Origin of the sequence: Roseibium sp., from assembly GCF_965216085.1 — a bacterium.
GTDB lineage: Bacteria > Pseudomonadota > Alphaproteobacteria > Rhizobiales > Stappiaceae > Roseibium.
Map to the genome: position 1 here is coordinate 5,497,501 of NZ_OZ244138.1, position 57,671 is coordinate 5,555,171.

General features: G+C 55.9%; 47 protein-coding genes (2 of these 47 only partly in view). 11 read left to right on the plus strand and 36 right to left on the minus strand.

The annotated features are described in order from the left end of the window. The 7 genes from ACOOFE_RS25665 to ACOOFE_RS25695 form a co-directional block, all read right to left on the minus strand. Positions 1–381, minus strand: the 5' portion of a protein-coding gene (locus ACOOFE_RS25665) for an SDR family oxidoreductase (protein ID WP_420412648.1). The gene continues 375 nt to the left of window position 1, outside the view; only the first 381 of its 756 coding nucleotides appear in the window; it begins with the start codon at positions 379–381; the stop codon falls past the left edge of the window. Positions 382–410: 29 nt separating this feature from the next. After that, positions 411–1,295: a dihydropteroate synthase gene (locus ACOOFE_RS25670; protein WP_420412649.1), complete on the minus strand. Its 885-nt coding sequence runs from the start codon at positions 1,293–1,295 to the stop codon at positions 411–413. A gap of 82 nt (positions 1,296–1,377) precedes the next feature. Next, positions 1,378–1,779, minus strand: coding sequence for a dihydroneopterin aldolase (locus tag ACOOFE_RS25675; RefSeq protein ID WP_420412650.1), 402 nt, complete (start codon positions 1,777–1,779; stop codon positions 1,378–1,380). A 98-nt stretch (positions 1,780–1,877) separates the two neighbouring features. Continuing rightward, positions 1,878–3,047, minus strand: a complete 1,170-nt coding sequence (gene uxuA / locus ACOOFE_RS25680) for a mannonate dehydratase (RefSeq protein ID WP_420412651.1) — start codon at positions 3,045–3,047, stop codon at positions 1,878–1,880. Positions 3,048–3,094: 47 nt separating this feature from the next. After that, entirely contained in the window at positions 3,095–3,835 is a 741-nt protein-coding gene (locus tag ACOOFE_RS25685; RefSeq protein ID WP_420412652.1) for an FCD domain-containing protein, read from the minus strand. After that, complete coding sequence (locus ACOOFE_RS25690; protein WP_420412653.1) at positions 3,832–5,655, minus strand: glycoside hydrolase family 2 protein; 1,824 nt, start codon at positions 5,653–5,655, stop codon at positions 3,832–3,834. Before ACOOFE_RS25690 ends, ACOOFE_RS25685 begins: the two co-directional genes overlap by 4 nt. Before the next feature lie 20 nt (positions 5,656–5,675). After that, complete coding sequence (locus ACOOFE_RS25695) at positions 5,676–6,659, minus strand: TRAP transporter substrate-binding protein (RefSeq protein ID WP_141184046.1); 984 nt, start codon at positions 6,657–6,659, stop codon at positions 5,676–5,678. A 239-nt stretch (positions 6,660–6,898) separates the two neighbouring features. Between ACOOFE_RS25695 and ACOOFE_RS25700 the strand changes: the two genes are divergently transcribed. The 5 genes from ACOOFE_RS25700 to uxaC are packed head-to-tail and all read left to right on the plus strand — an operon-like array spanning position 6,899 to position 13,996. After that, positions 6,899–7,423, plus strand: a complete 525-nt coding sequence (locus ACOOFE_RS25700; protein ID WP_420412654.1) for a TRAP transporter small permease — start codon at positions 6,899–6,901, stop codon at positions 7,421–7,423. Between the two features lie 9 nt (positions 7,424–7,432). Beyond that, a complete protein-coding gene (locus ACOOFE_RS25705) occupies positions 7,433–8,734 on the plus strand; it encodes a TRAP transporter large permease (protein ID WP_141184048.1) in 1,302 nt (433 codons plus the stop codon). A 15-nt stretch (positions 8,735–8,749) separates the two neighbouring features. Then, positions 8,750–11,128: a TIM-barrel domain-containing protein gene (locus ACOOFE_RS25710; RefSeq protein WP_420412655.1), complete on the plus strand. Its 2,379-nt coding sequence runs from the start codon at positions 8,750–8,752 to the stop codon at positions 11,126–11,128. 9 nt (positions 11,129–11,137) lie between these two features. Beyond that, on the plus strand, positions 11,138–12,571 hold the full coding sequence (locus ACOOFE_RS25715) for a mannitol dehydrogenase family protein (protein ID WP_420412656.1): 1,434 nt from the start codon (positions 11,138–11,140) through the stop codon (positions 12,569–12,571). A gap of 12 nt (positions 12,572–12,583) precedes the next feature. After that, entirely contained in the window at positions 12,584–13,996 is a 1,413-nt protein-coding gene (uxaC, locus tag ACOOFE_RS25720; protein ID WP_420412657.1) for a glucuronate isomerase, read from the plus strand. A 6-nt stretch (positions 13,997–14,002) separates the two neighbouring features. Here the strand turns inward: uxaC and ACOOFE_RS25725 are convergent, their stop codons facing one another. The 13 genes from ACOOFE_RS25725 to ACOOFE_RS25785 form a co-directional block, all read right to left on the minus strand. Next, positions 14,003–14,398 carry a RidA family protein gene (locus ACOOFE_RS25725; protein WP_420412658.1) on the minus strand — a complete coding sequence of 132 codons (396 nt, stop codon included), beginning with the start codon at positions 14,396–14,398 and terminating at the stop codon, positions 14,003–14,005. A 41-nt stretch (positions 14,399–14,439) separates the two neighbouring features. Then, positions 14,440–15,129: an ABC transporter ATP-binding protein gene (locus ACOOFE_RS25730; protein WP_420412659.1), complete on the minus strand. Its 690-nt coding sequence runs from the start codon at positions 15,127–15,129 to the stop codon at positions 14,440–14,442. After that, positions 15,126–15,875, minus strand: a complete 750-nt coding sequence (locus ACOOFE_RS25735; protein ID WP_420412660.1) for an ABC transporter ATP-binding protein — start codon at positions 15,873–15,875, stop codon at positions 15,126–15,128. Before ACOOFE_RS25735 ends, ACOOFE_RS25730 begins: the two co-directional genes overlap by 4 nt. Next, positions 15,868–16,851, minus strand: a complete 984-nt coding sequence (locus ACOOFE_RS25740) for a branched-chain amino acid ABC transporter permease (protein WP_141184055.1) — start codon at positions 16,849–16,851, stop codon at positions 15,868–15,870. Before ACOOFE_RS25740 ends, ACOOFE_RS25735 begins: the two co-directional genes overlap by 8 nt. Further along, the gene (locus ACOOFE_RS25745) at positions 16,848–17,768 is read right to left on the minus strand and encodes a branched-chain amino acid ABC transporter permease (protein ID WP_420412661.1); all 921 of its coding nucleotides are present in this window, start codon (positions 17,766–17,768) and stop codon (positions 16,848–16,850) included. Before ACOOFE_RS25745 ends, ACOOFE_RS25740 begins: the two co-directional genes overlap by 4 nt. Positions 17,769–17,821: 53 nt before the next feature. Beyond that, positions 17,822–18,958: an ABC transporter substrate-binding protein gene (locus tag ACOOFE_RS25750; RefSeq protein WP_420412662.1), complete on the minus strand. Its 1,137-nt coding sequence runs from the start codon at positions 18,956–18,958 to the stop codon at positions 17,822–17,824. 132 nt (positions 18,959–19,090) lie between these two features. Continuing rightward, positions 19,091–20,722 (minus strand): AMP-binding protein, encoded by a 1,632-nt coding sequence (locus ACOOFE_RS25755; RefSeq protein ID WP_420412663.1) that lies wholly within the window; start codon positions 20,720–20,722, stop codon positions 19,091–19,093. Between the two features lie 30 nt (positions 20,723–20,752). Then, complete coding sequence (locus ACOOFE_RS25760) at positions 20,753–21,205, minus strand: cupin domain-containing protein (RefSeq protein ID WP_141184059.1); 453 nt, start codon at positions 21,203–21,205, stop codon at positions 20,753–20,755. A gap of 25 nt (positions 21,206–21,230) precedes the next feature. Further along, positions 21,231–22,403 (minus strand): acyl-CoA dehydrogenase family protein, encoded by a 1,173-nt coding sequence (locus ACOOFE_RS25765; RefSeq protein ID WP_420412664.1) that lies wholly within the window; start codon positions 22,401–22,403, stop codon positions 21,231–21,233. Continuing rightward, entirely contained in the window at positions 22,403–23,203 is an 801-nt protein-coding gene (locus tag ACOOFE_RS25770; RefSeq protein ID WP_420412665.1) for an enoyl-CoA hydratase family protein, read from the minus strand. The genes ACOOFE_RS25765 and ACOOFE_RS25770 overlap by 1 nt, the downstream gene beginning before the upstream one ends. Beyond that, positions 23,200–23,691 (minus strand): MarR family winged helix-turn-helix transcriptional regulator, encoded by a 492-nt coding sequence (locus tag ACOOFE_RS25775; protein ID WP_420412666.1) that lies wholly within the window; start codon positions 23,689–23,691, stop codon positions 23,200–23,202. The genes ACOOFE_RS25770 and ACOOFE_RS25775 overlap by 4 nt, the downstream gene beginning before the upstream one ends. Next, positions 23,691–24,434, minus strand: a complete 744-nt coding sequence (locus ACOOFE_RS25780; protein ID WP_420412667.1) for an SDR family NAD(P)-dependent oxidoreductase — start codon at positions 24,432–24,434, stop codon at positions 23,691–23,693. The genes ACOOFE_RS25775 and ACOOFE_RS25780 overlap by 1 nt, the downstream gene beginning before the upstream one ends. Continuing rightward, on the minus strand, positions 24,431–26,698 hold the full coding sequence (locus tag ACOOFE_RS25785; protein ID WP_420415639.1) for a bifunctional salicylyl-CoA 5-hydroxylase/oxidoreductase: 2,268 nt from the start codon (positions 26,696–26,698) through the stop codon (positions 24,431–24,433). Before ACOOFE_RS25785 ends, ACOOFE_RS25780 begins: the two co-directional genes overlap by 4 nt. Before the next feature lie 685 nt (positions 26,699–27,383). Here ACOOFE_RS25785 and ACOOFE_RS25790 point away from each other — a divergent pair. Further along, entirely contained in the window at positions 27,384–27,851 is a 468-nt protein-coding gene (locus ACOOFE_RS25790; RefSeq protein ID WP_420415640.1) for an imm11 family protein, read from the plus strand. 70 nt (positions 27,852–27,921) lie between these two features. Here the strand turns inward: ACOOFE_RS25790 and ACOOFE_RS25795 are convergent, their stop codons facing one another. Together ACOOFE_RS25795 and ACOOFE_RS25800 are read right to left on the minus strand one after the other, a co-directional pair. After that, on the minus strand, positions 27,922–29,124 hold the full coding sequence (locus tag ACOOFE_RS25795; protein ID WP_420412668.1) for a sugar transferase: 1,203 nt from the start codon (positions 29,122–29,124) through the stop codon (positions 27,922–27,924). 90 nt (positions 29,125–29,214) lie between these two features. Beyond that, entirely contained in the window at positions 29,215–30,372 is a 1,158-nt protein-coding gene (locus tag ACOOFE_RS25800; protein ID WP_420412669.1) for an O-antigen ligase family protein, read from the minus strand. 226 nt (positions 30,373–30,598) lie between these two features. Between ACOOFE_RS25800 and ACOOFE_RS25805 the strand changes: the two genes are divergently transcribed. Next, positions 30,599–32,482 (plus strand): polysaccharide biosynthesis protein, encoded by a 1,884-nt coding sequence (locus ACOOFE_RS25805; RefSeq protein WP_420412670.1) that lies wholly within the window; start codon positions 30,599–30,601, stop codon positions 32,480–32,482. A gap of 56 nt (positions 32,483–32,538) precedes the next feature. Here the strand turns inward: ACOOFE_RS25805 and ACOOFE_RS25810 are convergent, their stop codons facing one another. From ACOOFE_RS25810 to ACOOFE_RS25860, 11 genes are all read right to left on the minus strand, one after another. Further along, a complete protein-coding gene (locus tag ACOOFE_RS25810; RefSeq protein ID WP_420412671.1) occupies positions 32,539–33,081 on the minus strand; it encodes an NUDIX domain-containing protein in 543 nt (180 codons plus the stop codon). A 15-nt stretch (positions 33,082–33,096) separates the two neighbouring features. Next, positions 33,097–35,283, minus strand: coding sequence for a glycosyltransferase (locus ACOOFE_RS25815; protein WP_420412672.1), 2,187 nt, complete (start codon positions 35,281–35,283; stop codon positions 33,097–33,099). Further along, positions 35,280–36,266: an NAD-dependent epimerase/dehydratase family protein gene (locus tag ACOOFE_RS25820; protein WP_420412673.1), complete on the minus strand. Its 987-nt coding sequence runs from the start codon at positions 36,264–36,266 to the stop codon at positions 35,280–35,282. The genes ACOOFE_RS25815 and ACOOFE_RS25820 overlap by 4 nt, the downstream gene beginning before the upstream one ends. Next, on the minus strand, positions 36,263–39,955 hold the full coding sequence (locus ACOOFE_RS25825; protein ID WP_420412674.1) for a rhamnan synthesis F family protein: 3,693 nt from the start codon (positions 39,953–39,955) through the stop codon (positions 36,263–36,265). Before ACOOFE_RS25825 ends, ACOOFE_RS25820 begins: the two co-directional genes overlap by 4 nt. A 77-nt stretch (positions 39,956–40,032) precedes the next feature. Next, the gene (locus tag ACOOFE_RS25830) at positions 40,033–41,442 is read right to left on the minus strand and encodes an ABC transporter ATP-binding protein (RefSeq protein WP_420412675.1); all 1,410 of its coding nucleotides are present in this window, start codon (positions 41,440–41,442) and stop codon (positions 40,033–40,035) included. Then, a complete protein-coding gene (locus ACOOFE_RS25835) occupies positions 41,432–42,259 on the minus strand; it encodes an ABC transporter permease (protein ID WP_420412676.1) in 828 nt (275 codons plus the stop codon). The genes ACOOFE_RS25830 and ACOOFE_RS25835 overlap by 11 nt, the downstream gene beginning before the upstream one ends. 209 nt (positions 42,260–42,468) lie before the next feature. Next, positions 42,469–43,521, minus strand: coding sequence for a dTDP-glucose 4,6-dehydratase (gene rfbB / locus ACOOFE_RS25840; RefSeq protein ID WP_420412677.1), 1,053 nt, complete (start codon positions 43,519–43,521; stop codon positions 42,469–42,471). Between the two features lie 36 nt (positions 43,522–43,557). Then, positions 43,558–44,439: a glucose-1-phosphate thymidylyltransferase RfbA gene (gene rfbA, locus ACOOFE_RS25845; RefSeq protein ID WP_420412678.1), complete on the minus strand. Its 882-nt coding sequence runs from the start codon at positions 44,437–44,439 to the stop codon at positions 43,558–43,560. After that, the gene (gene rfbD, locus ACOOFE_RS25850; protein WP_420412679.1) at positions 44,439–45,335 is read right to left on the minus strand and encodes a dTDP-4-dehydrorhamnose reductase; all 897 of its coding nucleotides are present in this window, start codon (positions 45,333–45,335) and stop codon (positions 44,439–44,441) included. Before rfbD ends, rfbA begins: the two co-directional genes overlap by 1 nt. A 3-nt stretch (positions 45,336–45,338) precedes the next feature. Beyond that, on the minus strand, positions 45,339–45,917 hold the full coding sequence (rfbC, locus tag ACOOFE_RS25855) for a dTDP-4-dehydrorhamnose 3,5-epimerase (protein WP_420412680.1): 579 nt from the start codon (positions 45,915–45,917) through the stop codon (positions 45,339–45,341). Positions 45,918–46,168: 251 nt separating this feature from the next. Continuing rightward, complete coding sequence (locus ACOOFE_RS25860; RefSeq protein ID WP_420412681.1) at positions 46,169–47,197, minus strand: hypothetical protein; 1,029 nt, start codon at positions 47,195–47,197, stop codon at positions 46,169–46,171. A 354-nt stretch (positions 47,198–47,551) separates the two neighbouring features. Here ACOOFE_RS25860 and ACOOFE_RS25865 point away from each other — a divergent pair, with 354 nt between their 5' ends. The 3 genes from ACOOFE_RS25865 (at position 47,552) to ACOOFE_RS25875 (ending at position 52,259) form a co-directional block, all read left to right on the plus strand. After that, positions 47,552–49,036, plus strand: coding sequence for a matrixin family metalloprotease (locus ACOOFE_RS25865; RefSeq protein WP_420412682.1), 1,485 nt, complete (start codon positions 47,552–47,554; stop codon positions 49,034–49,036). Between the two features lie 170 nt (positions 49,037–49,206). Beyond that, positions 49,207–50,949, plus strand: a complete 1,743-nt coding sequence (locus tag ACOOFE_RS25870; RefSeq protein WP_420412683.1) for a type I secretion system permease/ATPase — start codon at positions 49,207–49,209, stop codon at positions 50,947–50,949. 11 nt (positions 50,950–50,960) lie between these two features. Next, positions 50,961–52,259 carry an HlyD family type I secretion periplasmic adaptor subunit gene (locus tag ACOOFE_RS25875; protein ID WP_420412684.1) on the plus strand — a complete coding sequence of 433 codons (1,299 nt, stop codon included), beginning with the start codon at positions 50,961–50,963 and terminating at the stop codon, positions 52,257–52,259. A gap of 84 nt (positions 52,260–52,343) precedes the next feature. Here the strand turns inward: ACOOFE_RS25875 and ACOOFE_RS25880 are convergent, their stop codons facing one another. Next, the gene (locus ACOOFE_RS25880) at positions 52,344–53,924 is read right to left on the minus strand and encodes a M10 family metallopeptidase C-terminal domain-containing protein (protein ID WP_420412685.1); all 1,581 of its coding nucleotides are present in this window, start codon (positions 53,922–53,924) and stop codon (positions 52,344–52,346) included. Positions 53,925–54,147: 223 nt separating this feature from the next. On the opposite strand from ACOOFE_RS25880, the gene ACOOFE_RS25885 reads away from it, so the two are divergent. Next, positions 54,148–54,549: a hypothetical protein gene (locus ACOOFE_RS25885; RefSeq protein ID WP_420412686.1), complete on the plus strand. Its 402-nt coding sequence runs from the start codon at positions 54,148–54,150 to the stop codon at positions 54,547–54,549. 671 nt (positions 54,550–55,220) lie between these two features. On the opposite strand, the gene ACOOFE_RS25890 is transcribed toward ACOOFE_RS25885, so the two are convergent. Further along, positions 55,221–55,421 (minus strand): hypothetical protein, encoded by a 201-nt coding sequence (locus ACOOFE_RS25890; RefSeq protein ID WP_420412687.1) that lies wholly within the window; start codon positions 55,419–55,421, stop codon positions 55,221–55,223. Positions 55,422–55,663: 242 nt separating this feature from the next. Further along, positions 55,664–57,671 carry the 3' portion of a beta strand repeat-containing protein gene (locus tag ACOOFE_RS25895; protein WP_420412688.1) on the minus strand. It continues 389 nt past the right edge of the window, so only the last 2,008 of its 2,397 coding nucleotides appear in the window; the start codon falls outside the window, past its right edge — the gene reads right to left on this strand; its stop codon occupies positions 55,664–55,666.

A 57,671-nucleotide genomic window follows, 5' to 3' on the forward strand; every position in this document is an offset into this window, starting at 1 on the left:
ATTGGCAAAGGCCTGCATCAGAAAGACGGGCGCGGCCGCATTCACGTTCATCAGAAATTGCCAGCTTTCCAAAGTTAGATCCGACAGTTTGTCCGTGTTGAACGCAGATGCGGAATTGACAAGGACGGATACCGGTCCGCCAAACGCGGCCGCTGTCTCCGATATCAATGTCCCTGCTGTTTCCGGCTGGCTCAGATCCTTTTGCAGGAGAATGGCCATGCCGCCTTGGCCGATGATCTTTTTATAAAGATCTTCAGCACCTCCGATAGAAGCGTTGTAATGCAGGCCGACCGCAAAACCGTCCTCGCTAAGACCTTCGGCAATTGCCTTGCCAAGCCGTTTACCGGCACCGGTAACAAGGGCGACTTTCTGATCCGTCATAGTCTACGCCTCCTAGGACCCATTCAATCTTAGCAATAGTCCTGCAAGTTCAAAACCGGCTGGACACGGGGCACTTCGTGGCTGCGCACCAAATTGGCTTTGGACAAAACCGCCAGCGTCGCCGCGCTGGTCTGGGCAACACGCACTTCATCGCGGAACAAATAAACATGGCCTGTCAGCTGCACGGTTACCGGCCAGCCGAGTTCGCGCAAGCGGAAGGACTGCAGGATGCTGTCGGTCTGATAGCGGATCCGGTCCGGGCCGTCTGGCAGATTGAGGGCAAAGCCAAATCCGGGATCCACCCACAGCCGCTCGATACCAGCGCCCGTTGCAATAGCCACCCTGTCCTTGAAGAATTCCAGCTGATGATCAAAGACCTGATCGACCGGCGGCAGATGATCGCTGGAACGAGCGTTTTCTCCGGGCGTGTAACACAAGACCAGGCCAGCCTCGTGTTTTGCAATCGCTTGATAAAAACCTGTATCGTCCACCCGTCCGGTCAGATTGACGACGCCCGCGCCTGCTTCCAGAAGCGCAATGCCAACTTCGGGGTGATAGGTTTCCACCGAAACCAGGATGTTTTCTTCCGAAAGAGCCTTCACAGCAGGCCGCATTCTATCGATTTGCCGCTCAATGGAGACAATATCCGCGGTTTCTCCGGTGGACTCTGCCCCAATGTCCACAATCGCAGCGCCCTCAAGTGTCATCCGCCGCCCGCGATAAAGCGCAGCCTCCAAGGTGTGGCAGACGGTTTCCCGGTAGGTGCTGTCCGGAGACAGGTTCAAGACGCCCATCTGGTAGGTTCGGTCTTCAAAGCATTTCCCGAATTTCGGAAACTCGAAACTGCGGACCGGCGTCTCCAGCGCCTCTCTGTATTTCAGCCAAAGGGGAAGAACGCGGTCTGCAGAAATCATCTAAAACTGTCTCCTAAAAATCCTGGACCAATCTGGCGCATTTGGGCGCACATAGATCAGCGTGCCTTCCGGGCAAGGCTCATCACGAACGGCGCCGGGCAATTTGGATCCCAACACCGGCAGCATCTTCAAAAATATCTGGTTTGGTGACTTTCACAATCACCTGTTCCGCAAGCGGGTTCTCAAGGACGAAAGTGGCGACGGCCTCGGCCCATTCTTCAACCAGGTCTATATGCCCGCCCGTCGCGGCCTTCTCTTTTATGAAAAAAACCGTATCGGCATAAGACACATAAGACCCCGTCTTGGCGACGATGTCCCGGTAGCCTGGCACGGTTTGGATTTCGACATCAAACCGCAAAGATTGGGTCCGCCCCTTCTCGCTGTCCAACACGCCAATTTCGGCCGGAATGTTCAGCCCTTCAATCCGGATCTTGTCCTGACTGTCTTCGACGGTCTTTTGGTTGGATGAAGTGGCTGCGCCCATGATATCTTGGCCTTTGCGATTTGACGTCACACAGGCATGGCGCGTTGATACCACTCCGGTCAAGCCGAGATTTTCTGATTAAACCGCCGTGCGGCGATCTATTGAGGCCGATCGAGCGCATCAATCGCGCGGGTGACACCGCGCAGTTCTGCCAGCCCCCGCAGCCGGCCGATCGCCGGATAGCCGGGCGTCGAATCTTCTTTCAAATCGCTCAACATGCGGTGTCCATGATCGGGGCGCATTGGGATCGAAATCTCTGCGTTGCGCTCCAGCCGGCGCAAGGCGCGGATGATCGCCACCATATCAATGTTGCCGTCCAGGTGCGCATCTTCATAAAAGCTGCGTGGATCGGCTTCCCGCTTAGTCGCCCGCAAATGCACAAAATGAATCCGATCGCTGACGGCTTCGATAATTGCCGGTAAATCATTGTCCGGATGAACGCCGAGCGACCCCGTACAGACCGTAAACCCATTTGCCGGCGACGGATTGAGATCTGCGATCCGGGTCAGGTCCTTTTGTGTTCCGACAATGCGCGGCAACCCAAAGAGCGATCTCGGCGGATCGTCCGGATGGATTGCAAGACGGGCACCGGCTTCTTCAGCCGCCGGCACGACAATTTCTAGGAAATTCGCCAGGTTTTGAAAGAGCTGTTCCTGACCAACATCTTTGTAAGCGGCAAGCTGGTCCCGGAATGTGTCGAGCGTATAGCTTTCTTCTGATCCCGGAAGGCCTGCAATAATGTTGCGGACCAATCTTTCTTTCTCTTCCTCAGACCGCTCCGAAAGCCAAACCTCAGCCGCACCAATATCTGCTTGGCTGTAGTCTTTCTCCGCCCCGTCGCGTTTTAAGATAAAGAGATCGAACGCAGCATAGGCTGTAAACTCAAACCTTAGCGCCGTCGCGCCACAGGGCAGTTCATAGTGGAGATCCGTCCGGGTCCAGTCGAGCACCGGCATGAAGTTGTAACAGATGGTCCGGACATTTTCGCGCGCCAGCGCACGAACGGTTTCGGCCCAATTTTCTGCCCAGCGCTCCCATCCGGGAGCACCCGTCTTTATGTCTTCATGGACCGGGATGCTCTCGCAGACCTGCCAGGTCAGCCCTTCCGCCTCAATCATCTGGCGGCGCAGAGCGATTTCTTCTTCCGGCCAGTAGGTGCCATTGGGGATCTGATGCAACGCCGTTACGATACCCGTGGCGCCAGTCTGCCTTACATCGCGCAAAGAAACCGGGTCATCTGGGCCGAACCAGCGCCAACATTCGATCATCGCACCTGTCTTTCTTTTTCTTCTGGGCCAGTCAGCACTGGGTTGTTTTAACTCGATGCCACAGCAGGCTTGTACAAATATCCATCGAATTCCGGGTCGCCCACATCGGAGAGCTCCAGGAGCGTTTGGCGCACATTTTCAAGGTGCTGCCACATCGCCTTACGGGCCGCTTCCGAATTGCGGTGCCGTAGCGCTTCCAGGATTTCCGCGTGGTCGTCGAGCCATTTTTCCCGATAGCTCAAATCAAATATGCGGTCATGCAAACGCGCCCACATGGGACTGGTTTCCCGCTTGGTCCAAAGTTCTTCGACCTGCGCCACCAGGGCACTGTTTTGCGTGGCTTCCGCGATTTGGAGGTGAAATTGGCGGTCCGCGGCATAATCTTCTTCGCCATTGTTGATGGCCTTGCGTTCCAACTCCAGTGTTTCGCGCAAGTTGATAATATCGCTCTTCGTAATGGTCTCAGCCGCAAATCCGGCAATTGAACTTTCCAGAAGCTGACGCGCCTGAAGGAGTTCAAACGGTCCGAAGTCCGGCTTCGGATTGTTTAGGGAGATTTTTTCACCGGCAGCCACATAACTGCCGGAGCCCTTACGTACATCCAGATATCCTTCGATCTCCAGCATGATGAATGCTTCGCGCACCAACGACCGGCTGATACCGAGTTCCAGGGAAATCTGCCTCTCGGTTGGAAATTTGTCGCCCGGTTTATAACCTTGGTCTGCAATCCGCTGAACGAGGATCTGGGCGATTTCCTGATACCGGCGTTTTGGCGCGTCGCTGGTCATGAGGCCTTCCTTGTGTTCCCCTGACCCGCCGCGATTTGGCGGTAATAGTCGGCCAGGATGTGGAACGCTTTTTTCTTGGTCTTTTTATCGGCGGCGATAAGCCCCTTGTGATTGTAGCCGTTTTGAAAAATGTTTTGCCGGCGTTCGACGCGGAAATCGTACAAAATCCACGGCGACATACCTTTCACATACGCAAGCTGCCGCAAGGTGGCAATCTGCTTGGTGTAGACTTCCGCCATATAGTCTTCGCTGAAGAGCCCTTTGGTTGGCCCCTTTTCACCGATCACGCCATCAGCCCCGGTTTCGGAAATTACCACTGGCCGGTCCGGATCCGAGTTTTCGCCAATCGCGGCCAGGTCTTCAAAATCTTCTTCATACCAGCCGTAATACTCATTGAGGCCGATAACATCGATGTGCGTGGCAAGCCGGTCTTCGATCCGGTTCTGCGCATGATTGACCAGGCAAGCGGCCGAGGTTAGGCGGGTCGGGTCGAGCCTTTTTGCCGTATCGGCCAGGCCCTTCATAAACTCCAGACGTGCGTCCGTGTCCGGGTTTTCATTGCCGACGGACCAGATCACCACACTTGCCCGGTTCCGGTCGCGTTTGATCAGCTCACAGAGCTGATTTTCAGCGTCCCGGTACGTGGCCGGGTTTTCAAAGTCGATGGCCCAGTAGACAGGGATTTCTTCCCAAAGCAGAAATCCGAGTTCATCGGCGAGCTGGGCCGCCAATTCATGGTGCGGATAGTGGGCCAGGCGCAGGTAATTGCAGCCAAGCTCACGGGCATGGTCAAACCGGCAGCGCAAATCCGCTTCGCTGGTGACTTTGCCCAGTTCAGCATCGTCTTCGTGAACTGAAATTCCACGCAGAAAGAGCGGTTCGCCGTTGAGGACAATATCGGTACCGCGTCTCTCTATCTGGCGGAAGCCAACCCGGTCGCTGACCTGATCTTCTCCATAGGTGACAGTGACATCGTAAAGCACCGGTGTTTCCGGGCGCCACAAGTCAGGCGCAGCAGCAAATTCGATCTTGCCCTTACCGGTTTCATCAAGCGGAACAGCAATGTCGATATCGAGTGACGGGATGTTTAGTTCAACAGCTTCCTCAGTCAGAGGACCGTCTATCGTCACTTCGGCACACAGTTTCGAATATGTGCCATCGGGCACCAAAAAGAGGAAAAAATCCTTGATCAGGCTTTTGGGCGTCTGAAAGATAGAGACTTCCCGATAAAGACCACCGTAATTGAACCAGTCGGTGTTGCGCATGGGGACCCGGTTTCGGGTCCGGATGTTGTTGACGCACGCCATGATCCAATTGCGCCCCGGTTTCAGCTTCCCAGTCAGTTCGACGCAGAAGGGCGTTGAGGCACCGTAGTGGTTGCCAACAAATTCCCCGTTTAGGAAAATCTTGCAGTCATAGGCCGCTGCGCCGAAACGAAGAAACGTGCGCTTTGTTTCGTCGATTTCATCGACGTCAAGCGGTCGGGTGTACCAGGTACTGCCTTCAAAGAAATACCACTTCTCTTTCAGCATGGCCCAGTTGGAAGGCACCGGGACGGTTTCACCCATATAGGGGTCATAGTCCCAGGGTTCGGTGCGGTTCTCTGGTTCTTCCGGCAGCATGGCGAACCATTTCTGCCGGAGACCGGTGTCGAGGAGGTCGACGCAGAAGGTCCACTCTCCATTCAGGCTCTCCGATGCCCGGCCACCCATAAATATCAAGCCGTCATGGTTCAAAGACTGTGTGTTAAAGGGAACGTCATAGTCTTCGTCATGGAGCGCTTGAAGCGCATTGTCGGCCAGTTCAGAGCGTTCGAGCATCGGTTTTTCCCGTTCGTGGATTACTTCGGTGCGATTTCTTTGATGCGCTTGATGAGGTCAGCCACCTTTTCAGATTTCTTTGCAGCTTCCTCGTGCATCGGCAGAACCGCTTCGATGAACGGGCCTTTTTCCACTTCGACGAATTTTACGCCGAGTTCGCTCTTGGCCGTTTCGATGCCTTCAGCAACCATTGCATCCCACTGCTTGCGGTGGAAATCCATGGATTCTTTGGCCGCCTTGGTCAAAGCGCCCTTATGCTCATCGCTCAACTCGCCCCAAGACTTGGTCGAAATCATCACAACAGACGGGATCATTGTGTGGCCGTCGTTAGAATAGACCTTGCTGACTTCGCCGTGACGGGCGGACGTCAGAGCCAATGGGTTGTTTTCAGCGCCATCAACAACACCTTGCTGCAGGGCGCTGTAGAGTTCACCCCAGGCGATCGGGGTCGGGTTACCGCCGAGCAGTTCAACCATGCGGATCGCGGACGGGCTCGGCTGCACGCGGATTTTCATGCCCTGCAGATCGGCCGGGGAGTTGATTTCCTTGTTGGCGTAGAAAGACCGGGCACCTTCAACGTAGTAGGCAACACCGATGAAGCCCTTGTCTTCGGATGCCGAGAGAATGTCAGCACCGATATCGCCGCTCAGAACATCGTAATAGTGATCGTCGTTGACGAAGATATACGGCAGGTTCAGCGCGCCATAAGATTCTTCAAAAGCTTCCAATTCCGACGCATTGGAGCGCGCCATATCGAGCGCACCATTTTGCATGAGTTCCATGGACTCACGCTGTGTGCCCAGCTGCGCATTGGCATAGATGCGGATCTTCAAATCACCGCCGGTCATTTCTTCCAGGCGCTCAGCCATGAACTCCATGGACTTGTGCAGCGGATGATCTTCCGGATTGTTGTGATTGAGGCGCAATGTTTTCGCGTGGGCAGCTGAGCCCAGCGCAACGGCACCTACGGCCAAAAGAGCCGCGACCTTGATGAACTTCGACATGAATTCCTCCCAGATGCAGTCCGACCGGGGGTTATTCGCTTCCAATTGGAAGGCCCACGGCCCTGAGTGTCACGGCTGGATGCGCCGTTGAGGCCGAATTGTTCGTCCAATTTTGCAAATCAGTCAACCTTTTTTATAAAATTGGTTGACCAATTTAATTTCATGCCGCAAATGTTAGCGTGCCGAAGTAGCGGTGAAAGACTTAGCCGCACAGGCGCCAATGGGCAGGGAGGATAATCGTGACCGCATTAACCCGGGGAGTGGATCTTGTCCTGCGCCTCGTCATAACAACCGCCTTTGCCATTCTGGTGGTGTGTGTCGTTTGGCAGGTGTTCTCCCGCTACGTTTTGGAAAGCCCGAGCACCGTAACCGACGAAATGGCCCGGTTCCTGTTTATCTGGGTCGCTCTGTTGGGCGGAGCCTATACGCTCGGCCAGCGACGGCATTTGGCCATCGACCTTCTGCCCGTTGTCACCAAAGGCGCCACCCGGGTTGCCGTGAATGCGGGCATTATCGCCGCGATCGCCCTGTTCGCGACCCTCATCATGATTTACGGCGGCACCGGATTGGTCAGCCGCACGCTGGAAACCGGCCAGGTGTCTCCTGCCCTGCGCATCCCGATGGGCTTCATTTATATCGCGATCCCCTTTTCCGGGATTTGCATCCTCTATTACTGCCTGACCTTCCTTGCCGACCTTCTGCGGGAAGGACGCGGCCCCAATGATCAAGCCGAGACGCCGTCCCCTGGCGGACCGTTAAGCTAGGAGCTTTTCATGGATATCCAAGCTGTTGCGGTCCTGTTCGGGACCTTTGTGTTGCTCATGGTTCTTGGCGTTCCAATCGCCTTTTCCATTGGCCTGTCCGCCTTCGCCACCTTCTTATTGTTCATGTCCTTCGACCAATCGGTCTATATCGTCGCCCAGCAAGTGGCGTCCGGGCTGGACAGTTTCACACTTCTGGCGATTCCCTTCTTCATTCTAGCCGGCAACATCATGAACCGGGGCGGCATCGCGCTCCGCCTGATTGAATTTGCCAAGGTTCTCGGTGGCCGCCTTCCCGGTGCACTCGCTCACTGTAATGTGCTCGCAAATATGATGTTCGGCTCGATTTCCGGGTCGGCTGTGGCCTCAGCCGCAGCTGTTGGCGGTGTCATGTCTCCGCTGCAGAAGAAAGAAGGTTACGATCCGGCCTATAGCGCTGCGGTCAACATCGCCTCCTGCCCGACCGGACTTTTGATCCCGCCCAGCGCGACCTTCATTGTCTATTCCCTGATCACCAACGGCACCTCGATCGCAGCCCTGTTCGTGGCTGGATATGTGCCCGGTATCTTGATGGGCCTCTGCCTGATGGTCGTGGCCGGCATCATTGCGAAGAAACGGGGTTATCCAATCGCTCCTCGGCCGAGCACGAAGGAAGTTCTCGACAAAACTCTCGGTGCGGTGCTGCCGCTTGGTCTGATCGTCATCGTTATGGGTGGGATTATCGGCGGTATCTTTACCGCAACCGAAGCCTCTGCCGTGGCGGTGGTTTATACCCTGTTTTTGGCGGTGATCTGGTACCGGGAAATCACGTGGCGCCAACTGCCAAGTATCATCCTGGAGAGCGCGGTGACCACATCTATCGTGCTTTTGATGATCGGCTGCTCTATCGCCATGTCTAAGGCCATGGCCTTTGCCGATATTCCGTATGCGATTTCAGATATTTTGCTCGGCCTGTCAGACAACCCCCTAGTGCTTTTGCTGATCATCAACATCGCGCTCCTGATCGTCGGCACCTTTATGGACATGACCCCGGCGCTGCTGATCTTTACGCCGATCTTCCTGCCAGTCGTTACGGATCTTGGCATGGATCCGGTGCACTTCGGAGTGATGATGACCTTCAACCTGTGTATCGGCATCTGTACGCCGCCTGTAGGATCGGCGCTCTTTGTCGGCTGCTCGGTCGGTGGGGTCAAAATCGGCGATGTCATCAAGCCGATGCTTCCCTTTTATGCCGTCCTGGTCGGGTTGTTGCTGGTGGTTACCTACGTACCGGAAATCAGCCTGTTCCTGCCCCAACTGCTGCTCGGTTATTAGGAGCCCAATACAGATATGAAAGCTCTGAAAACCTGGGCGCTGACTGACCAGACACCGACCGGTGTCGTTCTTCTGGTCGACGATAAGCATAAATTGGTCATCCGTGTCCTGGAGGACGCGCTTGTCCGTGTTTCGCTTCTCAAAGATGGAGCCCACCGGCTCGACCGGACGTGGGCTGTCGCCCCTGACGGCGACGCTCCGTGGGAAGGGCGCTCCCGGGGTGATCTCAGCGGCTTTTCCTGTCCTGAGTTTTCCTTAGATCAGCAAGAAAACCGGCTGCAACTCTGGACAGATACGCTCCGCCTAACCGTTGAAACGCCGCTGGCACTTGTTTGGGAATGCCGGGAAGCTCCAGACGCCGCATGGCAGGAAATTGCCCGCGACCGGCCGCAGGATGCCTATATGCTCGGCCGGCGGGATCACCGCAAATCCCACTTCATGCGCCGGTTTGATGGCGAGCGCTATTTTGGTCTCGGCGAAAAGTCCGGGTCTTTGGAACGGTCCGGACGGCGCTATGAAATGCGCAATCTCGATGCCATGGGCTACGATGCCCGTACCACGGACCCGCTTTATAAACACGTGCCGTTCACGATCACCGACCGCGGCGCACTCGGCGCCTATGGCCTGTATTACGATACGCTCGCCCATTGCTGGTTCGATCTCGGCAATGAAAAGGACAATTATCACCCGGCCTTCCGCTCGTTCCGGGCCTCCGACGGCGAACTGGACTATTATTTCTTCTGGGCTCCGTCAGTCCTCGACGTTGTCAAACGCCACCACTCTTTGACCGGCGGCACCGCCTTCATGCCACGCTGGGGGTTTGGTTACTCCGGCTCGACCATGGCCTATACGGATTCAGAAAACGCACAGGAGCGGCTCGAAGAGTTTTTACAAAAACTCTCCGACGAAGACATGCCCTGCGACAGTTTTCAGATGTCGTCGGGCTATACGGCGATCAAAGGCAAACGCTACGTGTTCCATTGGAACACCGACCGCTTTCCCAACATCCCAGCTTTCACCAAGGCGTATCAAGACGCGGACATTCATCTGATCGCCAACATCAAGCCGGTGCTTCTGGACGATCACCCGCTTTATCAAGACGCAGAGACGTCTGGCCTGTTCATCAAAGACAGCGAAACGGGCGCTCCGGAACAATCGCCTTTTTGGGACGGCAGCGGATCGCATCTCGATTTCACCAATCCGGCAACGGTCTCCTGGTGGAAGGCGAACCTCAAAGAGAAACTGTTCGACAAAGGCATTGCCAACACCTGGAACGACAACAACGAATATGAAGTTTGGGACGACGAAGCGGTTTGCGCCGGCTTCGGCAAGGAGATCCCGGTCGGATTGATCCGCCCCTTGCACAGCCAGTTGATGACCCGTGCCTCCTATGATGCGCAGGTTCAGGATCAACCCGACAAGCGGCCATATCTCATTTCCCGTTGTGCGGCTCCGGGCACCCAGCGCTATGCGCAGACCTGGACCGGGGACAACTACACCAGCTGGGAAACTCTGCGCTGGAACATTCCGATGGGCCTCGGACTCAGCCTTTCCGGCTTTTACAACATCGGCCATGACGTTGGCGGCTTTGCCGGTCCGCGGCCGGAACCGGAACTCTTCCTGCGCTGGGTTCAGAACGGGATTTTCCATCCCCGCTTCACCATCCATTCCTGGAATGATGATGGCACGGCCAACGAAGCCTGGATGTATCCTGAAATAACACCGCTGATCCGTCAGGCTTTGAAATTCCGCGCGCAGTTAATCCCCTATCTCTACACCTTGCTGTACCAGGCGGTCACCGACGGTGAACCAATGCTCCGGCCTCTGTGGTTGGACTTTCCAGAAGATCCTTTGGCGCAAACATCCGAGTTCGAATTTCTGCTTGGGAAAGATCTGCTCATCGCTTCCGTGATCGAGAAAGGCGCGACAACAAGAACTGTGCCCTTGCCCGCATGCCCGGAAGGGTGGTGGGACTTTGACGGAAAATCCTGGTATCCGGGCGGTCAAGAAATCGAAGTTCCCGTCACGCAAGAGAGCATTCCGTTGTTTGTCCGCGGCGCCACAGTACTACCGATGGCAGCTCCCAATGCACGCAGTTCAGCCTCATCTGACACCTACCGCTGCTGGCGCATCTACCCTCAGGCAGCCGGCACTGCTTCAAGAGAACGCCTTGCCTATGACGATGACGGTGCCTCCTCGAGCGCTTTGGACATCGACCATTGTCTGACCCGCATGACCCTGTCGCATTCCGGCGACTCGGTTATGCTGGATTGGAAGAAGGCTGGTTCTTACCGTCCTGCTTTCGACCAAATTGACCTCTGGCTGGCCGGTTCTGACCAGCTCATTGTCAATGGGTCTCCCGCCGAAACAGAAACACCACTTTCATTCGTTTGAGCATTTGTCATGACCGCAAACATTTCTCGTCCGCCCTATGACCGTACTACCTTGAAGGTCCGATTGTTTCATATCGGCTTTGGCGCTTTCGCAAAAGCGCACACCTCGGTTTTTCATGATGAGATGCTGCGCCAGACCGATAGTGACTGGGGCATGGCGGTTGCCCGGCTTAATTCCGGAGAAAGCGGTCTGACAGCCCTCGATGAGGCCGATCATCTCTTTGCCGTTGGAGAAATGTCGGACGGCGATTTGGATCTTCGTCAGGTTGGGGCAGTTATCAAGACACTTCACCCGAACCGGGACGGCATAGAAGCCCTGATTGCGCAGATCGCTGATCCGGACCTTCAAGTGATTACCCTGACGATTACCGAAAAGGGCTATTGCCTGGCCCGGGAGGTGTTGGACCTTGAAAACCCGGGCATCGCGGCAGATTTGGAGAATCCCTCTGCTCCAAAATCAGCGATCGGATTGCTGGTCGAAGGGTTGTATCGGCGCAAAGAAGCTGGCTTGCCGGGATTGACGGTCCTGTCTTGCGACAATCTTCCGTCGAACGGCAAGCTCTGCCGGACTGCGGTTTTGGAGTTTGCCGGTCATCGCGATCCAGATCTGAAGACTTGGATCGCAGACACTTGCAGGTTTCCCTGCTCCATGGTCGACCGGATCACACCGGCCATGACCGAAGACTCCTTCAAAAAACTTGAAGTGACTTTGGGCGCGCCTGACCCTAACGGCATCCTGTGTGAACCTTTCCGCCAGTGGGTGATCGAAGACAATTTTGCAGGCGCAAAACCGCATTGGGATTTGGCGGGTGCGAGCTTTGTCGACGATGTTGAGCCGTTTGAAGACATCAAACTCCGGATGTTGAACGGCAGCCACTCGTTTCTCGCCTATCTTGGCGCGCTGGCCGGCAAGGAGACGATAGCAGATTGCATGGCGGATCCTGTTTTCAAGAGTGCGGCCCACAAACTGATGATGAGCGAGCAGGCACCATCCCTGACGATCCCGGCAGGGTTCGACATTGAAGATTACGCTGGAATGCTGATTGACCGATACTCCAACCGCGCCCTTCATCACAAAACCACGCAGATCGCAGCGGATGGCAGTCAGAAACTGCCGCAGCGCATCCTGGCTCCAGTTAGGAGCCATCTGGATGCTGGCAAGCCCTGGCCGCTTGCCGCGCTCGCGATCGCCGGATGGATGCACTATTGCCGTGGTGTCTCCGAAGCTGGCACAAAACTTCCGGTCAATGACCCGCATGCAGACCGTATCGCTGAGCTCGCATCTGGATCCGATGATGACGGCTATGTCTTGAACATGATGCTTCTGGCAGGCATTTTCGGGTCTGACCTGCCGGCCAACCCCTCCTTTGTCGGTTTGGTGACCGGTGCCTACGAAACCCTGAAGACTGACGGCGTGAACAAAGCCCTGGCCGCTTGCCTCTAAGGATCTTTTCCAATGACCGCTCCCTTCCTCGGCCCGGACTTTCTGCTTGATACTCCGACTGGCCGTCGGCTGTACCATGAGGTCGCCAAAGATCTGCCGATCGTCGACTTTCATAATCACCTGGATCCAGCAGCCATTGCCGAGAACCGGTCTTGGGAGTCTATTGGTGAAATCTGGCTCGAGGGCGATCACTATAAATGGCGCGCGATGCGCTGGAACGGCATTTCCGAAAATCTGGTGACCGGCGAAGCGGACTATCATCTGAAGTTCAAAGCTTTTGCCGAAACAGTCCCACATTGTCTTGGCAACCCGCTCTACCATTGGACCCATCTGGAACTGCAACGTTATTTTGGCTGGGACGGCATTTTTTGCCCGGACACGGCCGATGAAGTCTGGGAACTCGCCAACGCAAAACTCACGCAGCCAAGCCACAGTGCGCGTGGGCTCTTGACCAGAATGAATGTCCAATATGTCGGCACAACAGATGATCCAACCGACACATTGGAGTTTCATTCCGCTGTCCATGCGGATCCAGACTGCCCGATCCGCATGGCCCCTAGTTTCCGGCCCGATAAGGCTTTGGTTCCCACAACGCCGGGGTTTGCCGCCTACTGCCGTCAACTTGGTGAAGCCAGCGGCATTGCTATCGACAGCTATGAGACCCTGATTGCTGCCCTAATAAACCGGCTGGACTTTTTTGTGTCCCTCGGCTGCAAGGCCGCCGACCACGGATTGAACGATCTGCCGGCGTTCGAAAAACGCCCCCCCCGGGAATTGGACATGATCTTGCGCAGCGGGCAGAACGGCTGGCCGATGTCACCGCAAGACGTTGCCGATTTCAAAGCTGCCGTCCTGATCGAACTCGGCGAAGCCTATGCCGAACGCGGCATAGTTATGCAGTATCACGTCGGAGCTCTGCGCAATCAAAACAGCCGCTTATTCCGGGCACTGGGGCCTGATGTAGGCGGCGACTGCATGTCAGATGTTGCCATTGGCGCGTCGCTCAATGCGATCCTAGATCAGATCAATTCCCGTAAAGGGCTGCCACGAACCATTCTTTATGCCCTGAACCCTATCCACAACGAGATGCTGGTGACCATTGCCGGCAACTTCCAGGACGGGTCTGATCCCGGGAAAATCCAGGCTGGTCCGGGCTGGTGGTTCAACGATCAGCTCGACGGTATGGAACGGCAATTGAATCAAGTGGCGCAGATGGGGCTTTTGTCCCGCTTCATTGGCATGCTGACCGATTCCCGATCGTTCCTGTCTTTCCCGCGCCATGAGTACTACCGGCGTCTTGTCTGCCGCATGATCGGTCAATGGGTGGAGGATGGCGCTATTCCGGCCCATCCGGAGCTCAGCGACGGCCTCATCCGCCGCATTTGTTATGATAACGCCCGGGACTGGTTCCTGCCGGAAAACTGAGACCCATCAGCCGATCTCGGCAGTGGCCTCGATTTCAACCAGTGCTTCGTCTTCAATGAGCCCGGCGACCACAACCATGGACATTGCCGGGAAGTGGCGGCCCAGGACTTTGCGGTAGGTCTCACCGATCTCGCGCTGACGCGCCAGGTATTCTTTCTTGTCGGTAACAAACCAGGTCAGGCGGACAATATCTTCCGCTGACCCACCGGCAGCCTCAACAACGCCAAGCACGTTTGTCAGCGCCTGTTCCATCTGGCCGATGAAGTCATGGGTCTCAAAAACCTGATCTTTGTTCCAACCGATCTGACCGCCGATATGCAAAACGCCTTTGCGGCTCAATACGCCATTGGCATAACCCTTTGCCGGGGCCCAACCTTCGGGATGAATAATTTTGTGGCTCATGGTGCGTCTTTCTTTTTTGTCCCGGAAGCAAAGTAAGGTCTTTAGATCCCGAGATATTTTTCTCCGGTCTCAGCATCAAGATCGGCCATTCGGCCCGACCAAACAGTCCGGCCACGTTCCAATATGACGCCCTGATCGGCGACCTGCTGCAGTTCTTTCAAGGACTTGTCGACAAGAAGGATCGACAAACCGCTGCTGTTTTTCAAATGACTGATAGCCGCCCAGATTTCCTGGCGGATGATCGGCGCAAGGCCCTCGGTTGCCTCATCCAGGATCATCAGGATCGGGTTGGTCATCAAAGCCCGGCCAATGGCCAGCATCTGCTGCTCTCCGCCCGACAGTGATGCCGCCTTCTGATTTCTCCGTTCTGCAAGACGCGGAAACAGCTCCGCCACCTTGGCAAAGTCCCAGGCGCCGGACCGGGCTGCAGCCATTAGGTTCTCTTCGACTGTCAGGTCGGAAAAACACCGGCGGCCTTCAGGCACGAGGCCAACTCCGAGGCGGGCGACTTTGTGGCTCGGCATCCCGCCGATCACCTTGTCCTTGAACTGGATTTCACCACCTGATGGCAGCATGCCGCAGATGGTTTTCACCGTCGTTGACTTGCCCATGCCATTGCGGCCCATCAGTGCTACGACTTCGCCTTCACCAATCGACAGTGAAACATCGAACAAGGCCTGGCTCGGACCATAACTGGCGGTGACATTTTTGAGAGCCAAAAGCGCACTCATGCCTCGTCTCCCAAATAAGCATCACGCACATCATTGTTGGTGCGGATTTCGTCGACTGTGCCGGTCGCAATCACCTTTCCGTAGACCAGCACGGAGATCCGGTCGGCAAGGGCAAATACGGCATCCATATCGTGTTCCACCAGCAAGATCGGTGCTTGCTGGCGCAATCCGTCCAGGAACTCCGTTAGCCGTTTGGAACCTTCTGTCCCCAGACCAGCCATAGGCTCATCCATAACAAAGGCCTTTGGTTTCAGCGTCAGCGCCACGGCGACTTCCAGCTGGCGGCGCTGGCCATGACTGAGTTCGGCGGTGCGCGTTTTGGCCTGTTTTTCAAGGCCAACGCGCTCCAGCGCTTCCATCGCCGTATCAAGCAGATCCTTGTCCTTCAGGACCGGCTTGAAGAACCGCCACGGATTTCCCTGTCCGCCCAGTGCCCCGAGGACAGCGTTTTGAAGAACTGTATCTTCCATTGCGAGTGCGGAGATCTGGAAGGTCCGTCCAAGACCGGCTTGCGCCCGCAGTTCGGTCGGTAGATCGGTAACATCCTTGCCAAGCAGCTTGACGGTTCCGGTATCCGGGCGCAAGCCGCCACAAATCTGTTTGATCAACGTTGATTTGCCAGCGCCGTTCGGGCCGATGATTGCGTGGATTTCTCCCGCTCTCAAATCAATGGACACATCATCGCTGGCTTTCAGAGCACCAAAGCTCTTGGAGATACCGTGTGTCGCGAGAATTGCCTCAGTCATGAGCCACCTCCCGGCCAACGAGCATGCCGATGATGCCGCCGCGAGCGAACAGCACCACCAGCAACAAAAGGATTCCGAGATAGATGTGCCAGAAGTCGGAGAGATCGCCGAGGATATGCTCCAGAGCCACAAAGATCACCGCACCGACGACCGGGCCATAGAGCCGGGCAACGCCTCCAAGAATGATGAAGATGATGATCTCGCCAGACATCTGCCATGAGAACATCGTTGGGCTGACAAAGCGGTTGAGGTCGGCAAAGAGCGCTCCCGCCAGTCCTGTGATTGCGCCGGAGAGCACAAAGGCCACCAGCCGCAAACGCATCGGATTGAGCCCTACGGTTTCGACCCGGTCCGGCACTTGCCGCGCCGCGTTGAGCGCCAAGCCAAAGGGCGAGCGCTGCAGTTTGGCAGAAAAGAACAGAACAGCAGCGAGGATCACAAAACAGAGCCCATAGAACTGGATCGGCACCAGCGTATTCAAACCCGGAAAGCCGTTGCGAACATAGATCGACAGGCCATCCTCGCCGCCATATGCACTCCAGCTGATGGCAAAGAAGAAAAACATCTGCCCAAAAGCCAGCGTGATCATGATGAAATACACACCGGACGTTCTGAGCGACAACAAGCCGATGAAAAACGCAGCGATTGACGAGAGCACCACCGCCACCAGCCAAATCACCGGCATGGACTTTGTGCCCTCAATGACAAACGGCCATTCCATCACCGGCGTATAGGTTTGCGCATGATGCGCGAGGATGCCCATGGCGTAACCGCCGATGCCGAAGAACACCGCATGGCCAAGACTGACAAGACCGCCAAAACCAAGCGCGATGTTGAGCCCGACGGCCGCCAGCGCCAGGATGACGGCACGGGTTGCCAGGGTTACGGTGAACGGTTCGCCGGAGAAATGCGCCCAGAGCGGCACAATTGCCAGAGCGGCGAGCGTCACGGAATTGAAGATTGTTTCCCGGGTCATGTGCGCGCTCCGAACAGGCCCGTCGGGCGCAGCACAAGGACTGCGGCCATAAGGATGTAAATAGCCATGGACGCAATTGAAGATCCGATCGACGTCGCGGCGGCTGGGCTGACGAAGAGTTTCATGAGTTCCGGCAGGAAGATGCCGCCAAGGGTGTCGGTGAGGCCAACCAGGATTGCGCCAATGAGCGCTCCTTTGATCGAACCGATACCGCCAATGACGATGACAACGAAGGCAAGGATTAGAACTGGTTCGCCCATGCCGACCTGAACTGACTGGATTGCCCCAACAAGCGCCCCAGCCAAACCGGCCAAGGCCGCGCCAAGTGCAAAGACAATGGTGTAGAGTTTGGCAATGTCGACACCGAGCGCCGCGATCATTTCACGGTCGTTTTCCCCGGCGCGGATTTGGATACCCAGCCGAGTGCGGGAAATCAGCAGGAACAGGCCCGCAGCCACCAGAAGTCCGACAATGATCAAGGCCAAACGGTAGAGCGGGTATTCAATGCCGCCTGGCAAGGTCACCGGCCCGGCCAGCGCTGGCGGAATGTCCAGAAAGAGCGGGAAGGATCCGAACACCCATCTTGTGCCTTCGGAAAAGATCAGGATCAGCGCAAATGTCGCCAGCACTTGATCCAAGTGATCCTTTGCATACAGCCGCCGGATAACAACAAGTTCGACCAAGGCGCCGGCAAGAGCCGCACCGGCCAAGGCTGCGATCAATCCAAAGAAGAACGATCCGGTCGCGCCCGCAACAGCGGCTGCGCAGAACGCTCCAACCATATAGAGCGACCCATGGGCCAAGTTGATCAGCCCCATCACCCCGAATATCAGCGTCAGACCCGCGGCCATCAGGAACAACATGATCCCAAATTGAAGGCCGTTCAAAATCTGCTCGATGAGCAAAATAAAAGACATGCAATCCCACCCGAAAGCTGGCCCCGGTTCTGGAACCGAGGCCAAACAACACCTTACATATTACAGTCGGACCAATAAGCGTCTGAATGGCTGTTCAGAGCCTTGCCGATGATCTTGTTGGTGAAGACATCACCCTCTTTGATGACTTCCCGCACGTAGATATCCTGAATCGGATGGTTGTTGGGGCCGAATTTGAATTCACCACGCGTGCTTTTGAAATCGGCTTCCTGAAGCGCTGACCGGAACGCGTCCGCATCGTTCACATCGGCTTTTGCTATGGCGGACAAGAGCAGGTTTGCCGTGTCGAAGCCTTGCGAGGCATAGAGCGACGGTAAACGGCCGTATTCTGCCTGGAAGCTCTCAACAAAGGCATTGTTGACCGGTGTGTTGATGTCCTTGGACCACTGGCTGGTATTCCGCACGCCAAGCGCCGCGTCGCCAACCGCCTGCAGAATGCCTTGGTCAAATGAGAAAGCCGGACCGACAACCGGCAGATCAACGCCGCTGCCTGCATATTGCTTCAGGAAGGAAATTCCCATGCCGCCAGGCAGAAAGAAATAGACACTGTCTGCGCCGGAAGCCCGGATTTGTGCCAACTCAGCTGCATAATCCGTCTGGCCAAGCTTGGTGTAGATCTCGCCAGCTAGGTCCCCTTTATAGAGGCGCTTGTAACCAGTGAGCGCGTCTTTCCCGGCCGGATAGTTCGGTGCGAGGATGAAACTGTTCTTGTAGCCTTCAACATTGGCAAAGGCACCGGCTGCTTCATGCAGGTTGTCATTCTGCCAGGCGACGTTGAAATAGTTCGGATGACAGCCCTTTCCGGCCAATATGGATGGGCCAGCGTTCGGCGACAGGTAGAACTTACCCTGAGCTGTTACAGATGGGATGACAGCCATGGCAAGGTTCGACCAGATGATGCCGGTCAGGACATCAACCTTTTCGGACTGCACCAGTTTGTCGGCAAGCTGAACGGCGATGTCCGGTTTACGCTGATCATCCTCGATGACCACTTCCAGATTATCGTTGCCAGACTGTTTGACCGCCAGCATGAAGCCGTCACGCACATCAATGCCAAGGCCGGCACCGCCGCCGGACAAAGTAGTGATCATGCCGACTTTTACCGGTTCGGCTGCGAGCGGCGCTGCGCCAAGTGCCAGCGCGGCAACTGCCGCGAGCAAAATCTGTTTCATATCGGTCCTCCTAAACTACTGACCTGCTGTTCCCAATTCCGTCCGGGTATGGCGCCTTGTTTTTCCGCCTATAACCGATGGGCCATGCTTGTCCGTCTTCTGCAGGGCCCACTTGCAGAAGTATTTATCTGGTTAGTTGAGATCGTCCCGAAGCCGGAACCGCTGCACTTTGCCTGTCGCGGTTTTTGGCAAGGTTTCCGTGAAAATGATCGAGCGTGGATATTTGAACGGCGCGATCACTGCCTTCACGTGATCCTGCAAGACCTTGACCAGCAAGTCCGACGGCTCAGTGCCTTCAACCAACACGATATGCGCTTGAACGATCGATCCACGCTCGGGATTCGGCACACCGATGACGGCGCATTCCAGAACACTCTCGTGGGACAGAAGGGCCGCTTCCACCTCCGGACCGGCGATGTTGTAACCGGAGGAAATGATCATATCGTCGTTGCGCGCGGCAAAATGCAGATGGCCGTCTTCGCTCATGGAAAAACTGTCGCCCGTGATGTTCCAGCCATCGACGACATAGTCCTTTTGCCGTTCGTCTGCGAGATACCGGCATCCGGTCGGGCCACGCACGGCCAGACGTCCAACATCTCCCGGCGCAACCGGTTTTCCGTCCTGACCAACGATCTTGACCTCATAGCCCGAGACCGGTTTGCCGGTACAGGCCGGTTTGTGGTCATCAAACCGGTTAGAAACGAAGATATGCAGCATCTCGGTAGCACCAATGCCGTCGAGCATCGGTTTGCCGGTTTTTTCAATCCAGGCATCATAAACAGGCGACGGCAAGGTTTCACCGGCTGAGACAGCAGCCCGCAAGGAAGACAGATCCGCCCCTTCTTCCATCGCCTGCAACATCACCCGATAGGCGGTTGGCGCTGTGAAGCAAACCGTCGCCTTATAGGTCTGAATGATCTCAATCATATTGGGCGGCGACGCGTTTTCCAGCAAGGTCGCCGCCGCACCAAACCGCAGCGGGAACACTGCCAATCCACCAAGCCCAAAGGTAAAGGCAAGGGGCGGCGAGCCAACAAAAACATCGTCTGGCGTCACGCCCAGCACTTCCTTGGCATAACCATCGGCGATAATCAGAATATCCCGGTGAAAGTGCATGGTCGCCTTGGGCGAACCGGTGGAGCCAGAGGTGAAACCAAGCAGGGCAACATCGTCCCGGCCCGTTTGGACGGACTCAAACAATACGGACTTGGTCAGCGCGAGACGGTCCAGTTCAGCATCGTGATTGGACGTGCCATCAAAGCCAATAACCTTCTTCAGGTACGATGAGGTCTTGGCACAGGCGACCATCTCATCCATCAACCGGGTGTCGCACAGCGCGAATTCGATTTCCGCCTTATCGACGATCTTGCCAAGTTCACCGGCCCGCAACATGGGCATGGTGTTGACCACCACAGCACCGGCCTTGGTCGCCGCCAACCAGCAGGCGACCATTGCCGGATTGTTGGCCGACCGGATCAGCACCCGATTGCCCGGTTTGACGCCCAAGTCTTCGACCAGCGCATGCGCCAGGCGGTTGGTCCAGTCGGAGAGTTCCTTGTAGGTCCGGCGGCGGCCATTACCAATTAGGGCCGTATGGTCGCCAAAACCTTTCTCAACCATCTTGTCGGTGAGTTCCACGCCGACGTTGATATGCTCGGGATAGTCGAACCCCTCCAGCAGAAAATCCGGCCATTGGTCTTCTGGTGGAAGATTGTCGCGGGCAAATGTATCGACATGGGCCGAGGGCGATAGTCCGCTAGCCATGGTCGGTCTCCTTATCCGGCGCGAAGCGCCTTAGTCGTTGGCTTCCGGCGGCAGGAAGTCCACATCATGTTCTGCAGAAACACGAACCACGGCTTCGACGTCGGTCATGTCATGCAATTCGTCAAAAAGTTCCTTGAGTTTGCCAGCTGGGGACACCCAAAAAAGCGCCCGGCAGGGTTTGTCCGACTTGTTGAAATATCCATGCGGAATGCCCTTGGGCATACGGACGAGGTCGCCAGCCTTTGCCTTCACCCAATTGCCATCAAGTTTCAGGTCCAACTCACCTTCTTGCACCAGAATGAACTCGTCCTGTGTCGGATGGATGTGCACCGGAACAAATTGGCCGGGCTCGGAATTCGTCTCAAAAGCAAACGTCGTTTCGCACCAGGCTTTCGGATAATAGGTTTGTCCGAGGATGTTCAGCTTAACACCGTCAAACCCTTCACCGTTTGGCGTGATGCCACCTTCCAGTTCTTTAGACATGCTCATCCCTCCCTGTTGAATTTGCTTATGAAATTCCCTGGTTCGCGCCAGCGGCAGCAAAGGCACCAAGCGTCTGACGCGCGATGACGATTTTCTGGACGTCCGTGGCGCCCTCATAAATGCGTAGCGCGCGGATCTCGCGGTAGAGCTTTTCAACAGCCTCGCCTGAGCGCACGCCGTCGCCGCCGTGCAACTGCACCGCCTTGTCGATCACCTGCTGTGCCTGTTCGGTGGCAAAAAGCTTGGCCATGGCCGCTTCGCGGGTAACCCGCGGGGCGCCGCTGTCCTTGGCCCAAGCCGCGCGGTAAATCAGCAGGGCGGCAGCATCCACATCCAGGGCCATATCGGCCAAATGTCCCTGCACCATCTGAAGATCGGCCAGCGGTGCGCCTTGGATCTGGCGCGTGGTGACCCGCTCAAGCGCCTCATCCAGCGCCCGCCGCGCGAAGCCCAACGCTGCGGCTGCAACCGTCGAACGGAAGATGTCAAGCACGGACATGGCGATCTTGAAGCCTTCGCCGGGCTTGCCGATAAGGTCTGATTTTTTCACCCGGCAATCAGTGAAGCGCAGAGTCGCGAGCGGATGCGGAGCAATGGTGTCAAGCCGTTCAGCGACCTCAAAACCAGGAAGGTCAGGTGTAACGACAAAAGCGGATAGGCCCTTGGCGCCCGGCGCCTCGCCCGTGCGGGCGAACAGCGTATAGATATCGGCAATGCCACCGTTGGAAATCCAGGTCTTTTCGCCATTCAGAATGTAATTGTCACCATCATCTGTCGCCGTCATCGTCGAGTTGGCGACATCTGAGCCTGATTGCGGTTCGGTCAAAGCAAAGGCGGAAATCGCCTCTCCGGACCTTGTCTTCGGCAGCCATGCCAATTTCTGTTCCGGTTTGCCGAACAAGGACAAGGCACCCGTGCCGAGCCCCTGCATGGCAAAGGCGAAGTCGGCCAGCCCGTCATGACGCGCCAGAATCTCGCGCGTCAGGCACAGGGTCCGGACGTCCAGCGGTGCGCCGTCCTCAGATGCCGTCGGCTGCAGCCATCCGGCAGCACCTAATTCCTTTACCAGTGACCGGCAGGCCTCATCGGTGTCGGAATGATCAACATGGAGATCGGCCGCAAAGGCCTCAAGCTCCTCTGCCATCTGGCGGTGCCGGTCTTCGAGGAACGGCCAGGAAAGAAAGCTTTTGTCTGCCATCAATTGCCCTCAAACACCGGTTTTTCCTTGTTGACGAAGGCGTTGTAGGCCCGTTCGAAATCACCGGTCTGCATACAGATCGCCTGCGCCTGGGCTTCCGCTTCGATCGCTTGTTCGATGGACATGGACCATTCCTGCGCCAGCATGGTCTTGGTCATCATGTGCGCAAAATTCGGCCCAGCCACGATACGCTCTGCAAAGATCACAGCTTCTGTTTCCAAAGCATCGGCAGCTACAAGACGGTTGAAGAAGCCCCAGCGCTCGCCTTCGTCCGCGCTCATGGAGCGGCCAGTATAAAGCAGTTCCGCAGCCCGGCCCTGACCGATGATCCTGGGCAGGATCGCGCAAGCGCCCATGTCGCAACCGGCAAGGCCAACGCGGGTGAATAGAAATGCGGTCTTGGCTTCGGGCGTACCGATACGCAGATCCGACGCCATGGCAATGATTGCCCCGGCACCGACACAGACACCGTCAATCGCTGCGATCACCGGTTTGCCGCAATTGATGATGGCTTTCACCAGGTCGCCCGTCATCCGGGTAAAGGCGAGCAGCTCTTTCATCGACATCTTGGTGAGCGGGCCAATGATGTCATGAACATCGCCGCCGGAGGAGAAATTACCACCGTTGGGCAGGAACACCACAGCATGAATTTCGTCGTTGTAGACAAGGTCCCGGAACCAGTCACGCAGCTCAGCGTAGCTGTCGAACGTGAGCGGATTTTTCCGCTCTGGCCTGTTCAAGGACACCCGGGCAATGCCGCCTTCGACGGTCAGATTGAAATGTTTCGGGGCGTTGGTCATTTACTCATTGCCTTGCTAGAGTTTGTATCCGCTTCCACAGACGAGCCAAATTGCTCAAAAATGCCGTTGCAAGCGTCAATCGCCGGCCGGTCGAGGCCGCTCATCAACTCGTCGATCCAGCTTTCGTGTTTGGCTGCCAAATCGGCAAACATCGCGTGCCCCTCAGAAGTCAGCTTGACCCGGTTGGCGCGTTTGTCGCCGGGAACGGCCAACCGCTCGGCATGACCATCATCCACCAGGCGCTCAACAATACCGGTTACGTTGCCATTCGAGACCTTGAGTAGGACCGAAATCTCGCTCATCTTCAGCCCATCCGGATAGCGCGACAACGCCGATAGAACGTCGAAGCGCGGCAAGGTCGTGTCACATTCATCGCGCAGGCGGCGGCGGATTTCCGCTTCGATCCCTGAGGTTGCCTTGAGCAGACGGAGCCAAAGCCGCAGCCGGGTTTTGGAGATTGGTTCCAGGGAAGTTTCTGTCTCAACCATCAGACTTCTCCCCCTGATAGGCTGAGCGCATGGCCGTTAATGCTGACTGCCCCATCCGAACAAAGCCAGAGAGCAGTCTCAGCAACTTCGCGAGGTTGAACAAAGCGGTTCTGCGGATTGATTTCCCGCAGTTTCCCTGCGGCCGTCTCCTGGTCCATACCCGTCTTTGCCATGATGTTTTCTATGGAGCGGTCCAGCATCGGCGTTTCCAGAAATCCTGGGCAGATTGCATTGACCGTGATGCCGGTGCGGGCCAGCTCCACAGACAGGGACTTTGTCAGACCGACAACACCATGTTTGGCGGCGCAATAACCGGTGACATAGGGATACCCTTTGAGGCCCGCCGTTGAGGCAATCGCGATCATTCGGCCCCAGCCGGCAGATTTCATATCGTTCAAAGCCGCCTGAAAGGAAAAGGCAACGCCAGTCAGATTGACGGCCAAGTTTGCGTTGAACGCTTTCGGCGTCATCTTGGAAAACGGTACGCTTTCCGTTGCGCCCGCATTGGCAATGACAACCGAGATCGGGCCTTGTTCTTGGCGGGCCGCGTCAAAGGCCGCGAAGATGGCTGCAGGGTCCGACACATCACAGACCTGATAGGGCAAATTTTGCGCTTCGAGCTTTTCCGCATTCCGGCCCATGACGGTGACTTTCGTCCCGGCCTTGGCGAAACCATGCGCGATCTCGGCGCCAGCCCCAGAGCCACCGCCGGTCACAACAACATGTTTGGCCCGCAAGCTCATACTTTACCCACCGTCTCGGCGTTCTTGTCGGCCAACCGCCAAAGCTGATCGCGGCCCGCGAGATAAGGCAACGGCCAATCCGGCGCGGCCCGGTCACCAATCTTGGCGCCTTCATGAAGCGTCCAATAGGGATTGGTGAGGTGCGGACGCCCAACAGCCACCAAATCGGCCCGGCCCGCCATCAGAATCGAATTGGCGTGATCAGCTTCAAAGATGTTGCCGACAGCCATGGTGGTCAGACCGGCTTCGTTTCGGATGCGGTCGGAGAATGGCGTCTGGAACATGCGGCCATAGACCGGCTTGGCATCAACGGTTGTTTGACCTGCGGACACATCGATCAGATCAGCTCCAGCGTCCGAGAACATACGGGCGATCTCGATGGCTTCGTCCGGTGTCACCCCATCGTCACCAACCCAGTCGTTGGCGGAAATGCGCACCGACATCGGTTTATCGTCGGGCCAAACGGCGCGCATCGCTTTCAAGACTTCCAGCGGGTAACGCATGCGGTTTTCCAGGCTGCCGCCGTAGTCATCGGTCCGGACATTCGAGACCGGCGAAATGAAGGATGACAACAAATAGCCGTGGGCTGCGTGCAGTTCGATCATGTCGAAACCGGCTCGGTCTGCCATTTGAGCCGACGCCACGAATTGATCGCGAATCTCATCCATTTCGGCGCGGGTGATTTCGCGCGGGGTCGCGTTGCATGATGACCAGGGGATCGCGGAGGCGGACACAAGATCCCAGTTACCGCTCTCCAGCGGCAGGTCCATGCCTTCCCAGCCGAGATTGGTCGATCCCTTGCGGCCCGAATGGCCGATTTGGCAGGCGATCTTGGCGTCCGTGTGCTCATGGACAAAATTGGTCAATCGCCGCCAGGCGGCCTCATGCTCCGGCGCATAGAGCCCTGGACAGCCTGGCGTGATCCGGCCTTCCGGGCTGACGCAGGTCATTTCGACATAAACCAGACCAGCGCCACCCTTGGCGCGCTCCCCGTAGTGAGAAAAATGCCAGTCGGTCGGACAGCCGTCGACGGCTTTATATTGCGCCATCGGCGAGACCACGATCCGGCTTTTCAGCTCCATGCCGCGCAGCTTGAAAGGGGCAAACATTGGCGCACGCGGCGGTGTGTTTTCATTGTTCGCCACCGGCAGGTTCGCACCTTTGCGCGCCTGGTCCATGAACCAGCTTTCCGCGGCTTCCAGCCATTTCGGATCGCGCTCGCGCAGGTTTTCGTGACTGATCCGCTGGGAGCGGGTGAGCAGGGAGTAATTCAGTTGAACCGGGTCGAGATGGAGATAACGTTCGACATTTTCGAACCACTCGAGCGAATTGCGTGCCGCCGATTGCAAACGCAGCACTTCCAAGCGGCGCTGGTCTTCGTATTTTTCGAAGGCCGAGGCCAGGTCTGCTTCGTTTTCAACGAGATCCGCCAGTGAAATCGCCGATTCCATCGCCAATTTCGAACCTGAGCCGATGGAAAAATGGGCTGTCGCCGCCGCGTCGCCCATCAACACGACATTTTCGTGGCTCCACTTCTCACAGAGCACACGCGGGAACTGGATCCAGGCAGATCCGCGCACGTGGTTGGCATTGGTCATCAGGCTATGGCCACCCAGATGATCCTTGAAAATCTCCTCGCAGGTCTTGATGCTTTCCTGCTGGTTCATCTCACCAAAACCGAACGCCTCAAAGGTGTCCGGCATGCATTCAACAATGAATGTCGCCGTATCATCATCGAACTGATAGGCGTGGGCCCAGACCCAGCCGTGTTCGGTCTTCTCAAAAATGAAGGTGAAGGCGTCGGAGAAGGTTTGATGGGTGCCGAGCCAGACGAAGTGGCACCTGCGCACATCAATGTCCGGCTTGAAGGTGTCAGCGAAAAGCGTGCGGGTCTTGGAATTGAGGCCATCAGCAGCAACAACCAGATCATAATCCTTGCGGTATTCCTCGGCGCTGCCGACTTCGGTTTCAAACTTCAGCTCAATATCGAGCTCGCGGGCGCGCTCCTGGAGCAGCAGAAGCAACTGCTTGCGGCCAATGCCGCAGAACCCGTGTCCGCTGGAGAGCTGCTTGTCACTGCCGACATGCAGCGCAATATCGTCCCAATAAGCAAAATGCGCGCGAATTTTCTCCGCGCTGACCGGATCGTTGTCCGCGAGATTATCTAGGGTTTCATCAGACAGCACGACACCCCAGCCAAAGGTGTCGTCCGCCTTGTTGCGTTCGATCACTGTGATCTCGTGAGAGCTGTCCCGCAGCTTCATCGAAATGGCGAAGTAAAGACCGGCTGGCCCGCCTCCAAGACATACGATGCGCACGATATCCTCCCCGGATCTGATCTTTTCCAAAACGTCTGAGGATGATCCTGCGCCTGTTTTTCAGATATTTCAAGTATGAAATTTTATATTTAAAATATCTCGCAACGCAACATAACGGAAGGATACGCGGAACGCCTCTCTCTGTTTTTGCCGCCCCAGCCCAGGCTGGGGCCTAGTAACCTCAGAAAATAGTGTTTTTCCCAATCGCTAACGACACGGAATATTAGGTCCCAGCCGGAGTTTATGCCCGCGAAGGCCGGTGCTGGGACGACAATTGAGAGTGCTCAAATCGCATCCAGGTTTTTCACAAACCGAAACTCTGAGGTGCACCGAATCAATGGAGCGCTCACGCAATTCACACTTCCACAACCTCTGGCGTTTATGGGACGAATGACAAATTTTTTTTGGATTCCCGCATGCCGGTTCATCTATCGCTTGAGTACCAAGACTATTCCACGCCCATGTTCGAGTTCGCTACAGAACCGGAGAATATGGCGCTCATCGGCCTGAGCCTTGGCTATCCGGTGGATGCTGATCGTTTTGCAACGGTCGCACAGCAGCAAAAAAGAAGAAGATCCACGATGTCTTTCCTCTGCCGGGCGTCAATGCGGTCAGCGAACGGTTCAAGGAGATTGTCGAGTCATACGAACCGGGGGTTCACCAGTTTATTCCAGTTGAATTGTTCGACAAAGCGGGCGACCGAGTGCCGATCAACTATTACTTCTTCAATTGCACGGTTTGTGTCGATGCGGTGCTGGTTTCGCATTCAGAGGTCAGTTGGAGCCAACGGCTAGTCGAACCGTATGATCCTTTTCCGCGCGTAGATCATTGGGACAAGGAAATCCTCAGTGCTCAGGCGATATCTGGACATCATGTTTGGTGCGGCGGTCTCTTTGAAACCAATGGCATCTATGTTTCGGATCCACTCTTTGACGATCTGAAACGCGCCAAGATCAAATACTTCAAGGAAAAGCCTTTGGCGGCGATCGATGTCGCCTGGCGCCTTGAAGACAACATCCAACCAATCCTAGACTGGGTAAAACAGAACGGCCTGCCTACCGTAGGCCGGGCCTGCCGGTTTTTGAAAAACTACGTTTAGCGGTAGGCCTAAGCGGGATACCTTTTGATCATTCTCCCAGCAGGCTCTCTCGACCACTCCGCCGCCCTGCTTACTTTGCGGTCCGGTCGCCCTGGCCTTTGCCGATGAAGGTACCCAGGATGATTTTCAGATCAAACAGCAGCCCGCGGCGGGCGATGTATTCGGCATCCTTGCGGGCCAGGCGCACCGGATGGCTCATGTCGATGCCCTGGATCTGTGCAAAGCCGGTGATCCCCGGAAGAACATCCAGAACACCGCGTTTTTTGCGCTCCTCCACCAGCTCTTCCTGAACTGGCAGGCACGGACGCGGGCCAACCAGGCTGAGTTCGCCTTTCAAGATGTTCCAAACCTGGGGCAGTTCATCGATCTTGGTTTTGCGCAAAAATGCGCCGATCGGCGTCACCGCGCTTTCGGAAATCTCGTGGGTTCCGGCCTGGCGCGTGTCCTTGCCCATGGTGCGGAATTTGTAACACGTGAAGACCTTTCCGCCCTTGCCGACCCGCTCTTGCGCAAAGATCCCGGGACCGTCCGACCCGGTTTTAACCAGCACCCAGACAATCAACAGCAGCCACCAGAAAACCAGGATCACCGCAAGCGCAAAGCCAACATCGATCAGCTTGCGGCCAAAGCGGTAAAGGCCGTTCTTATCCTGGTCATCGGCCAGCAAGACCGGCTCGTCAACTGGCAGGTTCTGCACGTCCTGTGCGACAAAATCCGCAATCCGGCCGATGTGAACGGTCGGCGCCAAAGCGGACAGAACTTTGAAAAAAAGCGGCCCTAAAAACGCAGGCACCCGGTTTAAAACCGCCAGCTTGCCGGCATAGGCATCTCCATAAACGGCTGGCAGATAAAGATTGCAGACCTTGATCCCGTCTCGAGCCGCCAGCGCCTCGGCCCCGGCCCGTTTGCTCGCCGCGTAGGCCGTATCCGGTCCCCCTTCCAGCCCATGAAAGCTGGAAAAATTGACAAACAGGGGAACACCCGCCGCCTTGGCCTCTTCAGCCAGTTTCACCGGCAGCTCCGCATTGACCTTGAAAAAGGTTTCTCTGCTCTCATCCGAAGTCGTGTTCACCGCCGCCAAGTGCAAAACCCGATCATAACCACCGGCACTAGCTGGAAGATCCTCATAAGTGGCCCACTGCACCTTTGTGTTTTCAGAACCACGGGCCGGAGCCTTACGGCCGATGGCCAGCACCTGGTGACCAGCTTCCGTCAACCGCTTAATAAGCTGACGCCCGACAAATCCGGACGCCCCAGTGAGGACAAGTTTCAAACCACTGCCTTTCCAGCCGTTTGCACTTTACCGAAGGTTTCAGGCACGGCGTTCAATCTCAAAACCAGCTGCTGACTATCAGCTTTTGCCTTAAGGCTCTACGGTTTCCTGCCTGCTTTTTAGCTCAATCAGCCAAAGCAGACTCAACAGACCGAGCAGGCACCACCACCAGGCTTGCCAAGCGCCATGACTGACCACCGCCACAGTCCAAACCGCGGTCACGGTGCTGAGCAACGCCGGCAACACTCTGACTGGAACCGTTTTTAAGCCGCGGAAAAACAGGAAGGTCAGCGCTGCGATGAGCGCCACACCAAGCGCGCCAAGCTCGTACCAGACCTGCATCGCAAAATTATGCGGATGGCCCCAGCGGAGAAAGAGCTCGGGTATGTCTGAGTGTTTGTAATCCTCTGCCGCCATCAAACTGGCGTCGACGCCGTGCCCTAAAATGGGAGCGTTGTGCAACAAACTCGCGTGGGCTGTCCAAATATCGGCCCGGATACCGACAGACCCATACGGCAGATGTTGTTCGATGGCATCTGGAACCAAGGACATCACATGCGGCACCATAAGCGGCATGAAAACGAAGCTTGCAAGGACCAGGCTGCCCAGAACCCACGTGCCATTGCGGCTCAACAGCAAGAAGACCGGAAACGAGACCAGCGTCACCATAAACGCCAGCTGCGCGGATTCACTTTCAGAGGAAAAGGCAGCAACTCCGACCACCAAAACCGAAGCAGCGCGCATCACAGCGGCCTGGCCGGATTTCAGGCAAACTAGCGCCAACGGCAAGAATAACACGATTGCAACCGCGGCCCGGTTCATCCGGAAGGCTTCGCTGGCTCCGCCCAAAAGACCTCTGATAGGCGCCTGGAAATAGATTTCTGACACAACAAAAACTGCTGTCGCAATCAAGATAGCGGGCAAAACCACTCTATTGAGACGGCGGGATGGTTCCAGGACCGCAAATGCCGACAATGAAAGTGCAAACAGCAGCAAGTTTCCAGATAAATGGAGCGTTGAATCAATGCCCCTTTGAACCGACGTGGTCCAAAGAATGCTCGCAGCCATACATAGGACCAGCAAAAGACAGATCACGGCTGCCTTGCTCGCGGCAATTCTGACCAATGTTCGCCAAAGTATGTCCCAACCTTTGTCTTTCCAGGCACAAGCAACCAGCAACACTGTGACTGCAACAAATACAGGCGAGGCAATATTCCGTGACAAGACCATCAAGAACGGGGTCGCCATGATTAACGCGGCAACACTGTTTTGGACTAAATATCTGTCGAAATTCATATATCCGGTTTCAAAATAGTATCAGGGCCTGCGGCCCGATCGCGCCTAATAATCCGGCCAACCGGAAAGCCACTCTTGATTAGCAAAATAAGCCGATTACACCAAGGCAAATTGCATTCTTTGCCGTATGGTGTTAGCCGACGCATATCCATTCACCAGTCAATCGCGCGCAGGCGGTATGAAGTTTCTGAACAAAAGACTGATCGCAATCATTCATGACGCTTTCATGTCCGGCTTGGCATTGTTCATGGCGATCGTCGCCCGCTATGGAATTGACTATCTGCCGCCGTCCCAAACGATCGCGGCCTGGATCGCCATTTTCATTGTTATCTCCGCGATTGTCTTCAAGTTCATGGGCCTTGGCCGCGGCCTCTGGCGGTTCGCGTCCCTGGCGGATTTGCGCGCGATTGTCATCGCGTCACTGGCCAGCATTGTCGTTTTTGTCCTCTGCCTGTTTTTGGTGACCCGGCTGGAAGCTTTGCCGAGATCCGTTCCGGTGATCACCTGGTTCATCATGGTGGTCTTGATCGGCGCCCCGCGCCTGGCCTACCGGGCCCATAAGGACGGAGGTCTGGGGCGGCTTGGCGGCATAGGAAAACCGGCGGAAGGCATCAAACACGTGCTGCTGGCTGGCCAAGTGCGCGACGCCGAACAGGCCATTCGAACGCACCACTTGGAACGATCCGGCCTTTACAAGGTGCATGCATTGGTGTGCCCGAATGCGTCCAAGAGCGGGCACAGCATCCGCGGGATCCCGATCCTCGGCAATGTTAACGAACTCGCAGACCTGGCAAAAAGGCTGGAACGGTCCGGTGCAGCTGTTGAAGCCATTTTGTCGGTCACACCCCGGCCGCCTGCGGATTTTACGAAATCGCTCACTCAATCCGCGGCCGAATTGGGCATCCCGGTGAAACGGGCGACGCCCCGGCCTTTGGACTTGAGCGAACCGGATTTCTCCGAACTCACGATTGACGACCTTCTCGGCCGTCCGCCGGTCAAACTCGATACCAGCCGGATGAGTGACCTCATCAATGGCCGCACTATTTTGGTAACCGGAGCGGGCGGCAGCATCGGATCGGAAGTCGTACGCCAGATCCTGAAATATAATCCGTCCCGTCTGGTGCTTATCGAAAACTCCGAGTTTGCGCTTTATAAGATCGACCAGGAAGTTGAGCGGCGGGCACCGGGATTGCACCGCCGTGCCGTGATCGCCGATGTCCGCGATCGGGCCCGAATCCATGAGGTGGTTCAGTTCGAGCAACCGGCGATCATCTTTCATGCGGCCGCGCTCAAACACGTTCCGCTGGTTGAAGACAATCCGCTCGAAGCCATTCAAACGAACCTCATCGGCACCCGCAATGTGGCGGATGCGGCCGTTGCCGCTGGGGCGGAAGGGTTTGTGCTGATTTCCAGCGACAAGGCGGTCAAACCTACTTCCATCATGGGCGCGACCAAACGGGCGGCCGAAGCTTACTGCCAGGCGCTCGATGTTTCGGGCACGGATACCCGGTTCATCACCGTACGGTTCGGCAATGTATTGGGGTCCAATGGCTCTGTGATCCCGCTGTTCCGCCAGCAGATTGAGGCCGGCGGCCCGGTGACCATTACGCACCCGGATATGCGCCGTTATTTCATGACCATTCCGGAGGCTTCCGAACTGGTTTTGCAAGCGGCCGCCTTCAGTGTCGACAATTCCAATCAGCGCGGACGGATTTATGTTTTGGACATGGGCGAGCCGGTGAAAATCACGGACCTTGCCAAGATCCTGATTTCGCTTGCTGGCCTCCGGCCGGAAAAAGACATCGAACTGTCTTTCACCGGGTTGCGCCCCGGCGAGAAAATGTTCGAAGAACTGTTTGAAAGCGATGAGGAAAACCTGCCCTCAGGCGCCGACGGAGTGATCGTGGCCACCGCGAACCTGATGGAACTGGAACGGATTGGCCATCTCGTCACGGACCTGCAAACTTCAACGGCATCCGGGAACGTTCCGCTCAGCATTGCCCATCTGTCGGAAATCGTGCCGACACTGACCAACGAAAAGCTTGAGAAGAAACAGGCTTAGTATTGAGCTAACCGCGGTCGAGTGTGTCCCGTCGGCCTAGCCGAAAACCGGTTCCGCTATTCCTGCTCCGACATCGCAAGCAACCCAAGCGCCGCGACGGTTGCAGCGTCCTTGATCTCGCCAGACTGGATCATTCTGGTGATCTCTTCCCGGCTGAAGGCGGCGGTGAGCATGCCTTGCTCGCCTGGGTCCCGGTTCACCTGGCCAACCTCAAGCTCAGTCGCCAAAAAGACATGCATACCTTGGTTTGAATAACCATAGGCTTCAAACAGGTTGCCAAGTTTGGTCAGGGACTTAGCCCGATAGCCGGTTTCTTCTTCAAGCTCTCCTAGAGCGACCTTTTCCGGGTTCGTTCCCGGTTTCGTTTCCCAGGATCCTTGCGGAAACTCCCAATACCGCGCGCCAACCGGATACCGGTACTGCTGCACGAGTTGAAAACTGCCGTCTGCGTGACGCGGAATGATCAGCGCAAAATCTTCTTTATCGACAATCCCATAGATGCCGTTGGAACCATCGGGAAACTGAACCTGGTCCTCATGGACCTTCATCCATCTGTTTTCATAGACCGTTCGCCGGGAGAGTTTTTTGATCGTTTCCATCAGAGAACTTGGCCGTTAACCGGCAGAGTTCGTCAGCCGTTGCATCAGTTTCGATGCCGTGACTTCCAACGCAAATTTTTCTTCAAACAGCGTGCGAGCAGAACGGCCATAGTCGCTGGCAAGAGCCGGATCGGTCAGAAGCTGTCCCAAGGCCTCGGCCAGGAGTTCCGGCTGGCGCGGCGGTACGAGGCGGCCGGTCTTACCGTCCAGAATGGCTTCCCGGCAGCCGTCCGCATCGGTGGATACGATCGGCATGCCGAATGCCATGGCGTTCAACAGCGCCAGCGGTAGGCATTCCATGGTCGAGGACTGCACATAAACAGACGCAGATGCATAATGGGCGGCCAACTCATCCGGTGACAGGTTCGGGATCAGCTGAACAGACCCGCGCAGATCGTCCTTCAGGATGCGGACCAGAAGATCACGGCTGAGCGCGTTCATCGCCGGCGGATGGGCGCCGATGATATGCAGCTCCGCCTCCATCGGGATCCAGCCTTTTGCGCGGCCGAGGGCAAAGGCTTCGATCAGACTGCGCGTGCCTTTGCGCGGGCCGGTCGACTGAACCGACAGGATCACCGGCTTGCCGCCGGCCGCCCTGACCTCTTCAGATCCCGCGGGACGGCCGCAGGATTTGTCAAAGCCGCTCCAATAAAAGACCTCGCCATCATAACCTTCCTCAGCCCATTTCTGCCGGGTCGCATCGGAGCCGAACAGGAAGGTGAGATTGCCGGCCTTAGCCCGGGCTTCCAATCGCGCCAGCATCTTGCCGGAGCGCATAACGAGGGACGGTTCATAGGTCTCGTGGATGTACCAGAAGGCCGGTCCGGACCATTTTTCCAAAAGCGGCAGCGCCAAAGGCCAGCTGGCGAAGGAATTGATCAAAAGCGGTCCCTTGCCCAAGGTCTTGGACCGGTAGTGCCAGAGACGCAGCCGGGAGCCGACACCGGCAGATCCTTTCGCGGCAAATGAGAACAGCGGCTTCATGAAGCCGGGGATCCGGGGATCGCCGGCAAGGCGGGTCAGAAAATTGCCTGCCCGGCCCAAAAGACGCGATACCCGGCCTTCGGTGACAACAGGGCTGTGCATCTTGGTGTAATCATCGACCAAAGGCCCCGCGCCTAGGCTGATCACCCGGGTCGCAACACCCATGCCATGAAGCGCCGAGGCTACGTCACGCAGAAGTACGGGCGCGCCGGTGCGGCTGAGTTCATGACTGATCAAGGTGACTGCGGATTGCTTCTTATCCCCTTCGGGAGACAGCGCCAGCGCTGGCGTAGATAAACTCTTGTCCGCATTGGCCTTCTGCGCTTCAACAATGTCCTTGTCGTACATCAGGCTCGCCGTTGCCTTTTCCAGATGCGGCGGCCATGGCGTGCTGGCGAGCGAATAACAATCGCGGTCTATGGCTGGAGCAATCGGATTCACTGGAGGATTTTCTGCCGCGTTTTTAAGGTATTTCGCGACAATCCCGGCAACTTCATCGGTGATGCGGTCGTCGCTCTCGCCAATCGTGTTGGTGGCGTGGACCCGATAGGCATAAAGTTTGTCGCGGATCAGAACCGGCTCTTCCAGTGCACTCGCCCGCAGCATGAAATCAAGATCATGCGCATAGCGGTAGTCTTCGAATGTGCCTATCTCCTCAATCAGGGAGCGGTGAAACAGGAAATTACCGGTCGAAACACCGATATTGTAGCGCAGGAGCAGGGACGAGATGTTCGGCGCGAGATCGAGCTCTTGCATCTTCAAATCCGAGTACCAATGCCGCCAGCGGTGATCGGCCGGCAACGGGTTGCCATCATCGTCAATTGGATCGACATAGGTGCAGACGAAACGCGCCTTGCGCGCCATCGCAGTCTCCACGCAGCGGCGGATTCGTCCAGGCAGGAAATAGTCGTCTGAATTGAGGATCGCTAGGTATTCGCCAGTGGCCTTTTCAAGACCCTCATTGATGGTGTTGTGAGCGCCTTTATTCTCACGGCCGCTGACATGGATGGTCAGGCCGTCTTCCTGCGGCAGCTCCGCGACCGTGCGTTTCAGGACTTCCAGGCTGTCGTCCTTGGAGCCATCATCAATGACGATGATTTCAAGAGGACGCCAATCCTGTTTGGCAATCGACAACAGAGCATCCGCCACATAACGCGCATGGTTATAGACCGGCATGACAACCGAGACCAAAGGAGTGGCGGAAGTGGAATTCGTCATTGATCGGCTGGGTCCAGCAGAGTTGAAAACAAGGTGGAGGACTGGCACAAGTCAGACAGCATGCGCGCATACCCTTGGGAGAAAGTGAGGCTAGGCTGCCATTTCAAAACAGCCTGTGCCTTGGAGATGTCCAGAACACTGACCGGGATATCGAAGCTGCGGCCGTCCTGATAGGTGACGGCCGGATTGAGATCCAGCTCGTTGCGCAAAACATCCAGGATCTCATTCAGGGATACTCCCGCGCCGCTGCCGATGTTGAATACTGGCTTGGCTAACGCCGAAATCTCTTCTTCAGGCGCATCTGTCAGCGCCACAAGCGCAGCAGTCAAATCGGCTATGTGGATGTAGTCCCGAACGACACTGCCATCCCCCCAGATGGATATCGGAGTTCCTTCCAGCGCCTGAAAAATGAACGTGCTGGCCGCACCTTGGCGCTTGGCCGGATTTTGACCGGCGCCATAGGGATTGGAAATGCGGGCAATGCGGCAATCGATGCCGTGAGACTTGCGGTAGTAGCTCAGGTAAATCTCAGCCGATGCCTTGGAGGCGCCATAGGCATTGGTCGGATTGAACGGATGGTCTTCATCCACGGGTGTCCGGGTGATTGGACCATAGACTGTGCCGCCAGATGAGGAGAAGATCACTTGTGCTGGTGTTCCAGCTGCCTTACGGGCACGGAGTACTTCCAGCAAAGACACCATTTCGCGCAAATTTGCATCGATATCGGCCACCGGGTTGGCATCCGCAGAAGCTGGGACGGTCGTCCACGCATAGTGATGGATCACATCAATGCCATCGACCAACGCAGCCCAATCGACAGATCCGCTATCGACTTTGCGAAATTCGACCGGCAGCATCTCCTTTATGGCGCTGTTTGGTTCCACCACATCAGCCAGAACCACTGTATCGCCGCGCCGGTGAAGTGCTAAGGCGACATGGCGGCCAATAAATCCACATCCACCGAGAACAAGATGAGCACTCATCGCTGCACCTCAGGCAAATGGGTTGTTGCATAGCCAAAGCCTGCTTGTTCTGCGGCAAACGGCATCACCCGCTCCAGCGCATGGAGAAGCGTGCCGTCTTCCGGCAAAGGTTCAGCCGGATAATCGGCCCAATCGAGACCGAGATCGAACATAGGCTTCAAGGCTTCCCGGCGGGCCCAGAACATGGTGCCAACCGGCCAATCAAAGGCGTTCGGCAGCGGTGTCGTCCGGCCCATTTTTGTCGCCAGTTTTTCTGCAACTTCAAGATTTGCATCCCAGCCGATCAGATGCGGATCTTCCGGGAAGACAAGGCCCAGCTCCGGATCCGCTTTGAAGGCCGCGAGGCAAGCATCTGCTGCTGCATTCTGGCCGCCGATCAGATGCTCCCAAAGGAACGTGCGCCAAGTGTCGCCCATCACCGCTTCCACATGTGGCGATTTTTTGCCATGCACATGGCCAATGACGTCATAGTGTTGCAGCAGATCCGGGTCAAGGCCGCTTAGGAACGGACCAATGTCCCGCCCGAAGTTGCGGACCACTTCGACTTTGACCGTGCCTGGCAGCACCACCCTGGACAGGGCCTGCATGGCGTAATCGGCCCTTTGATCATCTGGTACGGTGATGATCACATCAATGGTGCTGGCGTTCGACTGGAGTTTTTCCAAAAACTCATCAATTAGGTCGACATAGAAAAAATGCCCGTGCAGCAGAGCCTTGATCTCAACAGCATCGGATTTCCTGCCGGACAAAGCGATGACGTCATGGGTCCAGCGGCCAACCTTCTTACCGTTTTCCAGCCAATCTGCCAAAGGATCCCGAGGACTGTCCGGTGTCATGAGGTCTTCGAAATAGATCAAGGGATTGAAGCCTGCGAGCGGACGGCGTAGATCGGTTGGTATCAGCTTCGATCCGGTGGTGCGGGAAACACGGGACCTCAAGAGATAAGTGTGCAGGAAGTCCTGCGGGTATTTGTCGGCTGAGTTGCTTCCGCCAAACACATTCTCGTTGAACGCAGGGGGTTCTGTGGACCGGATCAGCTGATAATCATTGCCGATCAACTCAGCATCCTGTTTTGCTTGTGCCCCAATGCGGATCAGATTTTCGACATAGGCTGCAAGGTCCAGGTGGCTGCTCACCAAGTCCGCGCTTGCTTTGGAGCGCGCTGCATACGCGTCTTTGTCATCGGCAAGTGCATGAACCGACGCCACCATAGGTTCCAGATCCAGGTAAGGTGAAACCAGGGTCTTCAAAGTAGCGTCAACAGCCAGAACGTCGGCAACGCTGCTGCCGTTTTCAAAGCAGAATACCGGTTTTCCGGCCCCCGCAGCAGATACCGCAAACCGGGACATGGCATCGAGCGGCGCGGTCAGAGCAAAAGCATCGGCCAGCCCGATGCCTGTTTCAGTCGCGTTATTTGCACTTACGATCTGGAAGCGGCCCTCAATTCCGGCTCTCCGGATCTGTTCAACGATCAGGCGGTAATAAGCGTTTCCATCCCCGCTGTGCACGTCGTTGGTAAGCCAAACAAACTTCAGCGGCCGACCCGATTTCGTCGCAGCACCGGCTTTTACGGCGAGTGCCAGGAATGTCTCGATGCCAGATTGCGGCCCCAGGTCTCCAGCACCGGCTACAACAAAAGCATCTGCATCTCTTTCCGGCCGGATCCGGTTACGAAGCGCCGCATCTGCGATTGGCTCTTGCCCGTCGACATCCCCATAAGCCGGGGGTGCGATGATGTCCTTCTGCCGGCGGGACAGATAAGTATGCTCGGCCTCGAAAGAGGCGGCCACTGTCTGGGATGGGAAGACCAACCTATGCGCCCACGGCAGAAATTCGTAAGCGCTGCCGAACGGACGAACCGCGGAAGAAAACTCATCAACCAGCTGAACGATGCCAAGACCAGCTGCGGCTAGGCCGCGGATATTGATCCGGCTCTTGAGTGACAAAGAGATTGCAAACTCGGGATGAAGTTCGGCAACAATGCGCGCAAGAACTTCATTGCGGTCAATCGCCTCCATGTCGTTTTCATCCGGAAATTCCACGATGGCCGCATCCCGGCTGGTAAACACCTCAGCCTGGGCGTCGCCTGGTTGGAGCAGGACGATTACGTCTTTGGACGCCTGCAACTGCTTTATCACGTTCAACGTGAACGACATTTCCATGGCAGTCAGATCTGGCTCCACCAAGAGCAAAACTCTGGCTTGGTCCGTATCAGCCAGAACCGGCATGCTCATCCGTTTGGCTGGCGTCACGCAGGGCCGGTCTTCAGCCTGGCCGAACAGAATGAAATGGCGCAGAAGACCGAAACCAGACGTGTCCACGTCCGGATTGCGGCGGGCATAATAATCCGGGTCAAATCCGGCGGACGGCGCCTGGCGCTGCGCTTCGCCGGTCTGGAGATAATGCTCAAGCGGATCCTGATTGGCCGCGCGTGCCTGATCCGTCAACGCATAAGCGTTTTCGTCAAACAACCCGCTCGCCCGAATTGCCTCAACGGCCGGATCCGTTTCGACCTCCGGCGTGCCTTTCAACATCCGGGACAGTTTCGCCTTGACGCGTTTGCCCGCCCGGGTGGCAAGTTCGTCATATCCGACAGCCATTGTGCCGGTTTGTATAAGACTCGCGAACTGCCGCTTGAGCGTTGCCCGATCCTGAAGTGCCTGCGGATTGCCGCTGTTGTAAAGCACATTCAGAGCTTCGTTGATCTCTTCGAGGTCAAGACTGACGGCACCGCCGGTGTTTACAGCGAGGCGGTCCCATTTCAGGGCTTTTGGCATCAGGCTTTCGCGTTCGTCCAAAAAGGCATCACGCTGAGATGAGATTGCATCCCGGTCCCGAGTGACTGCACCGAGCTCCAGATTGACCTCGTGCAGCCGATTTAAGATATCTTCGCCCCAGCGTTGTTTATCGCCGAGTTGGACCGCACGCATGTGCGCGTCGCCCAAAAGCGAAAAGTAACCGCGCACAGTTGCGACCGTGTCGTCTCCCTTGGCACTGCTGAAAAGAAGCGCCAGCAGCGGATCGAGGTTTTCGATCGGAGCACTGCCGGTGTAAGCGACACCCAGGCCGTTCGAATGCATGAATTCAAACGTTGGATACTTTGCTTTGATTTCCTGGAAGTACTGCCAAACACCAAAGTCTTCCCGGTACACATTGGTGTCGTGGAAGAGCACGATGCAGCGGTCGCTCATCTTCGGCAGGTAGGTCTCGAAATCCTCGCGCACTGCTTCATAGGTGTGAAGGCCATCGATGTGCAAAAGATCAACGCTGCCATCTTCGATCTGCTGACGGCCATCGGCAAAACTCATGCGCATCAGGCGGGAGAAATGGCCAAAACGCGTATCGTGCCAGGATTTCAGGTCCGCATAAACATCTTCGCCATAAAGACCGGCTTGCTCGTCTCCAAACCAATGATCAATGCCGAAACACTCTGTGTTGAGCTGATACTTGGCAACAGCCTGCGCGAAGGTGCAGTAGGAATTGCCAGTGTGAACACCAAGCTCAACAAACCGGCGCGGCTCGGAAACAGCCATGATCCAGGCGGCGAACGGCAAATGCCCGGCCCAGGAATCTGGATGCACCAGGCGGTCCGGGATCGACAGTGCCGGTTCCAATCCGCGTTTGCTGGCGCAAATCGCCTGCCAGAGGGTTGTGCTGTCTTCGGAGATCGGTCCGGCTGGTTTTGTCATTCTATGCTCAAATTCCATGCGCTCTGAAAATCCGTGCAAACCACAGCACAGCTTGAGATCTTATGCGCTTTTAAAGACTAATCGCCGGGATTGCCATTGGCAGAGGCCAAAGAAATATCCAGCATAGGAATCCCCATCAGGCCACTGACAGTCTGGCTTGAGTGCGATTTGAAGATCAGCGCATCATGCATCCAATGATGCTGCACGTGTTCTTCTTGCGTTCCATCGGCCACTGCAACGGCAATCACATAAGAGCCCTTCGGCAGCGCCGGCATCGGGAAACGGAACTTTGCGGTAAATGTCGTACCGGCCTTGAAGCTGACCTTGGACGTACCATCGTCCTGCGCCGTGGTTAGGTAGGTGTTGTCACCAAACAGCGCCTGGCCGAGCCGGTCTTTGATGTAGAAACCGACGATGGGCTGATCCAGATCCTGTTCGGCCTTGATATCGCAGGACAGGATTGTCTCCTCACCGCCGACAATCCAACGGTAAGGCTTGCCATCTGGATCGGTGAACCGGACATTTTTGATGCGGGCTCCACCTGCACCAAAGTCACCACCATTGTTTTCTTTAAAGGCAAAGACCTCAAGATCGTTGCGCAGATTGCTTCCGTTCACCCACTCACGCCGGCCATCAATCCAGTCTTCCGGCGGAACAATAATGCGGTCATCCCCGCCGGAGACGTCCGTATCTTCTTCACCTGCTTCATCGGCGTCTTCGGCGTCGGACGGTTTCACGTCATCCTGGAACATCTCGCCGAAATAGAGTTCACACACCGCCTTGGCGCTGCCTTCGGCCTTGAGTTCACCGCCATCCAGCCAGATCGCCCGGTCACACAGGCCGATCACCGCTGCTGTGTCATGGCTGACGAAGAGGATGGTGCCGTTTTCGCGGAATTTTCTCAAATACCGCATACACTTTTGACCGAAAGCGACATCACCCACAGCAAGTGCTTCGTCGATCACCAGAATGTCGGCGTCCACATGGGCGATCACAGCAAATGCGAGACGGACAAACATGCCGCTCGAATAGGTCTTCACCGGCTGATCGATAAACTGGCCGATATCAGCAAACGCAACGATATCGTCGAACCGCTCGTCGACCTCCGCTTTGCTCAGGCCATAAAGCGCCGCGTTGAGATAGACATTCTCCCGGCCAGTGAAATCCGGATTGAAACCGGCACCGAGTTCCAAAAGAGCAGCCACCCGGCCATGGGTTGTGACGGTGCCTTCGGTTGGCGTGAGCGTGCCGCAGATCAACTGAAGAAGTGTCGATTTCCCCGAGCCGTTTCTGCCGATGATGCCGACAGCTTCGCCTTTGACGACATTAAACGACACGTGATCGAGCGCCGTGAACGGCTGATGATATTGGCGCGTGCCAAAACTCACCAATTCAGCCAGGCGATGGATCTGGCGGTTGAACAGCCTGAATTTCTTCGTCAGACCGGAGACTTCGATGACGTTTGTGTTTTGAGCATCAGAGGACATCGGAAAATCCTCTTCTCATCCGCTGGAACGCAGCAAAACCAGCACCAGCGACCCCAAGCGCAATCACATAATAGATCAGCAACCCGGTCCAATCCGGCGGGTCTGTAGTGAACACGACAACGCGGGATTGCTCGATGATGAAAGTCAGTGGATTGAACATGAAGATCGGCCACAGATGGTCCGGAAGCATCGAGATCGGATAAAACACTGGCGACATGAACAACAGCACGGTCGCCGCCAACCCCATCAACTGGCCGATGTCGCGCAAGTAGACAGACGCACCCGCTATCAACCAGGAAATGCCGCACAGCAGAATGGTGAACGGCAGAATGATCACCGGAAGCCAAAGCGTTCCAATGGAAATCGATCCGGTCACAAACAGCTGAAATCCCAGGAAGATAAAGAGGCCAACGAAATACTGGAGCAGGGCGGTCGAGACGACCATCACCGGAAAGATCTCCAGCGGGAACACCAGCCGCTTCACCATATTGGCGTTGGAAACAATGATACTTGGCGCGCGGGTGATGACTTCGGAAATGAAGCTGTGCGTGATCAACCCGATAAACAGCGTCAGCGCAAACCCAAGGCTGCCGTTTGTTGCCGGCGCGGCTCCCTTGGCGGCCCATCGCATCTGAAACACCGTGCCGAACATGAAAGTAAAGATCGCCAGCATCAAAAGCGGAACGAAGAACGTCCACGCCAGCCCCATGATGGAGCCACGGTAACGGGCCAGCATATCCCGGCGGAACAAGGGTGCAGCTATGTTCATATACTGCCCAAATTTGCTCGCTGGTGTGCTCCGATCAGCCAAGGTCATTCACCAGTTCCTGAAGTGCGATCATACTGCTTCATTTCAGACGGTTTTCTTTTCTCATGTTCCGCGCGGAATACGTTATCCAAGGGCCGATCTCAAGCGTGTTGCACCGGCCTGTTCTATGAAACTGAAGTGCAAGCGCCTTTAGAGTTGCAAAATGGCGGAAGCATGATGCTTCCGCCACTCTGATTATGTTGATTTTAACCTCAGGCTTACTTCACCAGACCGAGGCGTTTACCTGAGTAGACTTTGTTGCGGAGCGGGCCCCACCACCAGTCGTTTTCCAGGTACCACTTGATGGTTTTTTCGATGCCGGTGTCGAAGTTTTCTTCCGCGCGCCAGCCGAGTTCGGTTTCCAGCTTGGTCGCATCAATCGCGTAGCGGGCATCATGGCCCGGCCGATCTTCCACATAGGTGATCAGACGCTCGTGCGGGCCGGTCTTCGGGCTGTGCCGGTCGAGGATCGAACAGATTGTCTTGACGACGTCGAGGTTGGTCCGCTCATTGCGGCCGCCGACATTGTATTTCTCGCCGAGGCGGCCCTTGGAGACGATGGTGTAAAGCGCCTTGGCGTGATCATCGACATAGAGCCAGTCGCGCACGTTCATACCCGTGCCATAGATCGGCAGCGGCTGACCGTCGAGCGCATTCAGGATCATCAGCGGAATGAGCTTTTCCGGGAAGTGGTACGGCCCATAGTTGTTGGAACAATTGGACAGAACCACCGGCAGGCCGTAGGTGCGGTACCAGGCAATCGCCAGGTGATCGCTGGCCGCTTTTGACGCCGAATAGGGCGAGGACGGGTCGTAAGGGGTGGTTTCCTTGAAGAGGCCCTCATCGCCGAGCGAGCCGTAGACTTCGTCGGTTGAGACATGGAGGAAGCGGAAGGTGTCTTTTTTCTCGCCGTCCAGGCTGGTCCAGTAGGCGCGCGCCGCTTCCAGCATCGCCATGGTGCCGACCACATTGGTCTGAACGAATTCAGCAGCCCCGGTAATCGAGCGGTCGACATGGCTTTCGGCCGCCAGATGCATGATGTAGTCCGGCTGGAACTCGGCCACCGCCTTGATCATCTCCGGCCCGGCGCAGATGTCTTCCTTTAAGAAGCGGTGATTGGGCGCGTTGTCGACTTCCTTCAAAGATTCCAGATTACCGGCATAGGTCAGTTTGTCGATGGTCAGAACATCTGCGCCAACGTTGCGGACAAGATGGCGGACCAAAGCCGATCCGATGAAGCCGGCACCGCCGGTGACAATTACACGGGTCATGTTGTTACCTGACTGCTTTCAACTTGTGTCTCGGCCTCAAAGGGCGCTCGTTCCGTCATCCGCGACCTTCCTCAGGTAGCGGCCATAGGCGGTCTTTTTGAACATCTCGGCAAACTTCAGAAGCTCGTCCTTCGACAGCCATCCGTTGAGGTAGGAGATCTCTTCGATACAGGCGACATTCATGCCCTGGCGGTGCTGGATCGTGCGGACAAATTCACCCGCTTCCAGAAGGCTGTCATGGGTGCCGGTGTCGAGCCAGGCGTAGCCGCGGGACATGCGCTCGACAAAGAGATTGCCGGCTTCCATGTAAATCCGGTTGAGATCGGTGATCTCATATTCCCCGCGTGCGGACGGCTTCAGGTTCTTGGCGTACTCAACGACCTTGTTGTCGTAGAAATATAGACCAGTGACTGCGAGGCGGGACTTCGGATTGGCCGGCTTTTCTTCCAGCGAGATCGCCCGGCCTTCTGAATCGAGTTCCGCCACGCCGTAGCGCTCCGGATCGTCCACTTCGTAGGCAAAGACAGTTGCGCCCTCTGTGCGGCTGTTCGCGCGCTCCAGAAGATTGGTCAGGCCGGCACCGTAATAGATGTTGTCACCGAGGATCAGTGCGACATTGTCGTCGCCAATGAACTCTTCACCCAGTGTGAACGCCTGAGCAAGGCCATCCGGGCTCGGCTGAACCTTGTAAGAGATCTCCAGGCCGAGCTGGCTGCCATCGCCAAACAGGCGCTTGTAGCTGTCGATGAACTCCGGTGAAGAGATGATCAGGATCTCGCGGATTTTTGCCAGCATCAGCACCGACAGCGGATAATAGATCATCGGCTTGTCGTAGATGGTCATCAGCTGCTTGTTGACGGCCAGAGTGGCCGGGTGAAGCCGGGTGCCGGACCCGCCTGCCAGAATGATACCCTTCATCACGATACGCCTTTTTCCTGTTCGCCCAGCAAAACATCAACGGTGCTGGCCAGTGCGGCGCGCCATTGACAGGGCTCGATACCAAAATCTTGGCTTAACTTGTCTGTATCCAATGCCGAATTGGCCGGACGGCTGGCCGGGGTCGGATAGTCCTTCGTCGGGATCGGCAGCACATTTGGAACTGCAAGTCCGCATGCTTTTAGAAGCTCAAAGATCTCCGAGGCAAAGCCGAACCAGGTGACGGCCTCATCACCGCAAAAGTGATAGACCCCACTGGGTGCGGCTTTGTTGTCCAGCATGCGCAAAACGACTGTCTGACAGGCCTTGGCAATATCCAGGGCAGCCGTCGGGCAGCCGGTCTGATCGTCAACCACTTTGAGTTCTGGCCGATCTGCGAGGCGGATCATGGTCTTGACAAAGTTGCCGCCGGTTGCCGAGAACACCCAGGCGGTGCGCAAGATCACATGACGGCAGCCTGATGTTTGAATGGCGAGCTCGCCGGCCGCTTTGGAGGCGCCATAAACGCCTTGCGGATCAATCGGATCGGTTTCCACATAGGGTCCCGTTTTGGAACCGTCGAACACATAATCGGTCGAGATGTGCACCAGCGGAATATCAAGCTCTTTGGCGGCCTCTGCAAAGGCAGCTGGAGCAAGGCCATTCACCTTGAACGCGGTCAGCAGATCGTCTTCGGCCTTGTCGACCGCCGTATAGGCACCGGAGCTGATGATGGCATCGAACCCGCCAGAGCGGACGTAAGTACCGATCTGATCTGCATTGCTGAGATCAAGGTCTGTGCGCGGAGGGACAACGAGCTCGGTGCCGTCCGGCCACTTCAGACCTGCCAAAGCACTGCCGACCTGGCCCGACCCACCTGTGATGAGAACTCTGGTCATGGCTTACGGCTCGATCTCGACCAGCTTCATCGGAGTGCCGTCATAGGCAAAAGGCGAGTCAAACTCTGCAAGCGCCGGATGCTTGGTGTCCTTGCCGCTCAAAACGGGCTCAGACCCCTCTGCCAGCGGCCAGTCAATCCCGATGTCTTTATCGTTCCACATCAGACCGGCGTCATTGTCCGGGGCGTAGTAGTTGGAGACCTTGTAGGTGACTTCGGTGTTGTCTTCCAAAGTGACAAAACCATGAGCGTAACCCGCCGGGACCAGCAGCTGATCGCCATTCTCGGCAGACAGTTCCACGCCAACCCATTCGCCATAGGTCGGCGAGCCTTTACGGATATCGACCGCGACATCAAAGATCTTGCCGCGGATACAGCGCACCAGCTTGTCCTGCGCAAACGGCGGCGTCTGGAAATGCAGGCCGCGCAACGTGCCGGCCGGCACAGAAAGCGAGTGATTGTCCTGAACGAACTCGCAGTCAATTCCGAGCGGCTCAAACTTCTGTTTGTTGTAGCATTCGGTAAACCAGCCACGGTCATCACCAAATCGACGCGGATGAACTAAAATTACTGTGCCGCTCATATGTGAAGTCGCTCACCTGAATTAGAAAATCAGATTGCCGTTGAGACAAAGTGCTCCAAAGGCCAGCGGCTCCTAGGAAGGACCACACGGACAGACTGGCCGTGGATGCACGCCAACTTTTGCGGCCATCGCATACGATGATACCGGGGGGAGGTCAATGAATTTCGCGGTTTCCGGCAGGCCGGGACGGGATTCACGATAAAGATCTTGTCCCGGCACTGGCGGTAAGCTCTCGTTGCTCCAGTGAAGGGCTAAGCGAGATCGACGTAATAGGCGACCCCTTCATAGGTGTAGTGCCCAAGGGTCGCGATGGTGTTGTCGCGTTCGGTTTCCGAGGTCGTATAAAAATGCGTGCCGTTCTGCGTGTTCAGGAAACGGTAAAGCGCCGTGCCGCCGCTGTCGGCCGTCAGACTGGCGTAATAGACAACACCCTCATCGACAAATTGCGGCAGGTTTGTGCGGATGTTCGAGGCCTCATCAGCGCTCGCAGTATAAAAGTGAACCCCGCTGGCGGAATTGTAAAACCGGAAAACCGCCGCGCCGCCCCCCGCTTCCGTGGCATTGGAGTCAAACGCATTACCCTCATAGGTCATGGTCGGAATGTTGGTGATCACCGAGTTCCGCTCATCAATGCTGGTCGTGAAGAAATGAGACCCAGTGAGCGTGTTGAAGAAGCGGTAAATCTGGAATGGGCTGTTGTCGGCGTCCGGCGTATCGACCGGCAATGTGACAAAGGTTTCCGAACCGGAATCGGCCACCGATGTGTCGATTGTCGGTGTTCCGCCCGGATCCGTAGAGTGGCCAAACCACACATGCGAAATACCTTTATGGATGGCCACACCAATCGCCTGCCAATCCTGTGTCCAAGGCGATTGGTTGGTGATGACATCGTTGTGTGGTGCTGACGATTTCCAGTTATCCAGCGCTTGTTGCGGCGTCATCGTGAAGATCGTCACCGAAGAACCGCTATAGCCGGTGCTGATTTCGTAGCCATTGTCGGTGTAGCTGGTTCCGATGCGCGTCGGCGCATTCCACATATTCGGGTATGTACTGGAATCAGCGCTGTCATAGGGAGCATCGCTCCAGGAATGACCTTCATAAGCGCCCGTGTTGTAGACTGTATCCAGTACATGGCGGCCGGCGGTGGCGGTCAGTCCGGCCGACAAGGGAATAGTGCTGAGGCCAAGGCTCGCCCGATAATCCATAATCAAATTGTAAAGCGTCAGCTCATCGCCATCGATGGTGTCTTCGGTCGTATTCAAGTAATAATTCGTTGCCATGGGTATGCTCCGCGTGTGATCGCCCACTTAAAAATCGCCGATAAGACTGCACTCCAGTTTGACGGAAATGCAGCCATAAAAAGATTTTGAGCCCGGCCGGAATTTGGGCTGCGCGCTTCAGACCATCAACACACCAATCCATACCACTGGCAGGGCGGCAGATGACGCAGCGTCGCAAGGGAACTTTAAAGAACTCGGCAGATCGGCTCAAGCACTTAACCAAGATTCTCAGGACCCTATGCCAAGGGTTTTTCGGCAAAGTTGTACCCTGACTTTACTCAATTCTTTTACGCTTTGATCAGGAATCACTGCCTATAGGAGATTGATCTAATTGGTAAAGTTCACGGAGATCCAATGGCCACCGTTTCCGATTACACTGCATTGCTGAACCAGGATGGCTCCCGCTGGAACGCCTTTACGGCTACCGGGCAACCAGTCGTAATCACCTATAGCTTTATGGATACACTGCCGTCTTACAGCGGCTATGTCGGTTATTCGGGCTTGGCCAATCTGACTGAACTCACGCCAATTTCCGAGAACTTCCGGGCAGCGACACGTGAAATCATCCAGTCCTTTGACAGTGCCTCTGGTCTGGATTTCGTTGAGGTTACCGACAGCGACAGCGTTCAATTGCGCTTGGGTGCCTATGACTTTTCCGGAACGGCACTCTCATCCACCCAAGGATACGCCTACTATCCTGAGTTCGCGCCTTCCTTCACTCCGCTGGAGCTTGCTGGAGATGTTTATTTCAATTCAGCCAATATTGGCGTCAACGGTAGTCCGCAGGACTATGAGAAATTCATCATCGCCCATGAAATCGGCCACGCCCTTGGATTGGACCATACATTCGAAGGCCTCAACATCCTGACCACGCTTCTGGACAACCAGGATAACTCCCTGATGTCCTATACCTTCGGAACAGGCTACTGGTCATCGCCCCGGTCTCTCGATATCCAGGCGCTGGATTACTATTACGGTACGGCAGCAAGCACCGAAGCCGCCGTTGCCGCCTATTACACAGCCTGCGCCGACCGGGTGAACATCTCGCTCGCTCACATCACTGGCGACGGCCAAACGGTCTCCGGAACGCATTCCAGCGATCTCATAACCGGTTCGACCGGCAATGATGTTATCGCCGGGATGGCAGGAAATGACATCATATATGGCAATGCCGGTACCGATCAGGTCCGGTATTACGGATCAGCAGGCAATTACTCTATAACCTTGGAGAACGGTCTCTACACCGTCTCAGTTACGGGAAATGACACCGTGTCGGCCGCCGATGGCAGGGACTACCTGCTTGACGTGGAACAAATCGCGTTTCTGAACTTCAATACAGGCACCGAAGATGTCCGGACGCTGGCAAGTATTGCCGTCGATCAAAGCCAGGACAATGTTGTTTACCGGCTTTATAATCACCAGACCAACGGGCACTTTTTCACCGCCAGTGCGGCGGAAAGAAACCAGATCGTTTCCGAGCTTGCCCATTTCACATTCGAAGGGACTGCGTTTGGTGCAACGAGCACGCCAACTTCCAAGTCTGGCGAGCTCGAAATCTACCGCTTTCTCAACACAACAAATGGTGCGCATTTTTTCACGGCCAGTGAAGCAGAGCGGGATTCCCTGATCCATACATCCGCCGTTTATGCGTATGAGGGGGTGGCGTATTACGGCTTTGAACAAGGCACTGCGAACACGCAGGAACTGTATCGGTTCTTCAATGCAGATACGGGGATACATTTCTATACGGCCAGCGCGGCAGAACGGGATTCAACCATAGTCAACCTGCCGCAGTTTCAGTATGAAGGCCTTGCCTACAATGTTGACTTCATTTCATAACGCAGATTAACCAATTAATGTCGTTCAATAAGGGAATTTGCGTGCACAATACAGTTCGCACGTTCATTGCATTGCCACATTTTATCTTATAAGAACGGCGGCAAATTGAGTTCGGCAATTGCGCGCCGAATATGTTACGTTTCCTCACCGAAGAAAACATGGGAAATCAGATGGTATCGAAAACACCGCTCCAAGCCGCGTACGGCAAGTTTCGAGCCATTATTTTCACGACCTTCGTATTCAGCTTTTCAATCAACATGCTGTTGTTCGCCTCGCCGATCTACATGCTGCAGATCTATGACCGTGTGCTTGGCAGCCGCAACGAAACAACATTGTTGATGATCTCCCTCATCATTTTGTTTTTGCTAATTATTTACGGCTTCTTGGAGTTCATCCGATCCAGGATGCTTGTGCGCGCAGGCCAGCAGTTTGACGATGTTTTGTCGGAATCCTTGTTCAGCCGGGCCGTCAAACTTCGCCTGTCTAATCCCAAAGCTGGCGCAGAATTTATTCTCGCCGACGGTGACAAGATCCGCGAGTTTCTGACCGGCACTGGTATCCTCGCGTTCTTCGACGCACCTTGGACACCGGTCTTTATTGTGGTGTGTTTTTTATTCCACCCATGGCTTGGTTTCTTGGCTTTGGGCGGCAGTGTGATCATTTTCTCGCTTGCGCTTATCAATGAATTTGCGACCCGGAAGCCGCTGAAAGAAGCCAATACCGCGTCCCAGCACGCAAACCAGTTTGCCGGTGCCGTTCTGCAAAACGCGGAAGTCATCCGGTCTATGGGTATGGAAAAGGCTCTGGGCGACCGCTGGCGGGACCGCCACGGCACGGTTTTGGGCGCACAAGCAGCGGCCAGTGACAAAGCCGGCGCCATTTTGACCTTCCAGAAATTTTTCCGGATGACCCTACAGTCGGCGATCCTCGGTCTTGGTGCGTATCTCGCGATCCATCAACAAATTTCGCCAGGCATCATGATCGCCGCTTCAATCATGATGGGCCGCGCACTGCAGCCGTTGGAGCAAGGCGTTGCGCAATGGAAAACCTTCGTTGCTGCCCGTCAGGCACACGCCCGCTTGAAAGGTCTCTTCGACAGCGTACCGGGTGACGAACAGCGCACTGAACTGCCGGATCCGGAAGGGGTTATCACTGTTGAGAACCTGTCTTCCGTTCTTCCAGGGACACGGACTGCGTTTTTGAAGAATCTCAACTTCCAGGTCAATTCCGGTGAAACCGTTGCCGTTATTGGACCGTCTGGTTCTGGTAAATCGAGCCTGATCCGACATCTGGTAGGCGTTTGGCCCGCAGCTGTCGGAACGGTTCGGATTGACGGCGCAGACATTGCTCATTGGAATGCGGACCAGCTTGGCCAGCACCTTGGGTATCTGCCACAGGAAGTCCGGTTGTTCGCCGGGACGATCGCGGAGAATATCTCCCGCTTCACCGGTGGAGAATCTGAGGCCGTGGTCAAGGCGGCGCAGTTGGCTGGTGTTCACGACATGATCCTGCGGCTGCCTGACGGGTATGAAACCCAGGTGGGTGACAACGGCCAGCAACTCTCTGGCGGTCAGCGCCAACGGGTTGGTCTCGCCCGCGCTATGTACGGCATGCCACGCATCATGATCCTTGATGAGCCGAATTCTAACTTGGACAGCGACGGTGAAAACGCTCTTCTTGAAGCCATCAAAACGATGAAAGAAGAAAAAGTCACAGTTGTGCTCGTCACACATAAGACCAATTTGCTTGCCATATGTGACCGCGTCCTGGTGATGCGTGAGGGCATGATGCAGGCCTACACGACACCTCAAGAACTCTTTAAACCGGCCGCAGCAGCAGCGCCTGCCCCGGCAGCAGCGCCCGCAACCGTGCCGGTCGGTCAAGTCAAAGTTCCAAATCAGCAGCCTGCTTAAGAGTGATGACCATGAAATCGAAACGGAAAGCCAGCGCAAATCCGCGGCCGTTCATCATCGCCGGCTATGCGACGATCCTGCTGACCTTTGGTGTAGTTGGCGCCTGGGCGGCCATTGCCAAACTGGACAAGGCCGTCATTGCGCCGGGTATGGTTGAGGTCGAAGCCAACCGCCGCGAAGTCCAGCATTTGGAAGGCGGCATCATCAAGAAAAAGGACATCAAGGAAGGCCAAGTCGTCAAGGCCGGCGATGTTCTGATTGAATTGAATGACGTCCAGGCCCGGGCCAATGTGCAGGTGGTCACCATTCGCCTTCGGATCGCAGAAGCCGTCGAAGCCCGCTTGAAGGCCGAACGGAACCTCGACGAGAAGATCGAGTTCTCTGCATCCTTGCTCGCCGACAAAACACCGGAAGTGGTCGATGCGGTGGCCGATCAGGAACGCATCTTCAATGACCGGACGTCAATCCTGAAGTCTCAGGCTGATATCCTTACCAACCGCATTGAACAGCTGAAACGCGAAAAGGTCGGACTTGGCGAGCAAAAAGAAGCTTTCGTTCGCCGTGCAGAGATCCTGCTCGGACGGCTTGACCGCCTGAAAGAGGGGCTGGAAAGCGGATCGATCCAGAAAAACCTTTATGCGACGTACGAAGACGAGTACGTCGAAATCAAAGCACATGTCGCGCGTATGGACACTGAGGAAGCCAAGGTCGAAAAATCGATTGGCGAGACCAAGTTCCAGATGCTGCAGACCCGTCAGGAATTCCGCGAGCGCGCTTCGACTGAATACAAGGAAATCTATGGTCAGATCCAGGAATTCCGCGAGCAGCAGAAAGTCGCCCAGGATGTTCTCGACCGGACAAAAATCCGCGCACCGATCGACGGAGTGGCCCAGAACATCAAGCTGACCGGCTATGTCATCCAGCGTGGCCAGACGCTTCTGGAGATTGTTCCAGATACCGATGAGATGATCATCAATGCAAGGGTTCAACCGCTCGACATCGACAGCGTGACGGAGGGTCTGGAAGCGGAAGTCAAATTTACTTCTTTCCCGTCCCGGTTCATGCCGATCATTACCGACAAAGTGCAGACGGTCTCCAAGGGTACCATCACCCCGGAAGACACCCGTGAAACACCTTATTATCTCGCGCGGGTTCAAGTCAGCAAGGACGAACTCCCGGAAGATGTGCGCGGGCGCTTGAGTGCTGGCATGCCGGCGGATGTCCTGATCACCAGCGGAGAGCGCACGGTGGTCGATTACATCATTTCACCGCTCACCGATGCGGTCTGGAAGAGTATGCGCGAGGATTGATTTTCCTTTGCAACCGGCGAACAAATCTCATTCGACAAACGGCGGCCAGTGGCCGCCGTTTTTGTATTTGGTCCCAGAACCTCGTCACGCCAAGTCGACGTAAAAGGCGACACCTTCATAATTATAATGCCCGAGCGTGTTGATGATGTTGTCCCGTTCGGCCTCCGAAACGGTGAAAAAATGGCTGCCGTTCTGTGTATTGAAAAACCGGAAGAGCGCGGTGCCGCCATTGCTGGCATCAGCCGAGGCATAATAGGCAATGCCTTCGTCCTGAAAGTTGCTCTGATTCTGCCGGATGTCAGCTGCCTCGGCCGCATTGGCCGTATAAAAATGAACGCTGTTTGACGTGTTGAAAAAGCGGAACACCGCTGTGCCGTTGGCTTCCGTTACGTTTGAATCAAACGCATTGCCTTCATAGCTGAGGCCATCGAGCGTTTCGATCACGGTGTTGCGCTCGGTCAAGCTGGTCGTGAAAAAATGTGAGCCGGTTCCAGTGTTGTAAAACCGGTAGACCTGATAGGCGCTGCCATCGGCGTCCGTTGGCTCCACGACCGCTTGTTCATTGGTGATGGTGGTTCCATTGAAAGTCAGGTTCTCGACATTGGTCAAAAAATCCTTGCCATCGCGGCTGGCGGACGTGTCCGCGACGACGGTTTGACCTTGCGACCCGGTAAAGACCGCATAATCCGACCGCGCGCCGGTGAAAATCACCGTATCACTGCCACCACCGCCATCAATCGTGTTGTTCGCCGAATTGCCGGTAATCGTATCGGCGCCGCTGCCGCCGATGGCGTTTTCGATCACAACCCCATTGGCAATGGTAAATCCACCCTGAATGCCGGACACCCAGGAAACATAACCTCCCGCATTGGCGCCGGTCAGCGGCGCGGCCGTCAGATTGATGGTGAGGCTGGTGGTAGCGCCGGCTCCCGAGATGGTGTCCGTTCCGCCGGTGTCCCAGATGGCATCCCAGCCTGTGCCGATCTGATTGGCTGTTGCCAATGTGTAGGTGTTGTCGCCGGTTTGCGCTGCCTTGGCACCATAGAGGTATTGCACGGCAGCAATATCAAACACCATAGGCCCGATGTTGGTGCCGTAGTCCAGCGTTGTGCGCGGCTCACCAGTCCAGCCAACAGCATAGGACATGGTTGTCCAGATCTGCTGGTTGAGCGCGTTGTCGCCCGTGTCCTGATCATCATTCAGCGTCACGCCTGGAAACGTGGTGCCACTGTGGGGGTGATAGAGCCCAATGACATGGCCGATCTCATGCACCATGGTCTGATAGGTGTCGCCCCCCGGATTGAAATAGGTCAGCGCATTGTTGAAGATGCTGTATTCAATAGTCGGCGGGTTGACACCATCCGCCGGAGCCGTGGTTTGGCCCAATACAAATTCCGAATTGGTCAGCGTTTGCAGGATGTTGGCATCTGAGCGGACCGTCGTTTCCTCAAACGACACATTGGCGACCGTTTCCCATTCGGCAAAAGCGGCTAGCGCGGCGGCCTTTTCCGCCGCCGACCAGGCCCGCTCGCCGGTATCGTCGAAATAGACTTTTAGAGGAGCGGTCGCCGCCCAACGGACCGGATTTGGATTGGCCGGTTCGGTGATCAGCCCGGCAACATAGGCATTCGTTGGGATGGTGGAAACAACGACAAACTCCTGCATGAAAGCCCCCCAAGTTCACGCATGACCGCCAGCCCTAGAAAAGTATTCGGCTGCGGTCTGATGACGGACAGTCTAAACCGACCTCACGGAAGGGGTCCATCAAAAGCGGGGCTCAGACGATGCTTGGGATCTGCTCAGTTTAGGTTCATGCTCTCAAATGCATAATAGGCATTGGCAAATACATCTGAAGCGGGCGTAGAATTTGATGCAAATCAGAGCCATTATGATAACAGCGCTGGCCGGGTTTTGCGGATTTCTGGCAGGCACGGCGCTTCTTGGACCTCAGTTTCTCAATGCGGCAGCGGGTATCACCTGTCCGCCGCACCGGGTGATGATTACCAATCGCTCGTCAAATGAGATCAAGCTCCTGGATATCCGCTGGCTCAATTCTGATGGAATCGCTTGGATTTTTGACAATATGGACCCGCTGAGCATTGGCGCTGGAGCGGATTGGCAAAAAACTGTTTCTTTGACAGGCCTGTCCGCACCGGAAACGTCTGTCAAAGCCCGCTATCAAATCCTTGGCGGCTCCCGCCTGGAGGATGAATTCACGTCGGAACAGACCGTATCGTCTTGCCACTCAGACCGCCACAGTACCCTCAGGATCGTCGACAAACGGCGGTAGGTTTTTCGGTCCGGCAGCTCCGGCAAAGATGGTTCGCATCAACAAGAGGCGGCGCAGCACACTCAGGTGTCATCAACTCACTGCTTTGATGACGGCTATGGGGATGGCAAGCCTCTGCCACACGTACCGTCGTCATTGCCCGGCTTGACCGGGTAATCCATGCCGTGAGGGAGCCGCAAACAGGGCCGTGCTGTTTGGAGACGCAACGGAATGGATCCTCGGGTCAAGCCCGAGGATGACGTCGTGGGACGAGAAACCTTGCCCGCAATAATAGGTCGTCATCCCCGCCCCTGAGCGGGGATCCATACCGTTTCTCTTCCGTTCGCTCAGCCGTTCGTGTGCCTCGGTCTCGCCACACCTTCTGCCGCCATCCCCGGCACCTACTCGCCGGTCCGCCCGCAGCAAATTATGAGGGCTCATCATCAAAGCTCTGCAAACGAGTGGGTCGCTCCCCGATCCCGTCGGGGACAGGTGGGATGACCGGAGATTGCAGGTTCTGCCACCCAAAAACAAAAAACCCCTCCGCATAGGAAGGGGCTCTTTCGTCACTTTTGAAAGACTTGTTAGAGCAATTCGCGTTTATTCAGAACCGCTTTTCTCTGTCTGAAATCTAAGCTTTCAACGCCAAAAGCAATGCTTATTCTTCAGGGAAAACGCGACACGCTCTTAAATCAGTCTTTCGGCAAGGCCGCGGCGAGGGCCTGGGCATAGGCGTTGCGCGCGGTCTGGTAAATCGCAATCTGCTGCTGCAATTCTGCGATCTTGCGGTCGACTGTGGTCATGGAGGACAGCTGATTCAGCGCGTCCTGCGACAGGTCAGAAATCGCATATTCGCGGCCATCAATAGTGATTTTACCGTCGGCTTCAGTCATGAGGATTACGAAACTCCCGTTAATTGAATTTCAAATGTCATGCCGCAGGCCGTTCAGGCCTACTTTTTGACAGTCGGTTACAAGTAGTCGATTCAAGCTATATTGCAACACTGGAATCAGTCTTCGCCGAAAATTACTTCTTAGCCAATTTTCATATTAGAAAATCGTCAAAGAGCATACAAAACCACCACAAAAAAGAGGGCCCCGAAGGGCCCTCTCAGTCTCAGACTTACTGAAACTTGTTATACGATCATTGCGAAGTCGCCAAGCGCGATGCCGGTCAGATCGGTGCCGTTCAGGATTGCAACGTTGGAAACGTTACCAGCTGCAGCATGACCATCGCTATCGTAGAAGACATATGTGCTTCCAGCAATTTCGATAGATGCGATGTATGCCTGACCAGCAGCAATACCGGCAGCAGAAGCAAGTGCTTCAAGCTGTACAGTCGTGCCGGCTGTTGATGCCAGGGTACCTTCGAAGTAGTGAGCCGCATCAAGTGCGTTGCCTGCTGCAGGCAGACCAGCACCAGCGAACTGAGCTTTCGAGAGGTTGATTTTGTCAGAACCGGTCGCAAAGTCTTGGACTGTTACCTGTTCTGTCAAAGTGCTGACAGCACCTGCACCAGCTGTTGCAAGGTCGTTGACGTTCAGATTGTCCGAACCGTCGCCGAGCGTAACAACGTGCTCTTGAGCAGCAGCGATGTTGACGTTGTCGTTACCTGCACCTGCATCAACGGTTACATCACCGCCTGCACCACCTTGCAAAGTAACAGCATCGTTGCCAGTACCGGTGCGGATGCTCGAAGCAGTGGTGGATGCAGCGTTAGCAGAAACAGTGATCACACCAGTCGCAGCCGAAGCATTGAAGTTAGTGGTCACGGCTTCAAGAGCTGTACCAAGGGTGAACGCATCACCACCAGTTACAACGATGTCACGTGCTGTCAGAGCGTTAGCTGTCAGGGTCACACCACCGGTAGAGCCCAGAGCAACGTTCAGGGTTTCAACAGTACCGGTACCGTTTGCGTCGATTGCCAGGTTGGCGATCGTTTGAGCCGTGCCTGCTGCACCATTGTCCAGAGACAGGTTCAAAGTATCGGCGACACCATTGGTCTTCAGCTCAAGCACAGTTGCGCCGGTAGCGTTGCTTGTGATGGAGGTGTTTGCACCATCAGCGAGATCAATGAAGCTAGCAGCGGCACCGGTCGAGCTGATGATGTATGACGCGAACGAGCCGATGTTGTCGACATCCTGCGTTGCGGTACTTGTACCAGCAAGCGCAAAGTTCTCAGCGTTTGTTGTACCGCCCAGACCGCCGGAAGCAACAGCAGTGTTACCATTGATACCGATAGTATCGGAGGTGCCGGAGCCTGCGTCGATGGTGTCAGTAGCTGCGATCGCATCCAGGATAAAGGTGTTGCCACCTGCACCACCAGAGATGGTAAGTGCGCCAGCTGCACCGTTAATGGTCGCGTTGATCGCACCAGTAGCAGCGCTAGAGTTGAACGTACCGCCGGACAGCAGAGTGACCGCAGTGCCGCCACCGATTGTCAGGTTCTGATCGCCAGTAACGTTGACATTGGTGAGGCGGTTTGCGCCAAGGCTGTCATCGGAGTCAAGATTACCAACAATGCTTGCAGAACCGCTGGTGACCAGGTTGACAGTCTCGAAACCGCCATTGCCAGCTGCAGCTGCAGAACCGTTGATGTCGATGGTTCCAACGCCAGTACCGGTGTTACCGATCAGGTTAACCGTCAAAGCGTCGTCAGCGTTAGTGTCACCTGATGCAGTGTTAACTGTCACAGTTGTACCAACACGGTCACCGTTGATGCCGATTTGCTGACCAGTCCAAGCAAGGTTGTTGAAGGTCACGCCATCACCCGCTGCAGCCGGGCTAACAGACCAGAACTGGGTCGCATCCGGAGCAAACGTGGTGTCTAGGGTGGTCACAGCGCCGCCAACACTGGTGATGTTGATGATGTCAGCACCGCTCAGGGTCGGCAAAGTACCGGCGCCGAGGTTCTGTGCACCACCAGATGTGTCAGTGATGTTGACAGTGTCGGTGCCTGCGCCCAGGGAAATCGAGTCAGATACCTGGAGGGTGGAAGTACCGATTGCGCCGCTTGCAACACCGCTAACTGTGTCGTCGCCACCAGAGTCGGTCACGATGTCCTGTGCAGTAGTCAGTGTTGTAGCAACACCTGTGCCAGAACCCGGGGTTTCAACAGTCGGAGCGCCGGAACGGCCTTCGAAC

Coding starts and splice junctions, on each gene's coding strand:
- uxaC (WP_420412657.1), top strand. CDS start 12,584: ATGACCGCTCCCTTCCTCGGCCCGGACTTTCTGCTTGATACTCCGACT.
- rfbC (WP_420412680.1), bottom strand. CDS start 45,917: ATGAGCGGCACAGTAATTTTAGTTCATCCGCGTCGATTTGGTGATGAC.
- ACOOFE_RS25755 (WP_420412663.1), bottom strand. CDS start 20,722: ATGGCTAGCGGACTATCGCCCTCGGCCCATGTCGATACATTTGCCCGC.
- rfbD (WP_420412679.1), bottom strand. CDS start 45,335: ATGACCAGAGTTCTCATCACAGGTGGGTCGGGCCAGGTCGGCAGTGCT.
- ACOOFE_RS25890 (WP_420412687.1), bottom strand. CDS start 55,421: ATGACTGAAGCCGACGGTAAAATCACTATTGATGGCCGCGAATATGCG.
- ACOOFE_RS25810 (WP_420412671.1), bottom strand. CDS start 33,081: ATGGAAACGATCAAAAAACTCTCCCGGCGAACGGTCTATGAAAACAGA.
- ACOOFE_RS25805 (WP_420412670.1), top strand. CDS start 30,599: ATGAAGTTTCTGAACAAAAGACTGATCGCAATCATTCATGACGCTTTC.
- ACOOFE_RS25815 (WP_420412672.1), bottom strand. CDS start 35,283: ATGACGAATTCCACTTCCGCCACTCCTTTGGTCTCGGTTGTCATGCCG.
- ACOOFE_RS25740 (WP_141184055.1), bottom strand. CDS start 16,851: ATGACCCGGGAAACAATCTTCAATTCCGTGACGCTCGCCGCTCTGGCA.
- ACOOFE_RS25760 (WP_141184059.1), bottom strand. CDS start 21,205: ATGTCTAAAGAACTGGAAGGTGGCATCACGCCAAACGGTGAAGGGTTT.
- ACOOFE_RS25785 (WP_420415639.1), bottom strand. CDS start 26,698: ATGAAGCTGCGGGACAGCTCTCACGAGATCACAGTGATCGAACGCAAC.
- rfbB (WP_420412677.1), bottom strand. CDS start 43,521: ATGACCCGTGTAATTGTCACCGGCGGTGCCGGCTTCATCGGATCGGCT.
- ACOOFE_RS25770 (WP_420412665.1), bottom strand. CDS start 23,203: ATGACCAACGCCCCGAAACATTTCAATCTGACCGTCGAAGGCGGCATT.
- ACOOFE_RS25710 (WP_420412655.1), top strand. CDS start 8,750: ATGAAAGCTCTGAAAACCTGGGCGCTGACTGACCAGACACCGACCGGT.
- ACOOFE_RS25695 (WP_141184046.1), bottom strand. CDS start 6,659: ATGTCGAAGTTCATCAAGGTCGCGGCTCTTTTGGCCGTAGGTGCCGTT.
- ACOOFE_RS25875 (WP_420412684.1), top strand. CDS start 50,961: ATGAAATCGAAACGGAAAGCCAGCGCAAATCCGCGGCCGTTCATCATC.
- ACOOFE_RS25685 (WP_420412652.1), bottom strand. CDS start 3,835: ATGACCAGCGACGCGCCAAAACGCCGGTATCAGGAAATCGCCCAGATC.
- ACOOFE_RS25745 (WP_420412661.1), bottom strand. CDS start 17,768: ATGTCTTTTATTTTGCTCATCGAGCAGATTTTGAACGGCCTTCAATTT.
- ACOOFE_RS25735 (WP_420412660.1), bottom strand. CDS start 15,875: ATGACTGAGGCAATTCTCGCGACACACGGTATCTCCAAGAGCTTTGGT.
- ACOOFE_RS25830 (WP_420412675.1), bottom strand. CDS start 41,442: ATGTCCTCTGATGCTCAAAACACAAACGTCATCGAAGTCTCCGGTCTG.
- ACOOFE_RS25870 (WP_420412683.1), top strand. CDS start 49,207: ATGGTATCGAAAACACCGCTCCAAGCCGCGTACGGCAAGTTTCGAGCC.
- ACOOFE_RS25800 (WP_420412669.1), bottom strand. CDS start 30,372: ATGGCGACCCCGTTCTTGATGGTCTTGTCACGGAATATTGCCTCGCCT.
- ACOOFE_RS25725 (WP_420412658.1), bottom strand. CDS start 14,398: ATGAGCCACAAAATTATTCATCCCGAAGGTTGGGCCCCGGCAAAGGGT.
- ACOOFE_RS25690 (WP_420412653.1), bottom strand. CDS start 5,655: ATGCTCGAACGCTCTGAACTGGCCGACAATGCGCTTCAAGCGCTCCAT.
- ACOOFE_RS25860 (WP_420412681.1), bottom strand. CDS start 47,197: ATGGCAACGAATTATTACTTGAATACGACCGAAGACACCATCGATGGC.
- ACOOFE_RS25775 (WP_420412666.1), bottom strand. CDS start 23,691: ATGGTTGAGACAGAAACTTCCCTGGAACCAATCTCCAAAACCCGGCTG.
- ACOOFE_RS25750 (WP_420412662.1), bottom strand. CDS start 18,958: ATGAAACAGATTTTGCTCGCGGCAGTTGCCGCGCTGGCACTTGGCGCA.
- ACOOFE_RS25835 (WP_420412676.1), bottom strand. CDS start 42,259: ATGACCTTGGCTGATCGGAGCACACCAGCGAGCAAATTTGGGCAGTAT.
- ACOOFE_RS25705 (WP_141184048.1), top strand. CDS start 7,433: ATGGATATCCAAGCTGTTGCGGTCCTGTTCGGGACCTTTGTGTTGCTC.
- ACOOFE_RS25820 (WP_420412673.1), bottom strand. CDS start 36,266: ATGAGTGCTCATCTTGTTCTCGGTGGATGTGGATTTATTGGCCGCCAT.
- ACOOFE_RS25730 (WP_420412659.1), bottom strand. CDS start 15,129: ATGAGTGCGCTTTTGGCTCTCAAAAATGTCACCGCCAGTTATGGTCCG.
- ACOOFE_RS25865 (WP_420412682.1), top strand. CDS start 47,552: ATGGCCACCGTTTCCGATTACACTGCATTGCTGAACCAGGATGGCTCC.
- ACOOFE_RS25880 (WP_420412685.1), bottom strand. CDS start 53,924: ATGCAGGAGTTTGTCGTTGTTTCCACCATCCCAACGAATGCCTATGTT.
- rfbA (WP_420412678.1), bottom strand. CDS start 44,439: ATGAAGGGTATCATTCTGGCAGGCGGGTCCGGCACCCGGCTTCACCCG.
- ACOOFE_RS25765 (WP_420412664.1), bottom strand. CDS start 22,403: ATGGCAGACAAAAGCTTTCTTTCCTGGCCGTTCCTCGAAGACCGGCAC.
- ACOOFE_RS25825 (WP_420412674.1), bottom strand. CDS start 39,955: ATGACAAAACCAGCCGGACCGATCTCCGAAGACAGCACAACCCTCTGG.
- ACOOFE_RS25675 (WP_420412650.1), bottom strand. CDS start 1,779: ATGGGCGCAGCCACTTCATCCAACCAAAAGACCGTCGAAGACAGTCAG.
- ACOOFE_RS25670 (WP_420412649.1), bottom strand. CDS start 1,295: ATGATTTCTGCAGACCGCGTTCTTCCCCTTTGGCTGAAATACAGAGAG.
- ACOOFE_RS25715 (WP_420412656.1), top strand. CDS start 11,138: ATGACCGCAAACATTTCTCGTCCGCCCTATGACCGTACTACCTTGAAG.
- uxuA (WP_420412651.1), bottom strand. CDS start 3,047: ATGATCGAATGTTGGCGCTGGTTCGGCCCAGATGACCCGGTTTCTTTG.
- ACOOFE_RS25885 (WP_420412686.1), top strand. CDS start 54,148: ATGATAACAGCGCTGGCCGGGTTTTGCGGATTTCTGGCAGGCACGGCG.
- ACOOFE_RS25780 (WP_420412667.1), bottom strand. CDS start 24,434: ATGAGCTTGCGGGCCAAACATGTTGTTGTGACCGGCGGTGGCTCTGGG.